This window comes from Methanobrevibacter sp., assembly GCF_045130115.1.
In the GTDB taxonomy this organism is placed as follows: Archaea; Methanobacteriota; Methanobacteria; order Methanobacteriales; family Methanobacteriaceae; genus Methanocatella.
In genome coordinates this window covers 1-40,409 of record NZ_JBGUPC010000014.1, presented here as the reverse complement: position 1 = coordinate 40,409, position 40,409 = coordinate 1, and the positions used below count along the sequence as shown (strand labels likewise).

General features: G+C 40.1%; 39 protein-coding genes and 1 tRNA gene. 20 read left to right on the top strand and 20 right to left on the bottom strand.

What is annotated here, in order from left to right; translation table 11 throughout:
* Positions 1-33: 33 nt before the first annotated feature.
* The 4 genes from ACJMML_RS02910 to ACJMML_RS02895 form a co-directional block, all read right to left on the bottom strand.
* Complete coding sequence (locus ACJMML_RS02910) at positions 34-504, bottom strand: transcription elongation factor Spt5 (RefSeq protein WP_292605964.1); 471 nt, start codon at positions 502-504, stop codon at positions 34-36.
* A 231-nt stretch (positions 505-735) separates the two neighbouring features.
* Complete coding sequence (locus ACJMML_RS02905; RefSeq protein WP_405305891.1) at positions 736-915, bottom strand: protein translocase SEC61 complex subunit gamma; 180 nt, start codon at positions 913-915, stop codon at positions 736-738.
* A 110-nt stretch (positions 916-1,025) separates the two neighbouring features.
* Positions 1,026-2,162 (bottom strand): cell division protein FtsZ, encoded by a 1,137-nt coding sequence (gene ftsZ / locus ACJMML_RS02900; protein WP_405305890.1) that lies wholly within the window; start codon positions 2,160-2,162, stop codon positions 1,026-1,028.
* Between the two features lie 122 nt (positions 2,163-2,284).
* Positions 2,285-2,860, bottom strand: coding sequence for a pyruvate kinase alpha/beta domain-containing protein (locus ACJMML_RS02895; RefSeq protein WP_405305889.1), 576 nt, complete (start codon positions 2,858-2,860; stop codon positions 2,285-2,287).
* A 78-nt stretch (positions 2,861-2,938) separates the two neighbouring features.
* Between ACJMML_RS02895 and ACJMML_RS02890 the strand changes: the two genes are divergently transcribed.
* The 9 genes from ACJMML_RS02890 to ACJMML_RS02850 all read left to right on the top strand — a co-directional run bounded on the left by ACJMML_RS02890 (position 2,939) and on the right by ACJMML_RS02850 (position 10,147).
* Positions 2,939-3,802, top strand: coding sequence for a coenzyme F420-0:L-glutamate ligase (locus tag ACJMML_RS02890; RefSeq protein ID WP_405305888.1), 864 nt, complete (start codon positions 2,939-2,941; stop codon positions 3,800-3,802).
* A gap of 91 nt (positions 3,803-3,893) precedes the next feature.
* Positions 3,894-5,783: a polysaccharide biosynthesis protein gene (locus ACJMML_RS02885; RefSeq protein ID WP_405305887.1), complete on the top strand. Its 1,890-nt coding sequence runs from the start codon at positions 3,894-3,896 to the stop codon at positions 5,781-5,783.
* Between the two features lie 3 nt (positions 5,784-5,786).
* Entirely contained in the window at positions 5,787-6,986 is a 1,200-nt protein-coding gene (locus tag ACJMML_RS02880) for a DegT/DnrJ/EryC1/StrS family aminotransferase (RefSeq protein WP_405305886.1), read from the top strand.
* An 83-nt stretch (positions 6,987-7,069) separates the two neighbouring features.
* Positions 7,070-7,588 carry a transcription factor E gene (tfe, locus tag ACJMML_RS02875; RefSeq protein WP_405305885.1) on the top strand — a complete coding sequence of 173 codons (519 nt, stop codon included), beginning with the start codon at positions 7,070-7,072 and terminating at the stop codon, positions 7,586-7,588.
* Positions 7,589-7,590: 2 nt separating this feature from the next.
* Positions 7,591-8,082, top strand: coding sequence for a TIGR00295 family protein (locus ACJMML_RS02870; protein ID WP_405305884.1), 492 nt, complete (start codon positions 7,591-7,593; stop codon positions 8,080-8,082).
* Position 8,083: 1 nt separating this feature from the next.
* A complete protein-coding gene (locus ACJMML_RS02865; protein WP_405305883.1) occupies positions 8,084-8,995 on the top strand; it encodes a DUF5591 domain-containing protein in 912 nt (303 codons plus the stop codon).
* Positions 8,996-9,054: 59 nt separating this feature from the next.
* Positions 9,055-9,339 carry an iron-sulfur cluster assembly protein gene (locus ACJMML_RS02860; RefSeq protein ID WP_405305882.1) on the top strand — a complete coding sequence of 95 codons (285 nt, stop codon included), beginning with the start codon at positions 9,055-9,057 and terminating at the stop codon, positions 9,337-9,339.
* A 102-nt stretch (positions 9,340-9,441) separates the two neighbouring features.
* Positions 9,442-9,516, top strand: a tRNA-Ile gene (locus ACJMML_RS02855).
* Between the two features lie 115 nt (positions 9,517-9,631).
* Positions 9,632-10,147 (top strand): amino acid-binding protein, encoded by a 516-nt coding sequence (locus ACJMML_RS02850; protein WP_405305893.1) that lies wholly within the window; start codon positions 9,632-9,634, stop codon positions 10,145-10,147.
* Here ACJMML_RS02850 and ACJMML_RS02845 read toward each other — a convergent pair.
* Positions 10,141-10,416 (bottom strand): HypC/HybG/HupF family hydrogenase formation chaperone, encoded by a 276-nt coding sequence (locus ACJMML_RS02845; protein WP_303739458.1) that lies wholly within the window; start codon positions 10,414-10,416, stop codon positions 10,141-10,143. The two genes, ACJMML_RS02850 and ACJMML_RS02845, sit on opposite strands and share 7 nt — an antisense overlap.
* A 79-nt stretch (positions 10,417-10,495) precedes the next feature.
* Here ACJMML_RS02845 and ACJMML_RS02840 point away from each other — a divergent pair, with 79 nt between their 5' ends.
* Entirely contained in the window at positions 10,496-11,797 is a 1,302-nt protein-coding gene (locus ACJMML_RS02840) for an FAD-dependent oxidoreductase (protein ID WP_405305881.1), read from the top strand.
* A 5-nt stretch (positions 11,798-11,802) separates the two neighbouring features.
* Here ACJMML_RS02840 and ACJMML_RS02835 read toward each other — a convergent pair whose 3' ends face one another.
* The 3 genes from ACJMML_RS02835 to ACJMML_RS02825 are packed head-to-tail and all read right to left on the bottom strand — an operon-like array spanning position 11,803 to position 14,940.
* A complete protein-coding gene (locus ACJMML_RS02835; RefSeq protein ID WP_405305880.1) occupies positions 11,803-12,852 on the bottom strand; it encodes a glycosyltransferase in 1,050 nt (349 codons plus the stop codon).
* Positions 12,853-12,856: 4 nt separating this feature from the next.
* Entirely contained in the window at positions 12,857-13,819 is a 963-nt protein-coding gene (locus tag ACJMML_RS02830) for a cell wall biosynthesis protein (RefSeq protein WP_405305879.1), read from the bottom strand.
* Positions 13,820-13,878: 59 nt separating this feature from the next.
* Positions 13,879-14,940 (bottom strand): mRNA surveillance protein pelota, encoded by a 1,062-nt coding sequence (locus ACJMML_RS02825; protein WP_405305878.1) that lies wholly within the window; start codon positions 14,938-14,940, stop codon positions 13,879-13,881.
* Between the two features lie 59 nt (positions 14,941-14,999).
* Between ACJMML_RS02825 and ACJMML_RS02820 the strand changes: the two genes are divergently transcribed.
* The 4 genes from ACJMML_RS02820 to ACJMML_RS02805 all read left to right on the top strand — a co-directional run bounded on the left by ACJMML_RS02820 (position 15,000) and on the right by ACJMML_RS02805 (position 19,879).
* Entirely contained in the window at positions 15,000-16,310 is a 1,311-nt protein-coding gene (locus ACJMML_RS02820; RefSeq protein ID WP_405305877.1) for a prephenate dehydrogenase, read from the top strand.
* A 310-nt stretch (positions 16,311-16,620) separates the two neighbouring features.
* Complete coding sequence (locus ACJMML_RS02815) at positions 16,621-18,819, top strand: CDC48 family AAA ATPase (RefSeq protein ID WP_405305876.1); 2,199 nt, start codon at positions 16,621-16,623, stop codon at positions 18,817-18,819.
* A gap of 364 nt (positions 18,820-19,183) precedes the next feature.
* Complete coding sequence (locus ACJMML_RS02810; RefSeq protein ID WP_405305875.1) at positions 19,184-19,480, top strand: hypothetical protein; 297 nt, start codon at positions 19,184-19,186, stop codon at positions 19,478-19,480.
* A 9-nt stretch (positions 19,481-19,489) separates the two neighbouring features.
* Positions 19,490-19,879, top strand: coding sequence for a hypothetical protein (locus ACJMML_RS02805; protein ID WP_405305874.1), 390 nt, complete (start codon positions 19,490-19,492; stop codon positions 19,877-19,879).
* 57 nt (positions 19,880-19,936) lie between these two features.
* Here the strand turns inward: ACJMML_RS02805 and ACJMML_RS02800 are convergent, their stop codons facing one another.
* Positions 19,937-20,590 (bottom strand): PolC-type DNA polymerase III, encoded by a 654-nt coding sequence (locus ACJMML_RS02800; RefSeq protein WP_405305873.1) that lies wholly within the window; start codon positions 20,588-20,590, stop codon positions 19,937-19,939.
* Between the two features lie 10 nt (positions 20,591-20,600).
* Positions 20,601-21,455, bottom strand: a complete 855-nt coding sequence (locus ACJMML_RS02795) for a methanogenesis marker 8 protein (protein ID WP_405305872.1) — start codon at positions 21,453-21,455, stop codon at positions 20,601-20,603.
* 127 nt (positions 21,456-21,582) lie between these two features.
* On the opposite strand from ACJMML_RS02795, the gene thiC reads away from it, so the two are divergent.
* Both thiC and ACJMML_RS02785 read left to right on the top strand, forming a co-directional pair.
* Entirely contained in the window at positions 21,583-22,857 is a 1,275-nt protein-coding gene (thiC, locus tag ACJMML_RS02790; RefSeq protein WP_405305871.1) for a phosphomethylpyrimidine synthase, read from the top strand.
* A complete protein-coding gene (locus tag ACJMML_RS02785) occupies positions 22,858-24,516 on the top strand; it encodes an ATP-dependent DNA ligase (RefSeq protein WP_405305870.1) in 1,659 nt (552 codons plus the stop codon).
* Here ACJMML_RS02785 and ACJMML_RS02780 read toward each other — a convergent pair.
* Positions 24,513-25,145: a queuosine precursor transporter gene (locus tag ACJMML_RS02780; protein WP_405305869.1), complete on the bottom strand. Its 633-nt coding sequence runs from the start codon at positions 25,143-25,145 to the stop codon at positions 24,513-24,515. The genes ACJMML_RS02785 and ACJMML_RS02780 overlap by 4 nt on opposite strands.
* An 85-nt stretch (positions 25,146-25,230) precedes the next feature.
* On the opposite strand from ACJMML_RS02780, the gene ACJMML_RS02775 reads away from it, so the two are divergent.
* Entirely contained in the window at positions 25,231-25,629 is a 399-nt protein-coding gene (locus tag ACJMML_RS02775; protein WP_405305868.1) for an exodeoxyribonuclease VII large subunit, read from the top strand.
* A gap of 62 nt (positions 25,630-25,691) precedes the next feature.
* Positions 25,692-27,056, top strand: coding sequence for a phosphoglucosamine mutase (gene glmM / locus ACJMML_RS02770; protein WP_405305867.1), 1,365 nt, complete (start codon positions 25,692-25,694; stop codon positions 27,054-27,056).
* 164 nt (positions 27,057-27,220) lie between these two features.
* Here glmM (ACJMML_RS02770) and ACJMML_RS02765 read toward each other — a convergent pair whose 3' ends face one another.
* Genes ACJMML_RS02765 through glmU form a run of 5 tightly spaced genes read right to left on the bottom strand, consistent with a single transcriptional unit; the run spans position 27,221 to position 31,961 of the window.
* Positions 27,221-28,357 carry a tetratricopeptide repeat protein gene (locus tag ACJMML_RS02765; protein WP_405305866.1) on the bottom strand — a complete coding sequence of 379 codons (1,137 nt, stop codon included), beginning with the start codon at positions 28,355-28,357 and terminating at the stop codon, positions 27,221-27,223.
* A gap of 11 nt (positions 28,358-28,368) precedes the next feature.
* A complete protein-coding gene (locus ACJMML_RS02760; protein WP_405305865.1) occupies positions 28,369-29,073 on the bottom strand; it encodes an anaerobic ribonucleoside-triphosphate reductase activating protein in 705 nt (234 codons plus the stop codon).
* Positions 29,073-30,173, bottom strand: a complete 1,101-nt coding sequence (gene hisC / locus ACJMML_RS02755) for a histidinol-phosphate transaminase (RefSeq protein ID WP_405305864.1) — start codon at positions 30,171-30,173, stop codon at positions 29,073-29,075. The genes ACJMML_RS02760 and hisC overlap by 1 nt, the downstream gene beginning before the upstream one ends.
* A 3-nt stretch (positions 30,174-30,176) precedes the next feature.
* Positions 30,177-30,659 carry a gamma carbonic anhydrase family protein gene (locus ACJMML_RS02750; protein WP_405305863.1) on the bottom strand — a complete coding sequence of 161 codons (483 nt, stop codon included), beginning with the start codon at positions 30,657-30,659 and terminating at the stop codon, positions 30,177-30,179.
* 12 nt (positions 30,660-30,671) lie between these two features.
* Complete coding sequence (gene glmU, locus ACJMML_RS02745) at positions 30,672-31,961, bottom strand: bifunctional sugar-1-phosphate nucleotidylyltransferase/acetyltransferase (protein WP_405305892.1); 1,290 nt, start codon at positions 31,959-31,961, stop codon at positions 30,672-30,674.
* Positions 31,962-32,115: 154 nt separating this feature from the next.
* Here glmU and ACJMML_RS02740 point away from each other — a divergent pair, with 154 nt between their 5' ends.
* Positions 32,116-32,283, top strand: coding sequence for a rubredoxin (locus ACJMML_RS02740; protein WP_405305862.1), 168 nt, complete (start codon positions 32,116-32,118; stop codon positions 32,281-32,283).
* A 114-nt stretch (positions 32,284-32,397) separates the two neighbouring features.
* A complete protein-coding gene (locus tag ACJMML_RS02735; RefSeq protein WP_405305861.1) occupies positions 32,398-33,045 on the top strand; it encodes a hypothetical protein in 648 nt (215 codons plus the stop codon).
* 112 nt (positions 33,046-33,157) lie between these two features.
* Here the strand turns inward: ACJMML_RS02735 and glmM (ACJMML_RS02730) are convergent, their stop codons facing one another.
* The 4 genes from glmM (ACJMML_RS02730) to ACJMML_RS02715 form a co-directional block, all read right to left on the bottom strand.
* A complete protein-coding gene (gene glmM / locus ACJMML_RS02730) occupies positions 33,158-34,495 on the bottom strand; it encodes a phosphoglucosamine mutase (RefSeq protein ID WP_405305860.1) in 1,338 nt (445 codons plus the stop codon).
* Positions 34,496-34,503: 8 nt separating this feature from the next.
* On the bottom strand, positions 34,504-35,742 hold the full coding sequence (locus tag ACJMML_RS02725; protein WP_405305859.1) for a 2,3-bisphosphoglycerate-independent phosphoglycerate mutase: 1,239 nt from the start codon (positions 35,740-35,742) through the stop codon (positions 34,504-34,506).
* A 75-nt stretch (positions 35,743-35,817) separates the two neighbouring features.
* Positions 35,818-36,516: a TIGR00297 family protein gene (locus ACJMML_RS02720; RefSeq protein ID WP_405305858.1), complete on the bottom strand. Its 699-nt coding sequence runs from the start codon at positions 36,514-36,516 to the stop codon at positions 35,818-35,820.
* Positions 36,517-36,832: 316 nt separating this feature from the next.
* Positions 36,833-40,409 (bottom strand): Ig-like domain repeat protein (locus ACJMML_RS02715; RefSeq protein WP_405305857.1); only part of this gene is annotated, 3,577 nt, incomplete at its 5' end.

Sequence of the window (40,409 nt, the reverse complement as noted above, 5' to 3'; positions counted from 1 at the left end):
CTTCGATAAGAACTTCGACTGTATCTTTAGCCATCAGTCAGCCTCCTTTTGAATTATTCTAATTTGATCAGCTTTAACAGTAACCGGGATTGGTACTGCCGCTTCTATTAACTCAAGAACGACTTCTTCACGTGATTCATCAATACGAACCACTTTTGCTCTTTCACCTTTAAACGGACCAGAAATGAGTTCAACAATACTTCCTTTTTGGATAGAGGAAATAATAGGTTCTGGCTTTAAGAATCTTTTGACTTCTTCAAAGGTAATGCCAACACTACCTTCAACAACCCCTCTCAAGTGTTGCACTTTTAAGTCAGGGTTTCTGAGATCTATTTTTGTTGAGGATTCAACCAAAATATATCCCTTTAAAGATTCTGGAACAAGAATTGATGAAATGCCTATGCCATCTATGGTTCTGGCCTTACGGGCGAGAAGCCTTGCAACATTTCTTTCTTGACCAGCTGAGGTCTTAAGAGCATATATGGAACTGTTAGTATCTTCCATGAAAAATTCACCTATTTTTTAAATTTTTACTTGTTAATAAAATCATACATTAAGTTAAAAATATTATAAAAGCCATTAAATTTCAGAAAAGTAATGTCTGAAAAATAAGATTTCTATAATAGTAATAGATATGGTAACTAATAGTATATAAACTTTTTCAAAAAAACGATATTTTCCGAGAAAAAATATGCAACAAAAAAATAAAGGATCAAAAAATAAAGGGGATTGGTTTTATAAACCAATTAAGTAACCTAAACAGACGATAATGTAACCGATACCGCCTACGACAACAACTCCAAGAGCTGAAATCTTAGCCAAATCAATATATTCGGCCTTGTCAGGCTTTCTTGATACTTTTAATACTCTTTTTGCATCTTTCATAAATTTGTTAAAATCTTCTTGTACATTCATTTGAATACCCAAATTAAAAAATTTATAATCATAAAAATATAGCAATAACTATTTTATAATTTAAACATTAATAAAGCTTTGTATTTTTAAATAAATAAAAGAAGATAGAATTAGAAAATTCCATCAATAAAATCATCTAATTGGTCATTAGTTGCGTCGGATTCAGGTTCTTCTTCATCATATTCAATATCTGGTGTGCTTTTTGTACCATAATTGGATTTGATGCCTGAAACGACCACAGTGGTTCTGACAATATTTTGAAGACTTTCATCAATTTGAGTACCCCAAATGATGTTTGCTTCAGGATCAAGCTTGTCAGCAACGACCTGAACGATTTTTTCAGCTTCGTGTAATGTCAAATCAGAACTACCTGATATGTTAACTAAAGCACCGGTAGCATTTGAAATATCAATGTCAAGTAATGGGCTGCTTAATGCTTCATGTACGGATTCTAAAGCTCTGTCGCCAGAATCGGATTCACCCATACCAATCATAGCCATTCCGGAACCGCTCATAATGCTTCTGATATCAGCAAAGTCTAAGCTTACAAGACCTTTCTTGGTAATCAGTTCGGTGATTCCTTTAACGGCTCTGCCTAATATTTCATCGGATACCATGAATGCCTTGTTTAAAGGCAAGTTTGGTGCAACTTCTAATAATTTGTCATTAGGGATTATTATAACAGTATCAGCAGATTCCTGAAGTTTTTCTAAACCTTGTTCTGCATTTTCTCTTCTTTTGATACCTTCAGCAGAAAATGGCAAGGTAGCTACAGCAACGGTTAATGCACCTAATTTCTTAGCGATTTTTGCAATGATTGGTGCTGAACCTGTTCCGGTTCCTCCACCAAGACCGCAGGTGACAAATACCATGTCTGCACCTTCCAATTCGTTTCTGATTTCATCTTCACTTTCTTCAGCACATTCTTCACCTACAGATGGTTCTCCACCTGCACCTAATCCTTTTGAAGTTTGTCTTCCTAAAAGGATCTTTTTAGCTGATTGACTGTAAAATAAATCTTGAGCATCAGTATTTACTGCAATTGTTGTTGCTCCTTCGATACCCATTTCATTTAATCTTGAAATAGTGTTGTTTCCTGCTCCTCCAGCACCAACAACAAAAATATTAGTTTTAACACCTTTCATTATACCAATAAGCTCTTCATCGATGTCAGAAGAGAGGTTATCAGGTGTATTTTCTTCCATTCTTTCTTCGGATTCTTTGATTGCATCATCTATAAATTTCACAAATTAACCCCACACTCTGCTATTTAAAATAATTGTTAGATATTTCTATTTTTACTTATATTTAAATGCAACTCATTATTATATAAATATGAAAAAAATTTTGCCAAAATTTATAATAATGTTTAATCTTTTGGCATTGCAATAATTTCATGAAACTTCAAATCAAATAAGTTCTTGGCATTTACAGGTGTCAGAATGACTGCAGTGTCAACGCCATGGCCTCTTCCGCCGATTGCAATGATTTTTTCACCGACAGGAACCAGTCCGGCATCAGCAGCCATGATTGAAATTTCAGCTGAAACCTTAATACCATGGGAAAACATTCTTAAAGTGTCCGCAACGACATCCAATGGTGAAAATCCACCATATTTATTTGTAACTCCTCTTGCAGCGCCGCTGAATGCATGTGCACCGATATATGTTTTGATTCCGATATCTTCAAGCTTTTTAATCATTTCATCGGATATGTCAGCAACATTATCTTCCTTAAATCCCATGTGATGTGTCACGTTGATGATTTCCACATCCTCATCGTCAAGAGCGCCGTACAATTTCAGTGCGGACTCTCCGGTTGATGAAGCTATCAGGATTCTTTTTATATCTCCTGAAGATTCCAGTTTGTCTTTAACTGCCTTAATCAGGTCATCTGTATAATCGTTTCCTTGCTCTTCGAAATATGTGATGAATTTTCTTTCCATATTTATACCTCTTGAATAGATAATTATTTAAAACTCTATCATATTATATATTTAATATTAATTTTAATAAAGATTTTTATGGAAACTTCTGAACTTGAAAATATAAAACATGTGATTAATGGGGATTATATCGTAATTCCTATCGAGACAGGTTACATCAAACCGAATGACAATTTGGATTGCATAATTCAGCCTGCAAGGGAATTGATGGAGGATAACGATTATCTAGTCATTGCTGAAACTCCAATTTCAGTTTCCCAGAATCGCCTGGTCGACGAGTCCGAATACACACCATCACTAACCGCCAAGTTTCTTACCGTCGTGTGGAGCAAGTATCTCTGGGGCTATGTCCTAGGGCCTGCCCTGGGAATAAAAAAGAGAACTATCAAGAACTTAAGGAAGCTTCCAAAGGAAACCGAAGCCCACAAGGAAGTGGTTCTTCAATTGTACGGCCTCAAGCATGCGCTCAAGCCTGCCTCTGAAGCCGGAATCGATTTGAGCAATGCTCCGGGAACTTTCGTTTCACTTCTGCCTGAAAATCCCGAAAAGGTGGCATGCGACATCAAAAAGGAAATCGGAAAGGACGTCTGCGTGATGATCATCGATACCGACGCAACCTACATGAAAAACGGAAAGTATTTCACAGGCCTTCCGATAGCAATAGACGGAATCGATGCCGACAACGGATTTTTCGGATACGTGAAGGGACAGCTTTCCGAGAACATGGGGTCCACACCGCTTGGCTGCAGCGAAGACATTGACGTTGAAACCGGACTCAAAATAGCCAACATCGCTGAAGACTATCAGAAATCACTTTCCACTGAAATGAAAACCATACACAGCGTCAAGGAAGTTCTGGGCTCTGAAATCGATGAGGTTACAATCGAGGACCTTGACTCCATTGTCCACACACCGGCAGTCATCATCAGAAAAATCAAATGAATCCGCAAAAACGGTGCAGTAAGAAAGTTTTATATTAATTGGTTTACATAAATATTTAATTAATATAAATCAATATAACGGATTGAGTTTTGTGAATATAGATAGTATCGCTAAATATAGAAATTACCTGTTGCCTCTAATGGATTGCGTTTCAATCGTTTTAGGCTATTATCTCGTATCAGTGCTTATCACCGATTCATTTCTCATGCAGCCTACAAGTGCGGTTACCAGAAATGAAATTCTCATAAGCATCGCATTGGCCATAATCGTTTTTCAAGTCATATTCAGGCTATCAAAAAGATATACAAACATCATCCGTTATGAAAACAATCAGGATTACATACTGTACATAGTGCTTTCCCTGATTTCCTCACTCATCGTATCCCTGATTGAAGACCTTATTTTAAGGATGAAAAATCCATCAATCAAGCTTAACCTGATAATTGGTTTGGTGATTGGAATAATCATGATTTCCTACCGCCTCATAATCCGCTATGTCCTCCTGTCAGATGCTGCGCATAAAGGCATCAAGCAAAGCTCCGAAGGCAAGAAAAAGCTTTTGATAATCGGAGGAGGATATTCCGCCAATGACATAATCAAAACAATCAATTCCACATTGAAGGGACAGTATGAAATCATAGGAATTGTCGACGACAACAAGAAGCGCATCGGCTATTCAGTGGCAGGCGTGAGAATCATCGGAGACAGAAACGACATCATTAAGATCTGCGAAGCCAACGACGTTGATGAAATCTTCTTTTCAATAGTCAATATCGACAACAGAAACAAGAAGGAAATCCTTGAAATCTGCGGCAAGACAAATGCCAAGGTGAAGGTCCTTCCAAGTCTCACAGAGCTGATTACTGAAGAAAACCTCTATCACAGCCTGAGGGATGTCGGAATCGAGGACCTGCTCGGAAGGGATCCGATTGAGCTTGACAACCAGAACATCAAGAATCTGATTCAGGGACATGTCGTTCTCGTAACCGGTGCCGGAGGGTCAATCGGTTCAGAGCTTACAAGACAGATAATGATTCACAACCCAAAACAGCTTCTGCTTTTGGACAACTATGAAAACAGCCTCTATGACATTGAGCTGGAACTGAAGACCAATCATCCGAACAGTGACATACGTGCGATTGTCGCAAACATCCGTGAAAAGGAAAGGCTTGACGCAATATTTGAGAAATACAGACCTGAAATCGTATTTCACGCAGCGGCACACAAGCACGTGCCTCTTATGGAGAACAATCCGACAGAAGCGATTAAAAACAACGTATTCGGAACATACAATCTTGTAAACTGCTCTGATGAGTATGACGTCAAACGTTTTATCCTCATTTCCACCGACAAGGCGGTGAACCCTACAAACATCATGGGCGCCACCAAAAGATTATGCGAAATGATAATCCAGGCAAAAGACAAAAAGAGCGATACCGAATATGTGGCGGTTCGTTTCGGAAACGTTCTTGGAAGCAACGGGTCCGTTGTGCCTCTGTTCAAAAAGCAGATGGCCCATGGAGGACCTCTGACAGTAACCCACAAGGAAATCACCAGGTTCTTCATGACAATACCTGAGGCCGTGGCCCTGGTTCTCCAGGCAATCACCTATGCCGAAGGAGGGGAGATATTTGTTCTGGACATGGGAGAGCCTGTCAAAATCTATGACCTTGCAAAAAGCCTTATAGAACTGTCAGGATATACTCTCGGAGAGGACATGGATATTGAAATCACAGGAATGAGACCTGGAGAAAAGCTTTACGAGGAACTGCTGATGGATGAGGAAAACCTCGAGTCAACCAAGCATGAGAAGATATTCATCACAGAACCGATGGATATGACAATGGATGACGTTGAAGGTAAGCTTGACATGTTCAGGGAAATCCTGAACGATGAAAACACCTCCAAAGAGGAAATTAAAGAGACAATGAAAATATGCGTCCCTACATACAGGGAACCCGATGAAGTTAATGGAGAATAAACTATGAATATACCTTTTTCACCCCCGGACATTACAGATGTAGAAATAGAGGAAGTAATAGCAGCCCTCAAGTCAGGCTGGATTACAACCGGACCTAAAACAAAGGAATTTGAAAGACAGATTACCGAATACTGCGGAAGCGAAAAGACAGTTTGCCTAAGTGCGGCTACAACCGCTTTGGAGATGACCCTGAGAGTGCTTGGCATCGGAAATGGCGATGAGGTAATCGTGCCTGCATACACATATACAGCATCATGCAGCGTAATCTGCCATGTCGGGGCAACACCTGTAATGGTTGACAGCCAAACTGACAGGGAAGAGATGGACTATTCCAAAATGGCTGAGGCAATAACCGAAAAGACAAAGGCAATCATACCGGTCGACATTGCAGGAATCTTATGTGACTATGACAGGATATTTGAAGTCATTGAAGCTAAAAAGGATTTATTCACTCCATCAAATGAAATTCAGGAAGCATTCAACAGAATCATCGTTGTGGCTGACTCAGCGCATGGTTTCGGAGCAATCCAAAACGGCAGGAAATCCGGAACACTGGCGGATTTCACATGCTTTTCATTCCATGCCGTCAAGAACCTGACAACCGCCGAAGGAGGTGCGGTAACCTGGAAAGCCCATGACGGCATCGACAGCGAAAAAATATACAAGGATTATCAGATTTATTCACTTCACGGCCAAACCAAAGACGCACTGGAAAAGACCCAAAAGGGATCATGGGAATATGACATTCTCATTCCGGCCTACAAGTGCAACATGACTGACGTTCAGGCAGGAATCGGCCTTGGCCAGCTTAAGAGATACGATTCACTCCTATCCAGAAGGCATGAAATCGTGAAAAGGTACGAGGAGCACTTCAGGGGCACAAGAGTCATCATGCCGGAACACACCGGCGAAAACCACACATCTTCAGGCCACCTGTATCTGGCAAGGCTCAGGGACATCACCCTGGAAGAGAGAAATGAGATTATCATAAAGATGGAGGAAGCAGGAATCAGCACAAACGTTCATTACAAGCCGCTTCCATTACTGACTGCCTATAAGAATTTAGGGTTTGACATAAAGGACTATCCTAACGCATATCACCTGTTTGAAAATGAGATAAGCCTTCCGATATATTCCACCCTGAGCGATGAGGAAGTCGACTACATCTGCAGGAACCTGCTGGAAATCCTAGAGGATTATTAAAAAGATAAATTTTTATAACAAAAAAAACAAAAATACTAATAATTTTATAATTTTCATTTTAAAGAACTCATAGGGGAAATTAAATGTTAGATGATCCATTAGTAAAGACCTTATTAACCAATGTTGTTGAAGACGAAAGCAATTTACCTATTGTTCAATCATTAATCGACGGTGTCGAAACCGATGAAGAAATTGCCAATAAAACCGGAATAAAATTAAATATCGTTAGAAAAATTCTTTATAAACTTTACGATTTAGGATTAGCTAGTTATAAAAGAAGTAAAGACCCTGAAACCCAATGGTTCACATATACCTGGAAATTTGAAAAAGATGAGGTCATCAACCGCATCATCAAGGATTCAGAAGACTATTTGAAAATGCTTAATGATGAACTGGAACGTGAAGAAAACGGCATGTTCTTTGTATGCCCTCAAGGCCACGTAAGACTTAATTTTGATGATGCCTCAGATTATGAATTCCTATGCCCTGCATGCGGCGAGGAACTGGAATTCCAGGACAATACTGAAATCATTAAACAAATCAAAGAAGATATCAAAATGGTTGAAAGTAATTTTAAATCCTTCAGTGACAAGAACAGATAAAAATGGAAATTGAATTACTTGAAAAGGAGAACACTCCTGAAAATGTTATCGAACATTGCAAGGCCGTTTATGAAAAAGCTATGAAAATAGCCGCTAATTTTGATAATGTAGATAAAGATTTAATACGCAAAGGCGCATTACTGCATGACATCGGAAGATCCAGAACCCATGGGATAACCCATGCCATCAAAGGAGTCGAAATCGCCAGAACATACGGCTATCCCGATGATGTGCTGAATATCATTGAAAGACATATCGGTGCCGGAATCACCGCAGAGGAGGCTGTAAAACTTGGGCTTCCGGAAAAGTCCTATGTTCCTCAGACACTTGAAGAGAAGATTGTTGCACATGCGGATAACCTGATAAGCGGCACCAAAGAAGTGGACATTGATTTTGTAATTGAAAAATGGCGAAGAAGCATTGAAGACAGCGATGACAATATCGAAAGATTGAAAAAACTTGATGATGAATTGATAAAAGCATTTGAGGAATAGTATGAAAGTGATATGTTCAAGCGAAGAGTCCCTATATCGCCCGGAAGCGATCAGATGGAGACAGAGAATGGAAATGATGGAGCCTTTAGGCGACACTGTTGTCCTGCTGCCGTGCAGCATGAAAAAGCCATACTCCAATTCAAAGTCCCATCAGAAGTTCAGAAAACTGACAAGGTCCTACCAGGAACTTATCGTGACATCACCTTTTGGAATCTGTCCGAGGGAACTTGAAAACACTTTCCCGATTCAGTCATACGATGTGAGCACCACAGGATCATGGTCCGCAGATGAGATTGAAGAGAGCGGCAGGCTAATAGCAAAATACTGTGAAGGCAAGAACATTGTAGCCAACCTTGCAGGAGGATATCTGGAATCCCTCGAGGCCTACTGCGATGATTTTGTCAATGTCTGTGCAGATGAGCGTCCGACTTCACCGGACTCACTTTACAACTTAAGGATGGAGCTTAAGAATCATCAAAGAATAAAGGGAAAAGACAAAAGCATACATGGACTCAGATCAATTGCAAATTATCAGTTTGGCGAAAATGGAGACAAATTCATTCCGGACAATGTCAAAACCAAGGGAATGTACCATAAAAGGATATTGTCAAACGGTACCCAATTGGCATTATTAAATAATGATTATGGATTATTCAGACTAAATTTACCTGGGGGAGAAATCTTAAAAGATTTAGGAATCCATATTGTAAACATAGATTTCAACCTCGAAACAAATACTGTTTTTGCACCGGGAATTGAAAAGGCAGACCATAAAATCATTCCTGGCGACGAAGTCGTTGTTGTTCATGACGATACGGTCGTTGGAGTGGGCAAGGCCGTGCTGACCGGTCGTGAGATGGAAGAATGCAGTAATGGTATTGCGGTTAAATTAAAGCACCGCTTGAAAAAATAACAATATTTATAAATACCATTAGTAATAACTATAAATACATAAATTATAGGAGACTTATTATGTCAGAAGATTTAGTAAACGATATTAAAGACGCTATTACTCCAATTAATGACCCACACATGGGAATCAGTATTGTAGAAATGGGCATTGTACAAAATATTACCGTTGATGGTGATCAAGCTGAAATTACTCTCAAACCAACCAACCCAGGTTGTATGAGTATTACTCGTATCGCTGCTGATGCTAAAATCAGAGCAGAAAACGTTGAAGGAATTGAAAAAGCTATCATTACCGTTGAAGGACATGCTATGGCAGATTCCATTAACGAAATGATTAACAGATAAAATTTTAATTTTTTGATTAATATCTATGTTTAACCGAAAGAGTTATATATAGTTATTAACATAAGTATTAGTGTTGACAGTTAACTGTCACACAAATCTCATAGGCTAGTGGCACAGCTTGGTTAGCGCGCTCGGCTGATAACCGGGAGGTCATGGGTTCGAATCCCATCTAGCCTACTAAAACTATTTTTTCAGGAATATTTCATTTTCATGACAATTCTATCGTCTTTTTTCTACAAATTTTTATATACCTTATTCTACAAATATTAACTTGAATGTACAAAAAGTAGGAATAATGATTAAAATGTGGGAAAAGGTTAATGAGAAATTCAAAAAATACCCTGCAAGACTCAGGGTTGCGGAAAAGATGATCGAGCTTGGACTGTCACTGAAGGATGACGGCAAAATCTACTGCGGAAACCTGAAAATAAGCGATAAGGCACTGGCAACTGCTGCGGATGTCGACAGACGCGCAATCAAATCAACAATCGAGATAATCCGGGAGGATAAGGATTTATATAACCTCTTCAGCAACATCATACCTGCAGGAACACTGCTTAAAAACATTGCCAAAAACCTTGAGCTGGGAGTAATCGAAATAGAAGTCGGGTCCAGCAGCGAAGGAATACTTGCAAGCACAACAAACCTGATTTCAAAAAAAGGAATAAGTATCAGACAGGCATATGCTGAAGATACAGCGCTTCAGAAAAATCCTATACTGACAATAATTACAGAAGAGCCCGTTGAGGGCGATTTAATAAATGAATTTTTAAAAATAGAAGGAGTAACAAGAGTGTCTATCTACTGATTCTCAGCATTCATTCTTGCTTGTTCCATTTCTTTGTCTTCTTCTTCGAGAATTTCTAAAAGTTCTTCCCAAGCTTCTAAAGATTCTTTAGCAGCTTCTTCAGTTAACTTTTCTATTGCATAACCGGCATGGATTAAAACATAATCTCCAACCTCCACTTCAGGCAAGAGGTCTAATTTTGCTTGTTGTCTTGCTCCACCAAAGTCAGCATATAACCAGTTATCTTCTCTGTTGATTTCAACAACTTGAGCGGGTGCCGCAATACACATAATTATCTATCTCCAAAATTTTAATATATTATTAATATTAAAAGTTTGTATTATATAAAACTATCTAAAGGGTGTTATAATGAAAAATATTGTTATCGGATCAGGCCCCGCTGGAAGATTAGGGTCTTTAGAGCTTGGAAAATTAGGTGAAGAGGTTACTTTAATTGAGAAAAACCATATTGCAGGCACATGCCTGAATGAAGGGTGTATGGTCATATGCGCACTTACAGACATTACCAAATTTATCGACGAAAACAACAGGTTCAACAATCACGGATTTCTGAAAAGCCAAATCGACATTTCATATGACAAGATCGTTGAAAAGATTACCGAAACACAGGTCATGCTGCGTAAGCTGAATCAGATGGAAAACGAAAGCGTCGGAAACAATGTAATATATGGGGAAGCCAGCATTGATGGAGATGCAGTTGTCGTCGGCAATGAAAGCTTTGAATACGATAATCTGCTGATAGCAACCGGTGCCCGTCCGTTCATTCCTGATGTGAAGGGAAGCGAGTTCGGACTGACCAACAAGGACATCCTGAAGCTTGACGAGGTTCCAGAAAAGCTGAACATCATCGGTGGAGGAATCATTGCCTGTGAGATTGCCAACATCTATTCCACTCTCGGCAGCGAGGTCAATGTCCTTGCAAGAAGCAGATTCCTCAAGGAACTTGGCGAAAACACCAGAAGATACGTTTTGGAAAAAATCATTCCTGATGTCAACGTCCTTGAAAACACAGGAGTGAGTGAAGTCTTTGAAAACAAGGTCCTCACCGACAACAACGAGAAGCTGGAAGGAGTTCCGTTCTTTGCAACCGGAAGGACACCAAACAGTGAAATAGCTGAAGGGTTTGTTGAGCTGAATGATGACAGAACCATTAAAGTCAATGAAATGATGCAAACCAACCTAAGTAATGTATATGCTGCAGGTGATGTTACCGGAGGATACCAGCTGACTCCAGTAGCTAGAAAGGAGGGCATCACAGCTGCAAGGAACATGGCAGGGTATGGAAATAAAATGACCTACGACTGCATTCCTCAAACATTGAGTCTGAACATGGAAGTGAGTTTTGTCGAAAATGAAAAAGTGAGCTTAAGTGATGATGAAAAGGCAACAATCTCATTCCCTGGAATCGGCGGTCCCGGAGCATTCTGGAAAATACTTGATGGAGAAACAGGCTATACTGAAATAGACTTCGACAAAAACAGAAACAGACTGAATAAAATAAACCATATCTCACCGTCTTCAGTAAGCGATGTGGCATATCTCTCATACCTGATGAGAATGGATTACGACCTGGATGACTATGGTGAATTCATTGAAATCCATCCGTCAACCGATACAAACTATAAAATAATCAAAAACATGTGGCTATAACGCCACTATTTTACTCTTTTTAATATATCTTCCGCCAAATCGTCAGCGGCGGCCATGCATTGCTTTCCATAAACCAAAGCCTTTTCCTGCATGGAATCATAGTTTTTGAAAGCTTCGTCAATGCTTTCGCAGACATCCTCGACGCTTGATTCAATCATTGCGCCCTTGAATACGCCGGCCATGTTCTGATATCTTCCCCATTTTACGCGGGCAAGAGCCACGATTGGCTTTCCATTGGTGAATGCCTCTTCCAGAGACACCCCATCATCAGTCAGAACAGTCAGATCAGCAAATTTGAATAGGTGATTAATCCAATCAATATATCCGACATATATGATCTTTTCTTCGTCGATAAGCTCGCCATATTCCTCTTTCAATGGCAATCCTACCAGAACCAGATTGTATTTATCTGTCTTATCGGCAACAATGTTGATTGCATCGACCATCCCCTTAAATATGGATGATCCGGATGAAAATACGATTGTCTTTTTGTTTTCATCAAAATTAGGATATTCCTTCAATTTTTCAAGAGCCTTGGCTTCAACCCCGTCACCCATGTTTTCCGCCAATGGATAAAATGCCTTGGCAGTGTTTTTTGGAAGCTCTTCCCATCTGAACATGTTCAGTTCAGGGAGAATGTAACATTGGTTGAATTTAGGGCATACTTTTGAATCGAGAGGTGTTGAAATCAGGGAAAATGTTGGCTTTCTTGCAGCCTTTCCTCCAAGGGATGCGACAATAGCTCCTCCGCCCAGAACGCCAACTACAAAATCGACCTTCAATTTTTTAATAAGGCTTCTTGCCTTAAAGGTGGCCACAACCAATTTGGAAGCGCCCTTAATGGCGGACAGTTTGGTTGCAGAGTGCCCTCCGGCATGAGGAACTGAAATCCTATGCCAGTTGTATCCATGATTTTCAAATAGAGTGCCGTGAGCGGATTCGTCCAGTGCAATTTCACACTGAACCCCTTTTCTTTCTAAAGCCTTCATTGCATTCAGGGCAGTCATCGCATCTCCGCCAAGCCCTCTGCCTGTGACGATAAATAAACATTTCATAAACTTATTCTCCTTTGCCTAAACGAGGAATATAATTATTAGAAACATATCTCTTATAATCTGATGCATAAGGATTGTACAGCAATCTTCTAAAACCTAATGAGATCAATAAAGGATTGGTAACGTTGATTTGCTTGTCTTCCAATATCCATTTTCTAAAGAGGTCGCCTAATCCTCCTCCGGTTAAAACATCCATAAAGAAATCCCCGAATGTAGGATTCATCAGTCCCATTTTCTGCCTGAAGAATATTCTGAGGTTATATCTTCTGACAAATGCGATTAGGGCAGTGGTTATGATTCCGAACAGGATAACTCCCACTAATCCACCCATAATGTAAAATGATATTCCCAATGCAACACCGAAGACATGGTTTCCAACTTCACCCAACATGATTTTTCCGGAAAAATCAAGTGGAGAGTAAGCCAGACAGACTACCAGAAGCAATAATGGAGTGTATATTGCAGGCAATTCCTCGGCGGCAGGTGAACCGATCAGCAGCATTACAAGAATTGTCAGAGCGGACATTATGATTGTCACGATACAGCAGGATCCAGGCTGCATATCTGAAATGTTCATAGGCTGAACCATCAATGCGACAAATATGGATGAAACCCCCAATCCTTCAAAGATACCGGCAATCATGACCAGGATTATTCCGATTCCTCTTGAAAGCTGACCCCATTCGATTCCAAATGGAGACTGTTTTCTTCCTAAAATATCATCGAGCAATGCAAAAATACCTATTATCAAAATCAGATTGTTATATCCGGGCAGCATATAAAAAGACAATACGATTGCAGGAACTATTCCCACAGCACGTGGAATTCCGCCTCTTACATTAGGATAGAGGTTTCCTAGATAGCCCCTTTTTCCTAAAAACCGGAATATTATATCCACTACGGCAGTGCCCACTGCAGATATAATAAAAACATATATTAATGCAAAAAATATCGATGAATACATCATATAAATCACTAATCAAAAAAATCTTACTTATAAGTTATAATTTTTTTAATATATAAACCTTAATCAATCTGATATCTTAAAATTGCGGCCATGCCTCCGAGGCTTTCCAATTGCTTGCCGCCTTCGTGTTCGCTGCTGATGACCATGACTTCACCTTTCATGTTCTCGACCATATCCATGGCCTCGCCCATGTTTTCTTCGGCAACTTTAGTGTCTAATATCAGCAGCTGGGAAACCGCACCCAAATTGATTGCATTTTGAGTTTGCCTGACTCCATACACCATTTTTGAAGAGTTCCTGCCTATTTCAGAGAGCAGATTGTTGATGGCGCCCATTTCCATGGCTACACGGTTTTCCGCAGTCAGCTTTTCAACAGTTCCCTTCCTGAGAACCTCGCTGATTCCGTTTCTTCCTCCGGAACCTGTTGATTCGACTATTGAAATCTTTGCCAAATCCGGATGCTTGTCCTTCAGGTAGTCATAAAAATCATTCTTGACAAAGCCCGGTCCTGCAATGACTATGTTCTGGATTGAATCGAACTTGACGATTGACTCGATGACCTTTTCGTAAAATTGAATAATGTTCTTTTGGCGGTTTTTATCGACGATTCTTTTGCCTGAAACATGCCCCTTGATTGGTCCGTAATACTCTATTCCGAACTGCCTCATCAAACCCAATGTGGCCGTGTCATCCTCCAGAACCACAATGATGGCTGACAGCTTTTTGGATGCCTCAATAGCCTGGTTTATTCTTTTGATAGCCCATTTCGGCCATCTTGACTTTTTGATTTTCAGCGGAACGTTCAGCTTGACTTCGAGCGTGTGATGTGATCCGAGCGGTATCAGGTCTTCCGGACCCCTTGTGATGACGCCGGTCAGTCTCAATTTGCCGGTGAACAAATGGAAGGAGATGTTTTTAATATCCAATCCCAGGTAAAATGTCTTCTTAACTCCTCTGTCTCCCCGGGTCTTATCTCCGGTAGTGTCCTGAATTCTGCGGGTAGTCTTTGATGACGCATTGTCCCCCACCTCTATAATGTGTGAGAGATGCCACAAATCATCCAAAGTTTCCGGGACAACTTCAACAATTCCATCCTTTTCATTTTCGTTTATAATCTTCATAATTCAAAATAATTTATCTTGTTACTAATTTATATAATATATTATTACTAAAATTATTAATGATTAAAATGAATGTTGGAATTATTGGTGGAAGCGACGGTTTGGGTAAAACCTTAATATACTATTTCAGAGACGAGTTTGATGTATACATTACCGGCCGTGACCACAAAAAGGGCAAACAGGTTGCAGATGAATTGAACGTGAATTATATTGAGTCCAATGAGGGACTAGCCAATATAAGCGATATCCTAGTAATATCCGTGCCGATTCAGCATACCTGCGATGTCATCCGTGAAGTTGCGCCATTCATGAAAAGCGGTTCTCTCATGGTCGACGTCACTTCCGTAAAGGAAGGCCCTACAAAAACCATGGGCGAAGTGCTGCCGGACAGCATAGAATACATTCCGACACACCCCGTTTTCGGTCCGAGAACCACCCGACTGGACAATCAGGTAATCGTGTTGACTGCAGACAGGAAGGGAAGATGGTACAGTAAGGTATATGACTACCTGGCAGGCAAAAACATGAGAATCATTGAAACCACTGCCGAAAAGCATGATTTCATGATGAGCATAGTGCAGGTCCTCACCCACTTCTCCTTCATTTCAACAGCTTCTGCAATCGAAAAGCTGAGTGTCGACATATCCGAAACCGAAGACTATGAAAGTCCGATTTATAATTTGATGATTGATATGATTGCCCGTATCGTATCCCAAAACCCATATCTGACCTACAACATTCAATCAATGAACAGCAACGGGAACAAGATAAGAAATGCCTTTGCCGACGCCGTTCTGGAGCTGAGGGATGTCATCAACAACGGCAATGAGGATGAATTCATAGACATTGCAATAAAGGCAACAAAGCATATGGGAGACATTAAAAACGCATTGGGTAGAAGTGACAAGGCAATCGGCGCTCTGAGCTACGAATACAGCTATCTGAATGAATCCATCGGAGAGGAAGTTGGCCTAAAGCATATCTATTCCGGAAAAATACATGTTGGGATTCTTGAAAGCATTGACGGCAAGACCGCCGTTTTGAAAGACGGAAACAAAATCAAAAAGCTGAGGATAGCCAACATCAGAATCCTGCTTCCGGAGGAGCTCCACCAGTGGAAAATCGAAAACATGAAAACAAGAACCGAATCCATCAGCTGCGTATTTCCAAAGAATGTCAACATCGACATCATCCAGAAAACCGTTCTGATGCACGACAATCTGCTGGACATCAGGTTGACTGATGCATATAACGGCCCTCAAATCGATGATAACTTCATCAGCCTGACATTTACGGTCACAGCACTAACCAAAGATGATATCGAACAGGTCAAGGAGCTGTTCACAGGATTTGGCGGAGTCATCAGATAATTGTTTTATTGTAAACGAACAAATATTAAAGTGTCTAAAAGTAATTAAATTTTTATTTCAACAATAAAGATTTAATTTTTATTATTTTTTATCTATAAAATTTTTAAAAACCAATTACCATTAAATATTAATATACAATAATTTATTTGAGAAATTACTTATTTTTAAAAGGTTTTGAAAAATACCTAAAACCGAAACCTTTATATAGTAAAACATACACAGATTAGTTTGTCAATAAAGTTACAAAAAGTAACAAAAAGATTTTGACGAATTACATTTACACACATTACAGCCAAATGGAGATGATAAAATGGCAGAAAATGAAATCACACTAAAAGTTGCAGAGGCAATTTCCCAAAAGGATGTAGGCCAAGGCGTTGCAAGACTCGATCCAAACGTCATGGACGATTTAGGAATCAATGAAAGAGACCTAATTGAGATTGTTGGTGAAAGAAGAACTGCAGCTATCGCTCTTCCTTCACAAACCGACATTGGACTTGGAGTAATAAGAATTGACGGACTGGTCCGTAAAAACTCCGGAGCAACCATTGGCGGTGAGGTCACAATCAAAAAAACCAAAGCCACCGAAGCGAAAAAAGTTGTTCTTGCCCCAATCGAAAACAACATTCGCGTACAGGGTGACGTTCGTGGACTCTTTGCAGGTAAAGTAATGGTTCAGGGAGACATCATCGGATCCCAAATCAGAGCACCAAGGCCAAGGATGGGCTTCAACAGCCTGTTTGATGAATTGATGGACTATACTCCTGCAATGAAAGAAATCAAGTTTGCAGTAGTGTCCACCAATCCTAAAGACATTGTCATTGTAGGCCCTAACACCGAAGTGCAGCTCCATGAAACCCCTGTTGACGTAAGCAAAATCGAAGGTGTCGGAAACCTTGTTGATGTAAGCTACGAGGACATCGGCGGTTTAAAAGAGGAAGTCAAAAAAGTAAGGGAAATGATTGAAATTCCTCTCAAAAGACCTGAACTCTTCGAAAAACTGGGCATTGCACCGCCTAAAGGTGTATTGATGCACGGTCCACCTGGAACTGGTAAAACCTTGCTGGCCAAAGCTGTAGCCAGTGAAAGTGACGCTCACTTCATTGCAATCAACGGTCCTGAAATCATGAGCAAATACGTGGGCGGATCCGAAGAGAACCTGAGGGAATACTTTGAAGAGGCTGAAGAAAACTCCCCTTCAATCATATTTATAGATGAACTTGATGCAATCGCTCCGAAAAGAGAAGAGACAAACGGCGAAGTTGAAAGAAGAACCGTTGCTCAACTTTTAACTTTAATGGACGGCCTCAAATCAAGAGGACAAGTGGTGGTAATCGGTGCAACCAACAGACCGGATTCACTTGACCCTGCTCTCAGAAGGCCTGGAAGATTCGACCGTGAAATAGAAATCGGAGTGCCTGACTCAGAGGAAAGAAAAGAGGTCCTTGAAATCCACACAAGAAACATGCCTCTTGCAGAGGATGTTGACCTTGAAAAAATCGCAAACACAACCCACGGATTCGTAGGGGCAGATCTGGAATCATTATGTAAAGAGGCCGCTATGAGGGTTGTAAGAAGGATCCTTCCTGAAATCCAGAACGACGAGGAAATCCCAAAAGAGGTCATGGAAAAGATTGTCGTTACAGGCGACGACTTCAAAAACGCTCAAAAGGAAATTCAGCCTTCAGCGCTCAGGGAAGTCCTTGTGCAAATCCCAGACATCAAATGGGATGACGTGGGCGGTCTTGAAGACGTGAAACAGGAACTTAAAGAGGCAGTCGAATGGCCACTTAAACATCCTGAAACATTCCAACGCTTAGGCATCAGACCTCCAAAAGGAACCTTGCTTTACGGAATTCCAGGAACAGGTAAGACATTGCTTGCAAAAGCAGTGGCAAGCGAAAGCGAAGCTAACTTCATCTCAGTCAAAGGTCCTGAACTCCTCTCCAAATGGGTTGGAGAATCCGAAAAAGGTGTAAGAGAAGTGTTCAGAAAAGCGAAACAGGCTTCACCTACAGTGATCTTTTTCGATGAAATCGATGCAATAGCAAGCACCCGCAGCGGAAATGACACTGACAGCGGCGTTACAAAAAGAGTTGTCAACCAACTGTTAACAGAAATGGACGGTTTGGAAGAGCTTGAAGACGTTGCCATCATTGCAGCAACCAACAGACCGGACATTTTGGATGCCGGTTTGATGAGACCTGGAAGGTTCGACAGACACATAGAAGTTGGCGAACCTGACGAAGATGCAAGAATATCCATCTTTGAAGTGCATACCAAAGGAATGCCACTTGCCAAAGATGTGGATCTCAAGAAATTAGCCAAAAACACTGAAGGTTATGTTGGAGCAGACATTGAAGCTGTTTGCAGAGAAGCTGCAATGCTTGCACTAAGAAATGACCTTGAAGCAAGTGAAATCCCATATAAATACTTCAAAGAAGCAATAGATAAAGTGAAGCCAGGAAATATGCAAAAAAATGATGAACAATTAGTTCAATACATGTAGGGAAGAAACTCAACTTCCCTATTTCCTCCCAGTTATATATTTAATTTCTAACCATATTTTAACCTCGGGGAAAGATACAGACATCTTTCCCAACCTCCATTATATTGACAAATTTCTCTACCGTTTGGGAAGATATGGAATCTTCCCATCAACCTCTATGAACTTTTTTTATATTAATTTAAAAATTGATTTAAGTCCGTAAAATTATATTTTAACCTAAATATTGATTTAACTACATAATTTAATGAATTAAGAGAAGCAATAAACTTTATATATTTTTAAATTCAATAGTATTAATGTGGCAGGCAAAATAAGAAAGAAGAATGGCGAAAACATGATAGAATATTTGCAAAATGGTCCGATTATGCCTTCTTGTGAAAGCAAAGTTGTTCAAAATGACGAATTTCTAAGCAAACTTGAACAGAAACTCATATTATTAAGTGAGAAATATGGTTTAGGTGAAATATTATTTAGAGAAAAAAATCCGCTGAATAATAACTCATTTGCTTCATTCTATATCAGAGCCCCAAAAACCTGGTCAAATCAGGAAATTTTTGATGTATGGGATTTAATTTCCGATGAAGTAGATGCTTTTGCTGCAAAAGAAGGTTATGATAACTTGATGGAAGTCTGTAATGTTGCCGTCTCTGACAGGTACTGAGGTATGATTATGGTTCATGCATTTGTACCTCAACATCTATTAGACTTTGCCGAATACATTCAAAATCAAGAATATTCAGCAGAACACTACGATTTGCAATGCATAGACCGAACTATTATTAACAGAGCATATCTATCAACATATCTTCACGTTCAGGAATGGATTTTGAATAATGGTCCATACAATGATGTGAAAGATTACTCCAAACATGACGTTGGATACCATGCTGCAATTTGCATTGCCTTAAATGAATTAAACAAAAAGGCAATGAGCAAAAAATATGCAGATTTCATCGAATTAAGAGTCGATGCAGATTACAACATTGTAACTATCATCACTCCAAAAGATGCTCAAAAAGCATTGGATTTAGCTTTTCAAATCCAAAATGCATTGCAGTAAAAAAAAACTATTTTTTTTAAAACCCCATTTCAAGCCGAAGGCAAGATTTACCTGAACCTATTTTTTAGGCAAAATATCATCAGGCTCCACAATCCTTTTATTAAAATACTGTCTTTTATATTCAATGAATGGGAATTTAGGCCCCCTTACACCCCATTTAGGATTATATCCAAAAACATTAATATATTCAGCCAAATCATCACGTTCATTTTTCAGTGCTATAGTTACATCATATAATGCCTTTGTATCATCGATTGCCCTATGGAAATTGACTTCTTCAATGCCATAATACTTAACCGCATCAATCAGCTTATGCGGAAACTCTTTACGATCCTTTAATACCGTTACAGTATCAATCCAGTTAAGATTTGATACTATATCTTCAGCATCATGCGGATAATGCCTTTTTAAAAGCCCATAAACAAAAGTCAAGTCGAATTGACAGTTATGTGCAATCATCAATGTATCAGGAGTCAAATAATTTTTCAAATCCTCTGCAACGGTTGCTTCACTTATGCCCTCAGTTATCAGCATCTCATCTGTTATTCCAGTTACTTCAGTGATTTTGGACGGCAAATCAAAACCGACATTGATGAATTCATCATATTCTTCGATTTTGCCGTCTTCAACTATCAGCATTGCAAGTTCGATAATTCGTGATTCCTTAAAATCCAATCCTGTTGTTTCAGTGTCAAAAAATATTATCTTCATATTTTACACTCTAAATCAGTTTATGTGGAGCATCGCTTTTGTCCCTTGGATAATCATTGGTTGTCAGTGGCTTTCCGATATGTTCAAGCCTTACATCCAAGAACTTTCTGCCATCCTCACTTGCACAGAAGATCGGAACCTTTACTCCATAGTAATATGGCTTATTCTCATCGGCATAGTCTGAAACCGCCTTGGATGCGCATGCGGTAACGATATCCGCATTTTCAAACAGCATTTCCACTTCATCAGGACTTGCTCCAGTGGTATGGGCCACAAATATGTAGACATTGACGTCATCATCAACCGGATAATTTCTTATTTCCTCAACCATTGGAGAAGGAAGTATTGTTATTGCAATATTCTTATATCCCTTATCCAAAGCGATCTTCAAGCCTTCAAGCTGGTTAAGCTCGGCGGTTTCAGGATTTAGAATTACACAATTCTTTTCCTCGAGATTTTTAATGACCTCCGGAATCGGTGTTGTGCTTACAAGGCCGGACACTCTTCCCCCAACGCCCTGAACCACACGGGGATTGGTCATGAGCAGTGTTCCTGCACCGTCACATGCACCGACTACACAGTCAATGTTTCCCTTTTCCATGTTGGTCTTGAGGATTTCTGAAATGCCCACGGTCACCAGGTCATCCATCTCGATTACCCTTTGCGGTGTGCACATTCCAAAGTCCTTGATTCTGAAATTGATGTTTTTCCTTATGAATTCCTCGTTGAGCTCATCCACCTTGTGCATCGCATGAAACATTGGACAATATTTCATCTCGGATTCGCCAACTTCTGTTATTTCGCCGTTTTCGATTACTACGCGGACTTTTCCTAATGTTTCTATGACATGTCTATCTTCTACCATATGACCACCATTATGTATTAATATTTAAAGCCCACTATAAAAAAGATAATGTTTGGAGAAAATTGAAAAAATCCTATATACTTTAACGAAGATAACTATTATTGATTAGTCAACATGAGGGATAAATTTGACTCAGAAAAGTGAAGCACAAAAAGGAAACATCACTCCCGAAATGGAGTGCGTAGCTCAAAATGAAAACATAGATGTGAACAAACTAGCTAAATTGATTGACAAGGGACTGGTTGTAATCCCTAAAAATGTCAAAGGCCATTCAAAACCCTGCGGAATTGGGGAAGGCCTTACAACCAAAGTAAATGCCAACATAGGCTCATCATCCAAGATTGATGATTTGGAACTGGAAATCAACAAGGCAAAACTGGCCCAGGAATATGGTGCGGATGCCCTTATGGATTTGTCAACAGGCTCTGACCTGAAGCTTTTCAGACAGAAGATAATGGAAGCCGTGGACCTGTGCATCGGTACCGTCCCGATTTATGAAGCCGGCGTCATTACATTAAATAAGAATAAGGAAATCATTGACATGGACCCTGACGACATATTCAAGGCCATCGAAAACCAGGCTAAGGAAGGGGTGGACTTCATGACCCTCCACTGCGGAATCACAAAGGACCTGGTCCAAAAGCTCAAGGCGGCCAACCGTATGATGGGAATAGTGAGCCGTGGAGGAACATTCATGGCATCATGGATCAACCACAACGACATGGAAAACCCTTTGTATGAGAATTACGATTACCTTCTGGAATTATCCTATGAATACGACATTACATTATCATTAGGCGACGGATTAAGGCCGGGATGCCTGGCTGATGCAAGCGATATCCCTCAAATTCAGGAACTGGTCAACCTGGGAGGCCTGGTGAAAAGGGCACAGGACGCCAACGTGCAGGTTATGGTTGAAGGTCCTGGACACATGCCTTTAAACCAGATTAAGGCCAACATGGAAATCCAGAAGACAATATGCCATGGCGCTCCGTTTTATGTCCTCGGACCTTTGGTGACAGACCTTGCACCGGGATATGACCACATCACCGGAGCAATCGGAGGAGCCATAGCCGCAACAGCAGGAGCAAGCTTTTTGTGCTACGTAACACCTGCAGAGCATTTATCCCTGCCTAGCCTTGAAGATGTGAAAGAAGGAGTTGTCGCATCCAAGATTGCTGCCGAAGCGGCTGATGTTGCAAAAGGCCTTCCACAGGCATGGGAACGCGAGAAGGCAATGGCAAAAGCACGAAGGGAATTTGACTGGGAGGCACAGTTTGACCTTGCCCTTGACAAGTCAAAGCCTAGAAAATACCGTGACAAATGCGAACTTGACGATAATGAAATGTGCGCCATGTGCGGAGAGTACTGCGCAGTGAAAATAGCCAAAGGAGACTTTTAAATGAAATATCAGGAACTGGTTGATGTCTACTCAAGCCTGGAGGCAACAACAAAAAGGCTTGAAAAGACAGACATCATTGCGGATTATCTAAAAACCCTTGATTCAGACACAATAGAAAAGGTGGGACTTCTGATTTTGGGCACCGTATTTCCGGCATGGAGCTCAGAGGAAATAGGCATCGGCGGAAAACTGGTGGAAAGGGCAGTCGCCGAAGCCGTCGGAACAACACCTGCCGCAGTCGAGGATGCAATCCGTGACGAGGGAGACATCGGCCTTGCATGCATAAAGCTCTATGCCAAAAAGTCACAGATGACATTCTTCTCACAGCCTCTGACAATTGACTTCGTATTCAGCAGCCTGAGAAAATTATCCCAGATTTCAGGATCAAGGTCCACCAACCGAAAGATTGCAGTCCTTCTTGAGCTGCTATCACAGGCCAGCGCAACAGAAGCCAAATACCTCACCCGTACAATCACAGAGGAATTGAGAATAGGTGTTGGGGACGGAATTGTCCGTGATGCAATTGCACAGGCTTTCGATATCGACAAGGCAGTGGTCGAAAGGGCACAGATGCTCACCAATGACTTTTCGGTTGTTGCGAGAACCGCCAAGGATGAAGGCGAAGCAGGCCTTAAGAAACTGAACCTGACACCCGGAACTCCCGTCAAGCCTATGCTGGCACAATTGGCGCCGCCACTGGATGAAATCATTCCTGAAATGGGCACTGCATTGTGCGATACAAAATATGATGGAATAAGGCTGCAGGTTCACAGGAACGGCGATGAAATCAACATATTCACACGCAGACTGGAAAACATAACCAACGCATTGCCTGAAATAGTCGAGCTCTTCGACGAACATCTGCCTCATGAGGACTACATTGTAGAGGGAGAAGTCATTGCCACACGTGACGGCAAGCCTTTGCCTTTCCAGAATGTCCTTCATAGGGTCAGAAGAAAGCATAATGTGGAAGAGGCAATGGAAAATGTGCCGTTAAAACTATACCTCTTCGACGTGATGTACTATAAGGTTCCAATGATTGATGAACCTTTAAAAGTAAGAAGAAAAACTTTAGAAAGCATCGTTGACACATCAGTTGACGAGATGAACCTGAGCACAATGAAAGTGGGAACTCCTGAAAACATTGAGGACATTCAGAAACTCTTCGAATGGTCAATCAATGAGGGTCATGAGGGAATCATGATCAAGGACTGCTCCGAACGCTATATTCCGGGACTGAGAGGTAAGAAGATGCTCAAATATAAGGCAGAGCCTGAAACACTGGACATGGTTGTCATAGGCGGAACATACGGTATCGGAAAAAGAGGAGATTTCGTCGGATCATACCTTGTGGCACTTAGGGACGAAAACAACGACTTCAAAAGCATAGCACTGGTGGGAACAGGTCTTGACGATGCCACACTCGAATATCTCACAGGCAGAATGAAGGAGCTTGAGATTTCAACAAAGGGCCGTGAAATAAAGGTAGAACCAAAAATAGTTCTGGAAATTGCATTTTCAGAGATTGTGGAATCACCAGAGTATGAAACAGGATACTCACTGAGATTCCCTGTCGTCAAAAATATCAGAAAGGATAAAAGCCCAATGGATGCAGATACCGTTGAAAGACTGATTTCCATGTATGAGACAGGAAATTAACTTTCGGGAAGCCCCTTAACATATCCGATTACATGTCTGGTTAAAGGATAGACAATGATTTCATAGACTGTCTTGACGATTGCCTGAACAAATATCATTGCAATCAGTGCATCGACAGGCATGGTTGCGAAAAATGCGATTGTGATATACAGCAGCGCATCAATGCCCTCGCCGAAAAATGTTGAAACGATGCATCTTACAAAGAGCTTTTTCTCATCAACCTTTTTTAGATAGACCATTACCTTTGCATTAACCAGGCTGCCCACGATATAGGCGATGAATCCCGCTGCCAATAGCCTCCATGTTGAACCAAGAACTACGCTGAAGGCTTCCGAATCGCTGAAGAACTCAGGAGCCGGCAGCCAGATTGTAATGGTAAAACAGATTACCGCAACCAGATTCATGAAAAACCCAAGAAAAATTACCCTTCGAGCCTTTTCATATCCATACACCTCAGCCAACAGGTCATTGATGATATATATTACCGGAAAGATGATCACACCGCAGGGAAGTACAAAGGAGAAAAATGAGAATGTCTTGCCTGCAATTATATTTGACACTATCAGGCATGCGGTGAAGACGCCGGATATGATTGCATACAGATCGGTTTTTGTCAGATTTTCAAACATGAACATAGTATATTTTCAATAATAAATAAATTTAACAAGTTGAAATCCTATCGGCTATATCTGCCCCGAAAGCCAATCATGAACCATGGAAATTACAGATGACAAACTATTGAAAATCGCACTCATAACTTCCCTTATTGGAATAATAGGGCTGATAGCCTTTACGCCAACAATCGAGGTTAAGGAAGTCGACATAAAGGACATAAACCGTGGAATGATTGACGAAGAGGTTAGGGTTGACGGAGTAATCAGCGATGTTGCCCAGTCAAAGTCGAAGACCAGCTACTTTTTAACAATAAATGACGGCGAAGCCCAGATACAGCTGATTATCTTTGAAAGCCAGGTTGCAGAAATACAGTCCAGAAACATGGACATCGAGGACTTCAGGGGCCATAAGGTAGAGGTCGTCGGAACCGTCACCCAGTACAACTCCGAGATGGAACTGGTTCTGTCAAGTGGGGACAGCCTGAGGATGGTGAACTAACAATATCTTTTTATTAAACAAAATTCAAAAATAATATAAATAAATTTAAAAGGAATTTAAATATGTCTGATAAGAAAAGATTATTCGGAACTTTTGGAGTTAGAAGAACAGCAAATGATGTCCTGACTCCTGAATTTGCATCAAGACTTGCAGCCTGTTACGGAACATTGGTTAAGGGAACCGTGGCTGTCGGAGGAGATACAAGAACCTCCACTTTGATGTTGAAACAGGCAGTGACTGCAGGCCTTTTGTCAAGCGGATGTGATGTGGTGGATTTAGGAATCCTGCCAACTCCAGGCGTCCAATATGCAGTTCGCAAATACTATGACGGCGGAGTAATGATTACAGCTTCACACAACCCTCCGCAATATAACGGACTCAAGTTTTTAGATGAAGACGGTATAGGCATACCTGACGAAATGGACCTTGAAATTGAAAGATTATACTTTGACGCCGAACCTGACCGTGTGGAATTCCATGAAATCGGCGAGCTTTACCAAAACGACAAGATAATTGAGGAATATGTTGATGAGGCAGTTTCCAAAGTGGATGTGGAAGCCATTCGCGAAGCCAACCTGAAAGTTGTTGTGGACTGCGGATCAGGTGCAGGCTGCTTTACAGCACCTTACCTCATTAGAAAATTGGGCTGCGATGTGACAACCCTGAACTCACAGCCTGACGGATTTTTCCCTGGACGTAACCCTGAACCTATTGAAGAAAACCTCCAGGAACTGATTCAAGTCGTGAAGGAGCTCAATGCAGACATCGGCCTTGCACATGACGGCGATGCGGACAGAACCATCTGCATCGATGAGAAAGGAAACTTCGTTTTAGGTGACAAGACATTCACCCTCGTTGAAAAGAATATGCTTAAGGAAAACAATGGCGGAATAATAGTCACAACCGTTGCAACCTCACAGGCAATCTATGATGTTGCCGAAGAGTACAACGGTGAAGTCATAGCCACCGCTGTTGGAGACCTGCTCGTTGCACGTAAACTCAAGGATGAGGATGGACTCTTCGGTGGAGAGGAAAACGGCGGTTTGATTTTCCCTGACTTTGTCTATGGAAGGGATGCGGTCATGACCGTTGCAAAAATCCTTGAAATCGTTGCAAAAGAGAAAAAGCCATTGTCCGAACTGGTGGCCGAGCTTCCTGTATATTACGCAAGCAAAACAAAAGTCGCATGTCCTGACGATGAAAAAGAATTCGTCATGTCCAGCATAGCTGAGGAAATTCAGACAACCACTGACTTTGAACTTGATTTGACAGACGGCGTTAAAATCCTAAAAGAGGATGGTTGGGTAATTATCAGACCTTCCGGAACAGAACCAATCTTCAGATGCTTCGCCGAGTCAGACTCACAGGAAAAAGCAGATGAAATGACTGAGTGGGGATTAGGTTTAATTGAGAAATACAAAAAATGATTAACCATTTCTCACCCAATTTTTCTTTTTATTTTAATTTAAATTCCGATTAATTAAATACTATTTTTTAATGATAATTTCAATTTAGCGATAGCTATCTTTAAGATAATGAATATGTTTGTAAAAAAATAGAAATAGTGAAACGATAATCTACATGAGGACATCTAAAAGTATTCCAAACATTCCTCTTTAAGGAAAAACGCATCCTCATTGTCAGGGCTTCTAAGCAAAACCTTGTTGAAGCTGTCAACGGCTTCCTCAAACTTGCCCAATTCCATCAATACGACGCCTTTATTCAGCAAAAAGTCAATATTATTCTTTTCAAGGTCAATTGCTCTATTAAAGCATTCCAGAGCCTCATCGAATTTTCCCAAATCAATATATGCATTGCCCATCCTATTGATTGCGGAAGCATCAACTTCAGAATCATCCAGACACACTTCAACTGCCTTGTCGAATGATTCGATGGCCTCTTCAAGCATTCCCATGTCGCTCAAAAGGTTTCCTCGTGAATTCCAAACCTCAGGGTTTTCCCCATCGAGGACAATAAGTTTGTCATAGACCTTCAGCGCATCATCATACCTTCCAAGCATCTCCAGAATAAATCCTCTCCAATACAGAACAATCGGACTGCTCGGACGATAGTTGTAGGCAATGTTGCTTACCTTCAACGCCTCATTGATATTTCCAGAATTCAAAAGTGCGATTGCCTTATTGTTTAGAATATAAATGTTGGCAGGCTCAAATTCCAATGCCTTGTCGTAGCATTCAATGGCTTCAATGAACTTGCCCAACCTGGACAGGTTGTCCCCCTGCTTGTTCAAAAGATATACGTCATGAGGGTCCAGCCTGAGAGCCGCCTCATAGCACATGGTTGACTTGTCGAACTTACCGCTGTCAAATAGAATATCAGCCCTTTTTGTAATCATGGCCTTTTCATCTATCTTGTCGCCTCTCCAGTCATCAATGTGAATTTTCTCAAAATAGATTATCTGAAACTCATCATTCGGATCAATGCGTCCCCCATACATCTTTTTAAATTCCCTAAGCATATCCTTAGAGTCCTTAAAACCTTCCTCTATGGCAAGCTCGTCATTGTCCTTGATTTCAGAAAAAGGAATGCTTTCAACACCTGTTACAAAAGCTTCAAAAATCTTCATCTTTTCCTTGGAAACAAGGTTCCAATAACAGTATAATCTGTCCCCAACCTTAAGTGGTGTTTTCCATGCCTTACGTATAGTACGGGTCTTCTTACCTGTAATTACATCAATATCATTACTTGAAAATGATAAAATCGGCATCTAAACACTCCTTAAATTACCTGTTCCCCAAATTCGCCTGACTTAACCTTGACAATGCCGTTGAAATACGGCTTGATTTCACGAGCCAAATCAGCCAGATCATGAGGGTTGGGAACCTCAACCTTCTCAAGAGCCGGGTCCAAAACATTCTTATTTCTAAATTGCTGAATTGTATAAACATCAGCCTCTATTTCATCAACCAGATTAATAATATCCTTTTTAGTATGCAAAGTCGGAACATAAGTTGTTCTAATCTCTAAGTGAACGCCTGCTTTGTTAATTAATTCCATTGATTTTTTTACCTGAAAACCAATGTTTGCTCCTGTTATCTTCCGGTATTTTGAAAATGTTGTTTTAACGTCAAGTGAAACATAGTCCAATAAATCCAAATCAAGGATTCTTTTAAGATTTTCCGGATAAATTCCACTTGTATCCAATTTTGTCTTAAGGCCAATCTGGCGAACATACTGTAATATTTCGATTACTGCATCTGTCTGAACTAAGGGTTCTCCACCTGAAATCACAATAGCATCCAAAAAATCAGCTGATGAATCGATTTCCTGAGTTATCTCTTCAAATGATTTTTCAGTATTATCTTCCAGCAATTCCACATTATGACAGTACCTGCAGGCCAAAGGACACTTTGACATGAAAATAACCAGGCTCATGTTTCCATGGAATTCGACAGAAGATATTACGCTACCGCCTATATACATTAGCTTAAAACCTCTTTTAAAATTTCAATGAATTTCTTGTCTTCTTCAAGGGTACAGATACTTATTCTAATCCAATATTCATCCAATCCCTTGAAGGAAGTGCAGTCTCTGACAATAATTCCTTTTTTCATCAGTTCCAATGCCAACTCACTGGCTGTGAATCCGGTGTCCTCGACACGAATCAGCATGAAGTTTGACTTGGATGGGAAAACGTTCAAACCTTCAATTTTTGATACCTCATCATACAGATATTGCCTTGACTCGATTCCTTTTCTGATTGAATCGGCAATGTATTCCTTATCTCTGAAGGTATTGAGAGCGGCTACGAATGATAATCTTGTAAGGGAAAATACTGGTTTGATTCTGTGCATGTATTCAATAATCTGCTCACATGCAAGTCCGTAACCTATTCTCATTCCTGCAAGGCCCAATACTTTGGACATTGTGCGTATGATGAAAATATTGTCAAATTCATTGATTAAATCTTTATTTGTAACTTCTGAGTATTCGAAGTAAGCTTCATCTATAACAATCAGTATATCCGGATTTTTTGATGCGATATCCCTCAATACTTCCTTTTCGATTAAAGTTCCGGTAGGATTGTTGGGACTGCAAAGGAAAATCATTTTGGTTTTTGGAGTGATTGCCTCATAAATTGATTCCACATCCAATTCATTGGCATCCAGATTCCATCTTGCATAGACCGGAACCGCACCGTACTGCTTTAACAGATATTCATAATACATATAGGACGGCAAGGGAACGATAAATTCATCTCCGTTATCGATGAATGTTTTTGCAAGCACATCGATGACTTCATCAGCACCATCTCCACCGATGATGACCTGAGAGTCCTTCACTCCGGAATAATCTGCAATTTCAGACACAAGTTCATGCAGCTGTGATTCCGGATATCTGTTGATTGATTTTATTTCGTCCCTGATGGCCTCCATGGCCTTTGGAGAGGGACCCCATGGATTTTCATTTGAACCCAATTTTATGATGTCCTCCTTTTTCAAGTTAAAGTCGGCTGCAATTTCGTCCTGGGATCTTCCAGGAACATAGGAATCCATTTCTTCTACAATCTGTCTTGCTTTCATATTCTAATCTTCCTTATATTGTTTGGAAAGTTTTACATAATTAATAGCATTATTCTTAATCATTTCAATCTGTTCGGGTGAAACCTCTTTAACCGCTTTTGCAGGAACGCCCAATATCAAACTTCCCTCTGGAAATTCCTTTCCTTCACTTACTACGGCTCCCGCTCCAACGATTGAGTTTTTTGAAATGTGCGCACCATTCAGAACTGTGGCATTCATTCCAATCAAAACATTGTCATCAAGTTTGCATCCGTGCACCACCGCACCATGGCCTACTGATACATTATCTCCGATTTCAACCGGAAAGCCTTTGGTACAGTGAACTACACAATTGTCTTGGACATTGGAATTGTTTCCAATGGTTATTGAATCTGTGTCTCCCCTAAGGACGGCACCATGCCAAATTGACACATCTTCTCCTAATTCAACATCACCAATTACCTGTGCGCCTGGGCATATTACAATAGAGTCTTTTTTATTTTCCATAATATCGCCAAATCATTTATGTTTTTTATTTTTGTCTTGAATGATATGATTCTGTTTTACCAATACTCTTGTATCGGAGGGTACATCATCATACAACAAAACCCCTGAACCTATAGTGGAATTGTATCCCACCTTAACACCTGGTGAAAAGCTTGAGTTAATTCCTGTTTTTACTGCATCACCAATGATGGATCCCAATTTACGTCTTCCGCTGTCAATCATCTGATTTTTGATTTTTGTCTTAACTGAACGGTTGTCAAAGCGCAGGTTTGCAATGTTGGTTCCTGCAGCGATATTGCAGTTTGAACCGATTACTGAGTCTCCGACATAGCTCAGGTGACTTACATTGGTATTTTCCATGATGATGGAATTCTTAATTTCAACTGCATTTCCCACATGAACGTGGTCTCCAAGATAGGAGTTGCCCCTGATATATGAGTTAGGGCCTATGTCGCAGTGTTTGCCTATGTAGACATTTCCCTCAATGTATACTCCTGCCCTGATAATGCTTCCTTCATCCAAAAATATTTCGCCATGAATATGGGCTCCGTCTTCGATTTTACCCCTTATTTCTGTTTTGAGTTGACTGATTAACTCTTCGTTGACTTCAATTAGCTCCCATGGCCTTCCGACATCAATCCAATCCTTATTTGTTTTGTGTCCAATTACCTTTTTGCCATCGTCAATCTGCAATGAAACTGAATCTGTGATTTCATATTCTCCACGTTCGGAAATCTTTGTTTTTCCAATTTTGTCGAAAATGTCCTTATTGAAAATGTAAATTCCTGCATTTACAAGGTTGCTTGGGGCCTCTTCCTTTTTAGGCTTTTCAACAATGCTTTTGATGTTTCCGTCTTCAATCTCAACCACACCAAAGGCAGAAGGGTCATCCACTTCAGTCAAAAGCATTAGGGTATCAGGATTTGAATTGTTATACTCATTAATAATCTCATTGATGATTTCATTATCCAGAATAATGTCTCCGTTAAGCACAATCAGGCTGTCGTCAATGAAATCCTTTCCATAGCTGATTGCGTTGGCGGTTCCTAAAAAGTCCTCTTGAGTCTTATAGGATATATTAACTCCGAAATCACTGCCGTCACCAAAATACTCCCGAACCATCTCTTCCTTATATCTGACGATTAACAAAATTTCGGTAATTCCGTTATCTCTCAATGATTCGATGTTGTATTGGATGATAGGTTTTCCAGCGACTGGCAACATGGTTTTAGGCTTTGTAAGTGTTAATGGCCTCATTCTTGAACCTTCACCAGCACTTAAAATAATTGCTTTCACTTTTATTGTCCCCTTAAAAATTATCTAATAATATTATATTTTTAGTTCTTTTACTTATAAAAAAATTTTGGATAAACAAATGAAAATTATTAAATAATAGTTATAATAAACTAAAAATCATATTAGCTATGCTAATGCAAAAATTTAAGGAGATTATAAAATGACTGTTTATGTTTGCTTACATTGTGAATACAGATTTGATACAGAAAAAGGCGACCCTGCTTACAACATCCCTGCTGGAAAAACTCCTGCAGACATGCCAGAAGATTGGGTTTGCCCAGAATGCGCAGCTTTAGGTGTTGAAGCATTTATCGCAGAAGAGGAATAGATACTTCCTCTATCATTTTATTTTTTACACCACCATCAACCGAAAACATCATTTCCAATTAGCTTGCAGCTTATTAAAAAAACTTTTTATTTGATTGGGGATATACTTTAACTCATGTCTTCAAAAAGAAATTTTGTGATTAACATTCTTGAAACCGAAATGATTGCAGACATCAACAGAATCCTGCGAAAATATGCAGACATAACCCTTCAGTCATCATCATACGTGTATTTTAACGCCCAGCCGGCCAATCCCGGCGACGTCGTGCAGGACATTACATTTTTCATACTCAAATCCGATGACAAAAAAAGCGCAGAGGAAAAGTTAGATATCCTGATTGATGAGTTAAACCAACTGAATACGGATTATGCAATAAGGGACGAGGATAGCGGTAAGATGATTGTATATGTCGAGTTTGTCGGCGCCATTGACATTAAATTCGACAATATGAAAATCATTAAAGAGGGCACTTATGAAAAAATCGATGAGTTGAAATCATATAAAACAGAATTTGGACTCTGCAAAGGATACAAACCTTCTTTTCGGCCGGTCGAATCACAATCCATTGAAGACAAAGAGATTAAACCTGAAAGCATTTATCTGTTCTGCCATTCCCAGGAAGATTTGATGAAATTAAAAGAAATGTTATATGAAAAGATTCTGGAAATCGATACTGGCCTTGAAGTGGAATTCAGGCAATTTACCGGAGAGGACCCTAAGTTTAAAACAAAAATGAGTCATATCATGGACTCCCTGCTCTAGAGAAAGTACAGGCACCTGGACCTCCCCCGCTTAAAGAAGCCGGAGAATTCTAGCGCAATAAAGTTAAAAACAGAAATTGGTCAAAAAAAAGAAGTGAAGATGAAAAAATCATCTATAAATTTTCATTAATTATTTTTACACAGATATCCCTTATCTCATTAGCCCTTTCGGCATCGCGAGATTCCAGGGTTATCCTGATATAGTCCTCGGTTCCGGAAGGCCTTACCAGCACCCAGCTGTCATCAGCGAATGTCAGCCTTACACCATCAAGTGAGTTCACTTCAACTATATCATCGAAAGCATCCTTCAGGAGATCTTCCATATTTTCCATTACCTTGATTTTTGCCTCTTTTGAGCAGGTAATCTTTTCACGGATGTTAGGATATTGAGGGATTTGGGCGAGCAAATCAGATAGCTTTCCATCCCTTGAGACGATTTCAGCCATTCTCAAACCTGAAAGGATTCCGTCCGGACACATGCAGAAGTCCGGGTGCAGCCATGTTCCTGAAGGCTCTCCTCCAAATGCCGCATTCTTTTCGATTATGACTTCAGCTACATTGACATCCCCTACAGGAGTTCTCAATACCTCTCCCTTTACGGATTCGTCCATGCACAGTCCGGCATCGACAGTGGTTACGATATCTCCTTCAAATTCCTTTGAAATCAATGCCAAAAGGGAATCGAATGGTGAGATGTTACCCTTTTCATCGACTGTTATCATCCTGTCCGCATCACCGTCATGAGCTATTCCAAGGTCTGCCCCTATGGCCACAACGGTTTTCATCAGTGTCTGAAGGTTTTCGGCATTAGGTTCAGGGTTACGTCCGGGGAAAAATCCGTCAGGCTGTGAGTTCAGGGTTGTCACTTCGCATCCTGCCTTTCTAAATACTAAAGGTGATATTTCGCTTCCGGCTCCGGATGCGCAGTCAACTACAACTTTCAGGCCTTCCCTGATGTCAACCATATCCACCAAATCATCAATGTATTGGCCTTTTATTTCCTCATTGAAACTTAATTTACCTACGTTTTCCCAACTTACTGAAATATAATCCTTGTTAGCATATATCTCTTCGATCTTGCGCTCTTGAGCTTGGGTATATGCCATTCCGTTTTTATTCCATAGCTTTATTCCGTTGTATTGTGAAGGATTGTGTGATGCGGTAAGCATTATTCCTGCATCTGCGTTTAGCTTTTCGGTAGCGTATCCCACTAATGGTGTCGGAACCATTCCTATCTTAACGACATCAACTCCGCTTTCCAAAAGTCCAGCGCATATTGCCTGGTCGAGCATCTGATTTGTTGTACGGGTGTCATAACCTATTACAACTGTACCCTCATTTCCCAGGTAATATGCCAAAGATTTTCCTACATTCAATGCCAGTTCACATGTTACCTCTGAGCCGACTAGGCCCCTGATTCCTGATGTTCCGAATAGTTTTTTTGCTACCATCCTATCACCTATGCGCCGAATTTGTGAGCGTAATTCATTAAATCCATCATGATGTTCATCACGTCTGAGCCTCTAATTCTGTTCAATCCTCCTTTGGCACATGCCCTTTCGGAAAATTCTGTAACGTCATCAGTTCTTACTTCAGGACCCCTGATTAAGACAGGCACAGGATCTCCAGAGTGGTTCATCACAGAAATTGGGGTTGAGTGGTCAGCTGTCAGGTAGATGTAGACATCCTCAAGTTTGATCAATTCGCTCATGATAACCTCATCCACTTTTTCTATGAATTCCTTTTTCTCTTTGGTTTGGCCGTCGTGACCCGCTTCATCCGCTCCATCGATGTTTATCAGGAAGAAGTCATGGTCTGAGTTTTTGACCTGGTCAATGATGGTGTCGCGAATATTATCCAGATTGGTGTCAATTCCGCCGGTCACATCCTCCATTTCGATAATGTCCATTCCTGCAAATCTTCCAATACCCATAATCAGACCTGTTTCGGCAATGCAGGCAGAGTTGACTTCATATTTCTCATTCAATGATTCGACAACCGGAACTTCCCCTGCTCCACGAGGAATAACTATATTTGCAGGAGGTTCACCTTCCTCGATTCTTTTAAGGTTTACCGGATGGTCTTTGACCATCTCATATGTTTTTACAACCAATTTGTTTAAAATGTCAGCGGTTCTGGCAGCTTCAGGTGTGTCATCCAAAGCTTTTACCTCTTTAGGTTTGTTGCCTTCAACCTTAGGGTCTGCATCGCTTACCTTATCGGAAAGTCCTTCGCCCCTAAGCACCAATACTGCCCTGTGACCTGTTGATTCCTTAAAAATAATTTTCACGTCAGGATAGTCTTCCAGAACCATCTTGTTCAATTCGTCTACGATTTCCTTGGTTCCTTCCTTGATTCTTCCGGCACGTCTGTCTGTTACGATTAAATCTTCATCGGCAGTTGAGAAATTGCATCTGAATGCGATGTCGCCAGGTAAAACTTCAACGCCTACACCGTTAGCTTCAAATGGGCCTCTTCCGGTGTATACCTCATAAGGGTTGTAGCCTAAGATAGATAAGTGTGCAGTGTCACTTCCAGGAATGATTCCCGGAGCAATTGAATCCATAATACCAGTAATTCCTTCAGCCGCCATTTTATCCATGTTTGGAGTGTGTGCAGCTTCAAGAGGGGTTTTATTTCCCAATTCCTTAATTGGACGGTCACCCATACCATCCATAATTAATATCATACCTTTCATTAAATATCACCTAATAATATATTCAATATTAATTATGGCATTTGATAGTTAAATAATTTGTTTAAAAAAAAAAGTTTAGATAAGTAAAATTCCGACCAGTGCACCGACAATTGTGGCAAATAAATTAACGTGCTCGTTTGTTATCAATCCACGATTTTCAAATATGGCTCCTAAAATACTGTCGGCGAAGCAACCGACAAAACCGGATATCACTGAAACATATATTGCGGAAAGAGGGTTTGGAACGATTCCAAGCAAAAATGCAACAATACCTATTATGGCAGCGCCAACAACACCAATTGCAGTTCCCAAAACTGAAACCGCACCGTTGGTACCCGGATCAACACTCTGAAAAGTAGTAATCAGTCTTGGATGAGGATCCAGCACTCCAATTTCTGAAGCCAATGTGTCTGCAGTTGCAGTTGCAATTGCTCCTATGAAACCTCCAACAAACGGCAGGTAATATCCTCCAAATGCCGCCATAAAACAGGCAACGACCCCATTTGATATGACGTTTTTGGATGTTCTTCTTCCTTCAAACTGACCCAGTGAGCGTTTATATTTCTTTGAATACTTAGTGGCAAGTAGGGACATCACAAGGAACAGCACAATCAGAAGTAACCAATTGACTCCCGCCGAAAAAATGATTACAATCCCCATTATAATCATGACCGCTGAGCCGAATAAATCTAAAGATTTCCTGTAATATGTAATAAATCCCAAAATGAATAAGAGAAGTACATAAACCCAATTTATCATTACTGCCTCAACCATAAATATCACAATTCTTTATTTAATTAATTTATGTTCAAAACTTATATAAATAGATTTATCGTAAATTTTTCTTTCCGCAAAGCAACGAAAATATGCTGGAAAAAATCTATCAAAATAAATGAAAATTCGTATTATTAAATTAAAATAAAATAGTTAACTATTAAAAATATTAACTCTACTTTCAAGTAAACAGAATTAATCTTTGAAAACATAAAATAGAATTCGGCAATCCTATATGAAACGATTTAAATTTAAAAATTTCTAAAAAAAAGTAATAAAATGGAAGTTGTTAAACTTCCAAATCTAATTTGATCAACTATTTGACTTTTACAGTACCTTTAACAGTATTTGAAATGTAAGTTGCTGAATAGGAGTATTTCTTACCTTTTTTAAGCTTTTTGGTAATTTTAGCCTTAACAGTAACTTTAGCGATACCTTTTGAATTAGTTTTAGCAGTGTATTTTTTGCCTTTGAATTTGAAGACTATCTTTTTGCCTTTGATTGCTTTTCCGTTAGACCATTTAAGTTTTGCTTGAAGGACTAACTTTTTACCTTTTTTAACTGAAACGGTCTTTTTAACTAATTTCAAGGTTTGTTTTACTACAAGCTTGTTAGATACTTTAGTCAACTTATATTCTGCAGTAACTGTATAGGTTTTCGGATTCAAGTTGATTTTGAGTTTTGCATAACCATTCTTGTCAGTTCTTACTGAATAGTGGACATTGTTAACATATACATCAACAAATTCTCCTTCACCTACAGGCTTACCGTCATCACCAATTGCCCTTACAACATAGGAAGTTCCATCAACAAAGTCCATTGTAATGTCCTTGTTTTCAAGCAGACGTTTGACGATTGTGACTTTAGCGGTTTTTTGTTCGCCGGTTGCAGGGTTGACAATAGTTATGTCATATTTTCCAACGGCCAAGTGTGAATCAGTCAAGTATGCAATACCCTGATCATCTGTTTTGACGGTGTATGTTTTACCGTCAACAATGAATTGCACATCAGTATTTGCAAGCACATGACCTTTGCTGTCCAGGAACTCTGCTTTAAAGTCATATGGACTGTTCCAACCTCTAGTAAGGTTTTCAGCAATGATTGACTTGAATACAGTTACTGTAGTGTTAACTGTTTTTGGGCCATACTTATTGTCTCCGCTGTAGATTACCTCTACATCATGTGTGCCTTCTTCAATGCCAGGGATTGAAATTGTGTTTTCTCCACCGGTCACGTTTACGACTTTAGTTGTATTTCCTATTTTAACTGTCACATTACCGGTTGCATCATCCGGAACGGTTACTTTAACAATCACATCATTGCCGGCAATAGTGTCGTCCACTTCAACAAATACCTCACCGGATGCTTTTTGCGCTTCGAATGAAGTTGAGGAAACATTGGATAAGTATTTGTCATCACCCAAGTAGGTTGCAGTCACATCATAGTTTCCGGCTTGAGGAACTGATACTTTGATTGTATCTGTTTGAGTAATGTTAATACCGTATTCAGTGCCGTTTACATTAATAATCACATATCCAGTTGCATCGTTTGGCAAGTCAGATACGGTGATTGTTATTTCAGCACCGTTTACTTCAGCTGAAACGGACATTGGAGCATTGTTCTTGAATACTTCGAATTGGTCGGTAGTGGAATTGAATTCGTAGTAGTCATCACCAGCATATGTTGCAACAATGGTTTTATTTCCTGCAGTCAGGTTTTCAATATTGAATGTCGCTTTTCCGCCTTCGACTTTAGCGGTGTAGTTTACGCCATTTATTTCTATGGTTACATTGCCTGAAACGTTTCCTGCATTCACAACAACTTTGACAACATCTCCGACATTGGCATTTTCAACCTCAATGGACATTGGAGTTGAATATTTAGGAATGTGCACTAATTTGGTAGTTGTTGCATTCAATCCATCATTATTGGTGTATATGACTGTAGCGTTGTAAGCTCCAGGAACTTCATCAACAAGATCAACGGTTGCAGTGCCGTTTACAACAGTAGCATTGTATGTGTGATTTCCAATCTTAATGGTTACATTACCTGTAGCATTGCCCGGAACATTAACGATAACAGTTCCGTTTCCTAAATCATCAATGTCGATTCCTTCTTCAGGAGGTTTAGGAGCCACAGTAATCATATCTGTAGCATTAGCAGGAGCGTATTTGTCGTCACCGTTGTATGTTACGGTCACGTTGTGTTCTCCTTTTGGAACATCCAATATGATAATCTCGTTTTCGCCGCCAGATACAGGAACAATCTTAGTGATATTGCCTATTGTGACTGTCACATTACCGGTAGCGTCTTCAGGAATAGTTACTTTAACTATTGCAGGTTCCCCTTCAGTAATGTTTTCAACAGTAACATTGATGTTAGCAGTATCGACTTTAGTGACTATTACTTTAGCGGAATTATTAGTGCTCTGCAAGTATTTGTCGTTTTCAATGTAAGTTACGTTAACATCATAAGTACCTTCTTTTAATCCAGCGACATTAAGTTGACCTACGCCATTTGTAATCTCTACATAGTAATCTACTCCATTTACATTTACAATGGCGGTGCCGTTGTAGTTAGGAGCTCCTATATTGATTGTAGCGTTTTCTCCAACTTTAATTTCATCACCGGTTACGTTTACGCTTGAAGCGTGTTTTACGACTAGGAATGTTGTAGAGTTGAATCCTGCATAGTATTCGTCAGTTTCAACAGTTCTTGCAACGATAGTGTAATTGCCGACAACATCAGCATCAAAGGTGTATTTGCCATCAGCATCAGGAGTGTAAACAACACCATTAATAGTAACGACAACAGGAGTAGAGTTGGTTACATTGAATACAAGTTTGCCGTCAACCTCAACAACTTCAGCAGCATTGATGATTACGGTAGCGTTCTGTTTAGCAACAACATTGAATGCTGTAGCGTTGCCTAAATCAGTAGCGTTATACTTATCATCACCAAGGAAGTAAGCATGAGCAGTGTACTCACCCTCAGGTAAAGCAACAACTAATGTAGCAACTTTATCAACAATATCAACAGTGTAGTTGTGTCCGCCAACTTCAATAATCACTTTACCACTGGTTACATTACCCATAGTCACAGTAATAGTAGCATTCTGACCAACAGTAATGTTAGCAACAGGAACAACAACACTATCAATCACAGCAGCATGCTTGAAGATAGTAAATGTTTCAGTAGTGCTGTTAGCATAATACTTGTCAGATTCATAGATTGTAGCGGTAACAGTGTAGTTACCAGCGGCTAATTTAGTAGTGTCAATTACAACTTTACCATCAACAACAGTATATGGAACACCGTTAATAGTCACATTGACAACAGTGCTGTTCTCGATTCCGATAGTGAAGTCGGTTTCAATTTCATAGTTGTCATTTACAGTAATATTCACACTGGAAGCATGTTTGATAACTTCAAATACAGTACTGTTGAAAGCAGCATAGAACTCATCAGTTTCAGCAGATCTTGCAATAATAGTGTAATTACCGACAACATCAGCATCAAAGGTATAATTACCATCAGCATCAGGAGTGTAAACCACACCATTAATAGTAACAACAACAGGAGTAGAGTTGGTTACGTTAAATACAAGTTTGCCGTCAACCACAACAACTTCCGGTGCATTAATAATAATAGTAGCATTCTGTTTAGCAACAACATTGAATGCTGTAGCATTACCTAAATCAGTAGCGTTGTACTTGTCAGATTCTAAGTAGTAAGCATGAGCAGTGTACTCACCTTCAGGTAAAGCAACAACTAAAACAGCTTCACCATTATTAATATCAACAGTGTAATTGTGTCCGCCAACTTCAACAATCACTTTACCACTAGTTACATTACCCATAGTCACAGTAATAGTAGCATTCTGACCAACAGTA

What these genes read in the sequence shown, in the direction of transcription:
- ACJMML_RS02910 (WP_292605964.1), bottom strand. Translation starts at nt 504, where the DNA reads ATGGAAGATACTAACAGTTCCATATATGCTCTTAAGACCTCAGCTGGT.
- ACJMML_RS02905 (WP_405305891.1), bottom strand. Translation starts at nt 915, where the DNA reads ATGAATGTACAAGAAGATTTTAACAAATTTATGAAAGATGCAAAAAGA.
- ACJMML_RS02895 (WP_405305889.1), bottom strand. Translation starts at nt 2,860, where the DNA reads ATGGAAAGAAAATTCATCACATATTTCGAAGAGCAAGGAAACGATTAT.
- ACJMML_RS02890 (WP_405305888.1), top strand. Translation starts at nt 2,939, where the DNA reads ATGGAAACTTCTGAACTTGAAAATATAAAACATGTGATTAATGGGGAT.
- ACJMML_RS02880 (WP_405305886.1), top strand. Translation starts at nt 5,787, where the DNA reads ATGAATATACCTTTTTCACCCCCGGACATTACAGATGTAGAAATAGAG.
- tfe (WP_405305885.1), top strand. Translation starts at nt 7,070, where the DNA reads ATGTTAGATGATCCATTAGTAAAGACCTTATTAACCAATGTTGTTGAA.
- ACJMML_RS02870 (WP_405305884.1), top strand. Translation starts at nt 7,591, where the DNA reads ATGGAAATTGAATTACTTGAAAAGGAGAACACTCCTGAAAATGTTATC.
- ACJMML_RS02865 (WP_405305883.1), top strand. Translation starts at nt 8,084, where the DNA reads ATGAAAGTGATATGTTCAAGCGAAGAGTCCCTATATCGCCCGGAAGCG.
- ACJMML_RS02860 (WP_405305882.1), top strand. Translation starts at nt 9,055, where the DNA reads ATGTCAGAAGATTTAGTAAACGATATTAAAGACGCTATTACTCCAATT.
- ACJMML_RS02845 (WP_303739458.1), bottom strand. Translation starts at nt 10,416, where the DNA reads ATGTGTATTGCGGCACCCGCTCAAGTTGTTGAAATCAACAGAGAAGAT.
- ACJMML_RS02840 (WP_405305881.1), top strand. Translation starts at nt 10,496, where the DNA reads ATGAAAAATATTGTTATCGGATCAGGCCCCGCTGGAAGATTAGGGTCT.
- ACJMML_RS02835 (WP_405305880.1), bottom strand. Translation starts at nt 12,852, where the DNA reads ATGAAATGTTTATTTATCGTCACAGGCAGAGGGCTTGGCGGAGATGCG.
- ACJMML_RS02830 (WP_405305879.1), bottom strand. Translation starts at nt 13,819, where the DNA reads ATGATGTATTCATCGATATTTTTTGCATTAATATATGTTTTTATTATA.
- ACJMML_RS02825 (WP_405305878.1), bottom strand. Translation starts at nt 14,940, where the DNA reads ATGAAGATTATAAACGAAAATGAAAAGGATGGAATTGTTGAAGTTGTC.
- ACJMML_RS02820 (WP_405305877.1), top strand. Translation starts at nt 15,000, where the DNA reads ATGATTAAAATGAATGTTGGAATTATTGGTGGAAGCGACGGTTTGGGT.
- ACJMML_RS02815 (WP_405305876.1), top strand. Translation starts at nt 16,621, where the DNA reads ATGGCAGAAAATGAAATCACACTAAAAGTTGCAGAGGCAATTTCCCAA.
- ACJMML_RS02810 (WP_405305875.1), top strand. Translation starts at nt 19,184, where the DNA reads ATGCCTTCTTGTGAAAGCAAAGTTGTTCAAAATGACGAATTTCTAAGC.
- ACJMML_RS02805 (WP_405305874.1), top strand. Translation starts at nt 19,490, where the DNA reads ATGGTTCATGCATTTGTACCTCAACATCTATTAGACTTTGCCGAATAC.
- ACJMML_RS02800 (WP_405305873.1), bottom strand. Translation starts at nt 20,590, where the DNA reads ATGAAGATAATATTTTTTGACACTGAAACAACAGGATTGGATTTTAAG.
- ACJMML_RS02795 (WP_405305872.1), bottom strand. Translation starts at nt 21,455, where the DNA reads ATGGTAGAAGATAGACATGTCATAGAAACATTAGGAAAAGTCCGCGTA.
- ACJMML_RS02785 (WP_405305870.1), top strand. Translation starts at nt 22,858, where the DNA reads ATGAAATATCAGGAACTGGTTGATGTCTACTCAAGCCTGGAGGCAACA.
- ACJMML_RS02780 (WP_405305869.1), bottom strand. Translation starts at nt 25,145, where the DNA reads ATGTTTGAAAATCTGACAAAAACCGATCTGTATGCAATCATATCCGGC.
- ACJMML_RS02775 (WP_405305868.1), top strand. Translation starts at nt 25,231, where the DNA reads ATGGAAATTACAGATGACAAACTATTGAAAATCGCACTCATAACTTCC.
- glmM (WP_405305867.1), top strand. Translation starts at nt 25,692, where the DNA reads ATGTCTGATAAGAAAAGATTATTCGGAACTTTTGGAGTTAGAAGAACA.
- ACJMML_RS02765 (WP_405305866.1), bottom strand. Translation starts at nt 28,357, where the DNA reads ATGCCGATTTTATCATTTTCAAGTAATGATATTGATGTAATTACAGGT.
- ACJMML_RS02760 (WP_405305865.1), bottom strand. Translation starts at nt 29,073, where the DNA reads ATGTATATAGGCGGTAGCGTAATATCTTCTGTCGAATTCCATGGAAAC.
- hisC (WP_405305864.1), bottom strand. Translation starts at nt 30,173, where the DNA reads ATGAAAGCAAGACAGATTGTAGAAGAAATGGATTCCTATGTTCCTGGA.
- ACJMML_RS02750 (WP_405305863.1), bottom strand. Translation starts at nt 30,659, where the DNA reads ATGGAAAATAAAAAAGACTCTATTGTAATATGCCCAGGCGCACAGGTA.
- ACJMML_RS02740 (WP_405305862.1), top strand. Translation starts at nt 32,116, where the DNA reads ATGACTGTTTATGTTTGCTTACATTGTGAATACAGATTTGATACAGAA.
- ACJMML_RS02735 (WP_405305861.1), top strand. Translation starts at nt 32,398, where the DNA reads ATGTCTTCAAAAAGAAATTTTGTGATTAACATTCTTGAAACCGAAATG.
- glmM (WP_405305860.1), bottom strand. Translation starts at nt 34,495, where the DNA reads ATGGTAGCAAAAAAACTATTCGGAACATCAGGAATCAGGGGCCTAGTC.
- ACJMML_RS02725 (WP_405305859.1), bottom strand. Translation starts at nt 35,742, where the DNA reads ATGAAAGGTATGATATTAATTATGGATGGTATGGGTGACCGTCCAATT.
- ACJMML_RS02720 (WP_405305858.1), bottom strand. Translation starts at nt 36,516, where the DNA reads ATGGTTGAGGCAGTAATGATAAATTGGGTTTATGTACTTCTCTTATTC.